Source organism: Staphylococcus sp. M0911, from assembly GCF_003491325.1.
Lineage (GTDB): Bacteria > Bacillota > Bacilli > Staphylococcales > Staphylococcaceae > Staphylococcus > Staphylococcus warneri_A.
In genome coordinates, this window is record NZ_CP022881.1 from 2,076,175 (window position 1) to 2,133,845 (window position 57,671).

61 protein-coding genes (2 of these 61 only partly in view) are annotated in these 57,671 nt (G+C 32.4%); 12 read left to right on the plus strand and 49 right to left on the minus strand.

What is annotated here, in order from left to right; all coding sequences use genetic code 11:
- The 4 genes from ssp1_RS10120 to ssp1_RS10135 form a co-directional block, all read right to left on the minus strand.
- Nucleotides 1–324, minus strand: the beginning of a protein-coding gene (locus tag ssp1_RS10120) for an ABC transporter ATP-binding protein (protein ID WP_002451012.1). 438 nt of this gene lie to the left of the window's left edge; the window shows 324 of its 762 coding nt (coding positions 1–324); its start codon is at nucleotides 322–324; its stop codon lies off the left edge, out of view.
- A gap of 138 nt (nucleotides 325–462) precedes the next feature.
- Nucleotides 463–1,503 carry a sensor histidine kinase gene (locus tag ssp1_RS10125; protein WP_118828210.1) on the minus strand — a complete coding sequence of 347 codons (1,041 nt, stop codon included), beginning with the start codon at nucleotides 1,501–1,503 and terminating at the stop codon, nucleotides 463–465.
- Nucleotides 1,496–2,170: a response regulator transcription factor GraR/ApsR gene (gene graR / locus ssp1_RS10130; protein WP_002451014.1), complete on the minus strand. Its 675-nt coding sequence runs from the start codon at nucleotides 2,168–2,170 to the stop codon at nucleotides 1,496–1,498. The genes ssp1_RS10125 and graR overlap by 8 nt, the downstream gene beginning before the upstream one ends.
- A 13-nt stretch (nucleotides 2,171–2,183) precedes the next feature.
- On the minus strand, nucleotides 2,184–3,107 hold the full coding sequence (locus ssp1_RS10135; RefSeq protein ID WP_107536137.1) for an NAD-dependent epimerase/dehydratase family protein: 924 nt from the start codon (nucleotides 3,105–3,107) through the stop codon (nucleotides 2,184–2,186).
- A 126-nt stretch (nucleotides 3,108–3,233) separates the two neighbouring features.
- On the opposite strand from ssp1_RS10135, the gene ssp1_RS10140 reads away from it, so the two are divergent.
- Nucleotides 3,234–3,740: a GNAT family N-acetyltransferase gene (locus tag ssp1_RS10140; RefSeq protein ID WP_075778865.1), complete on the plus strand. Its 507-nt coding sequence runs from the start codon at nucleotides 3,234–3,236 to the stop codon at nucleotides 3,738–3,740.
- A gap of 123 nt (nucleotides 3,741–3,863) precedes the next feature.
- Here the strand turns inward: ssp1_RS10140 and ssp1_RS10145 are convergent, their stop codons facing one another.
- The 12 genes from ssp1_RS10145 to ssp1_RS10200 all read right to left on the minus strand — a co-directional run bounded on the left by ssp1_RS10145 (nucleotide 3,864) and on the right by ssp1_RS10200 (nucleotide 16,714).
- On the minus strand, nucleotides 3,864–4,916 hold the full coding sequence (locus ssp1_RS10145) for an alpha/beta hydrolase (RefSeq protein WP_002451017.1): 1,053 nt from the start codon (nucleotides 4,914–4,916) through the stop codon (nucleotides 3,864–3,866).
- A gap of 145 nt (nucleotides 4,917–5,061) precedes the next feature.
- Nucleotides 5,062–6,129, minus strand: coding sequence for a YkvI family membrane protein (locus ssp1_RS10150; RefSeq protein WP_075778864.1), 1,068 nt, complete (start codon nucleotides 6,127–6,129; stop codon nucleotides 5,062–5,064).
- A gap of 297 nt (nucleotides 6,130–6,426) precedes the next feature.
- Entirely contained in the window at nucleotides 6,427–6,927 is a 501-nt protein-coding gene (locus ssp1_RS10155) for a hypothetical protein (protein ID WP_002451019.1), read from the minus strand.
- A 112-nt stretch (nucleotides 6,928–7,039) separates the two neighbouring features.
- Nucleotides 7,040–7,402: a dihydroxyacetone kinase phosphoryl donor subunit DhaM gene (gene dhaM / locus ssp1_RS10160; RefSeq protein WP_075778863.1), complete on the minus strand. Its 363-nt coding sequence runs from the start codon at nucleotides 7,400–7,402 to the stop codon at nucleotides 7,040–7,042.
- A complete protein-coding gene (gene dhaL / locus ssp1_RS10165) occupies nucleotides 7,402–7,980 on the minus strand; it encodes a dihydroxyacetone kinase subunit DhaL (protein ID WP_075778862.1) in 579 nt (192 codons plus the stop codon). Before dhaL ends, dhaM begins: the two co-directional genes overlap by 1 nt.
- Before the next feature lie 31 nt (nucleotides 7,981–8,011).
- Nucleotides 8,012–8,980, minus strand: a complete 969-nt coding sequence (gene dhaK / locus ssp1_RS10170) for a dihydroxyacetone kinase subunit DhaK (RefSeq protein WP_107536136.1) — start codon at nucleotides 8,978–8,980, stop codon at nucleotides 8,012–8,014.
- A 116-nt stretch (nucleotides 8,981–9,096) separates the two neighbouring features.
- Nucleotides 9,097–10,113 (minus strand): FecCD family ABC transporter permease, encoded by a 1,017-nt coding sequence (locus ssp1_RS10175; protein ID WP_118828211.1) that lies wholly within the window; start codon nucleotides 10,111–10,113, stop codon nucleotides 9,097–9,099.
- Nucleotides 10,110–11,114 carry a FecCD family ABC transporter permease gene (locus ssp1_RS10180; protein ID WP_107536135.1) on the minus strand — a complete coding sequence of 335 codons (1,005 nt, stop codon included), beginning with the start codon at nucleotides 11,112–11,114 and terminating at the stop codon, nucleotides 10,110–10,112. The genes ssp1_RS10175 and ssp1_RS10180 overlap by 4 nt, the downstream gene beginning before the upstream one ends.
- Before the next feature lie 42 nt (nucleotides 11,115–11,156).
- Complete coding sequence (locus ssp1_RS10185; protein ID WP_075778859.1) at nucleotides 11,157–11,957, minus strand: ABC transporter ATP-binding protein; 801 nt, start codon at nucleotides 11,955–11,957, stop codon at nucleotides 11,157–11,159.
- A gap of 231 nt (nucleotides 11,958–12,188) precedes the next feature.
- Complete coding sequence (locus tag ssp1_RS10190; protein WP_002451026.1) at nucleotides 12,189–13,022, minus strand: YitT family protein; 834 nt, start codon at nucleotides 13,020–13,022, stop codon at nucleotides 12,189–12,191.
- A 500-nt stretch (nucleotides 13,023–13,522) separates the two neighbouring features.
- Nucleotides 13,523–14,752, minus strand: coding sequence for a NupC/NupG family nucleoside CNT transporter (locus ssp1_RS10195; protein WP_049423095.1), 1,230 nt, complete (start codon nucleotides 14,750–14,752; stop codon nucleotides 13,523–13,525).
- 234 nt (nucleotides 14,753–14,986) lie between these two features.
- Nucleotides 14,987–16,714 carry an ABC transporter ATP-binding protein gene (locus ssp1_RS10200; protein ID WP_002451028.1) on the minus strand — a complete coding sequence of 576 codons (1,728 nt, stop codon included), beginning with the start codon at nucleotides 16,712–16,714 and terminating at the stop codon, nucleotides 14,987–14,989.
- A gap of 193 nt (nucleotides 16,715–16,907) precedes the next feature.
- On the opposite strand from ssp1_RS10200, the gene pbp4 reads away from it, so the two are divergent.
- Entirely contained in the window at nucleotides 16,908–18,197 is a 1,290-nt protein-coding gene (gene pbp4 / locus ssp1_RS10205; RefSeq protein WP_002451029.1) for a penicillin-binding protein PBP4, read from the plus strand.
- A 78-nt stretch (nucleotides 18,198–18,275) separates the two neighbouring features.
- Here pbp4 and tagD read toward each other — a convergent pair whose 3' ends face one another.
- The 4 genes from tagD to tagG form a co-directional block, all read right to left on the minus strand.
- Nucleotides 18,276–18,674 carry a glycerol-3-phosphate cytidylyltransferase gene (gene tagD, locus ssp1_RS10210; protein WP_002451030.1) on the minus strand — a complete coding sequence of 133 codons (399 nt, stop codon included), beginning with the start codon at nucleotides 18,672–18,674 and terminating at the stop codon, nucleotides 18,276–18,278.
- 130 nt (nucleotides 18,675–18,804) lie between these two features.
- Nucleotides 18,805–19,869 (minus strand): glycosyltransferase family 2 protein, encoded by a 1,065-nt coding sequence (locus ssp1_RS10215; RefSeq protein WP_118828212.1) that lies wholly within the window; start codon nucleotides 19,867–19,869, stop codon nucleotides 18,805–18,807.
- Entirely contained in the window at nucleotides 19,866–20,957 is a 1,092-nt protein-coding gene (gene tarB, locus ssp1_RS10220; RefSeq protein ID WP_075778857.1) for a teichoic acid glycerol-phosphate primase TarB, read from the minus strand. The genes ssp1_RS10215 and tarB overlap by 4 nt, the downstream gene beginning before the upstream one ends.
- A 163-nt stretch (nucleotides 20,958–21,120) precedes the next feature.
- Entirely contained in the window at nucleotides 21,121–21,933 is an 813-nt protein-coding gene (tagG, locus tag ssp1_RS10225) for a teichoic acids export ABC transporter permease subunit TagG (RefSeq protein ID WP_002451033.1), read from the minus strand.
- 476 nt (nucleotides 21,934–22,409) lie between these two features.
- Between tagG and tagH the strand changes: the two genes are divergently transcribed.
- Nucleotides 22,410–23,204, plus strand: coding sequence for a teichoic acids export ABC transporter ATP-binding subunit TagH (tagH, locus tag ssp1_RS10230; RefSeq protein ID WP_118828213.1), 795 nt, complete (start codon nucleotides 22,410–22,412; stop codon nucleotides 23,202–23,204).
- Between the two features lie 78 nt (nucleotides 23,205–23,282).
- Here the strand turns inward: tagH and tarA are convergent, their stop codons facing one another.
- The gene (tarA, locus tag ssp1_RS10235; protein ID WP_002451035.1) at nucleotides 23,283–24,035 is read right to left on the minus strand and encodes an N-acetylglucosaminyldiphosphoundecaprenol N-acetyl-beta-D-mannosaminyltransferase TarA; all 753 of its coding nucleotides are present in this window, start codon (nucleotides 24,033–24,035) and stop codon (nucleotides 23,283–23,285) included.
- 275 nt (nucleotides 24,036–24,310) lie between these two features.
- Between tarA and ssp1_RS10240 the strand changes: the two genes are divergently transcribed.
- Nucleotides 24,311–25,063 (plus strand): M50 family metallopeptidase, encoded by a 753-nt coding sequence (locus ssp1_RS10240; RefSeq protein WP_075778855.1) that lies wholly within the window; start codon nucleotides 24,311–24,313, stop codon nucleotides 25,061–25,063.
- A gap of 129 nt (nucleotides 25,064–25,192) precedes the next feature.
- Here the strand turns inward: ssp1_RS10240 and ssp1_RS10245 are convergent, their stop codons facing one another.
- Nucleotides 25,193–25,837, minus strand: coding sequence for a metal-dependent transcriptional regulator (locus ssp1_RS10245; protein WP_002451037.1), 645 nt, complete (start codon nucleotides 25,835–25,837; stop codon nucleotides 25,193–25,195).
- Between the two features lie 121 nt (nucleotides 25,838–25,958).
- On the opposite strand from ssp1_RS10245, the gene ssp1_RS10250 reads away from it, so the two are divergent.
- Genes ssp1_RS10250 through mntC form a run of 3 tightly spaced genes read left to right on the plus strand, consistent with a single transcriptional unit; the run spans nucleotide 25,959 to nucleotide 28,465 of the window.
- Nucleotides 25,959–26,699 (plus strand): metal ABC transporter ATP-binding protein, encoded by a 741-nt coding sequence (locus ssp1_RS10250; protein ID WP_049423081.1) that lies wholly within the window; start codon nucleotides 25,959–25,961, stop codon nucleotides 26,697–26,699.
- 2 nt (nucleotides 26,700–26,701) lie between these two features.
- Nucleotides 26,702–27,535 carry a metal ABC transporter permease gene (locus tag ssp1_RS10255; RefSeq protein ID WP_002451039.1) on the plus strand — a complete coding sequence of 278 codons (834 nt, stop codon included), beginning with the start codon at nucleotides 26,702–26,704 and terminating at the stop codon, nucleotides 27,533–27,535.
- A complete protein-coding gene (mntC, locus tag ssp1_RS10260; protein ID WP_075778854.1) occupies nucleotides 27,536–28,465 on the plus strand; it encodes a manganese ABC transporter substrate-binding lipoprotein MntC in 930 nt (309 codons plus the stop codon).
- Nucleotides 28,466–29,062: 597 nt separating this feature from the next.
- On the opposite strand, the gene ssp1_RS10265 is transcribed toward mntC, so the two are convergent.
- The 9 genes from ssp1_RS10265 to ssp1_RS10305 form a co-directional block, all read right to left on the minus strand.
- Nucleotides 29,063–31,105 (minus strand): cation:proton antiporter, encoded by a 2,043-nt coding sequence (locus ssp1_RS10265; RefSeq protein ID WP_002451041.1) that lies wholly within the window; start codon nucleotides 31,103–31,105, stop codon nucleotides 29,063–29,065.
- A 534-nt stretch (nucleotides 31,106–31,639) separates the two neighbouring features.
- Entirely contained in the window at nucleotides 31,640–32,095 is a 456-nt protein-coding gene (mnhG2, locus tag ssp1_RS10270) for a Na+/H+ antiporter Mnh2 subunit G (protein WP_002451042.1), read from the minus strand.
- Nucleotides 32,070–32,372, minus strand: coding sequence for a Na+/H+ antiporter Mnh2 subunit F (gene mnhF2, locus ssp1_RS10275; RefSeq protein ID WP_118828214.1), 303 nt, complete (start codon nucleotides 32,370–32,372; stop codon nucleotides 32,070–32,072). Before mnhF2 ends, mnhG2 begins: the two co-directional genes overlap by 26 nt.
- The gene (mnhE2, locus tag ssp1_RS10280; protein WP_002451044.1) at nucleotides 32,369–32,851 is read right to left on the minus strand and encodes a Na+/H+ antiporter Mnh2 subunit E; all 483 of its coding nucleotides are present in this window, start codon (nucleotides 32,849–32,851) and stop codon (nucleotides 32,369–32,371) included. The genes mnhF2 and mnhE2 overlap by 4 nt, the downstream gene beginning before the upstream one ends.
- Nucleotides 32,852–34,351: a Na+/H+ antiporter Mnh2 subunit D gene (gene mnhD2 / locus ssp1_RS10285; protein ID WP_100066972.1), complete on the minus strand. Its 1,500-nt coding sequence runs from the start codon at nucleotides 34,349–34,351 to the stop codon at nucleotides 32,852–32,854. It lies immediately after the preceding gene.
- Nucleotides 34,341–34,685: a Na+/H+ antiporter Mnh2 subunit C gene (gene mnhC2 / locus ssp1_RS10290; RefSeq protein ID WP_002451046.1), complete on the minus strand. Its 345-nt coding sequence runs from the start codon at nucleotides 34,683–34,685 to the stop codon at nucleotides 34,341–34,343. Before mnhC2 ends, mnhD2 begins: the two co-directional genes overlap by 11 nt.
- Complete coding sequence (gene mnhB2, locus ssp1_RS10295) at nucleotides 34,682–35,107, minus strand: Na+/H+ antiporter Mnh2 subunit B (RefSeq protein WP_002451047.1); 426 nt, start codon at nucleotides 35,105–35,107, stop codon at nucleotides 34,682–34,684. The genes mnhC2 and mnhB2 overlap by 4 nt, the downstream gene beginning before the upstream one ends.
- Nucleotides 35,094–37,496, minus strand: coding sequence for a Na+/H+ antiporter Mnh2 subunit A (gene mnhA2 / locus ssp1_RS10300; RefSeq protein ID WP_075778669.1), 2,403 nt, complete (start codon nucleotides 37,494–37,496; stop codon nucleotides 35,094–35,096). The genes mnhB2 and mnhA2 overlap by 14 nt, the downstream gene beginning before the upstream one ends.
- A 20-nt stretch (nucleotides 37,497–37,516) precedes the next feature.
- Nucleotides 37,517–38,074: a tyrosine-type recombinase/integrase gene (locus ssp1_RS10305; RefSeq protein ID WP_118828215.1), complete on the minus strand. Its 558-nt coding sequence runs from the start codon at nucleotides 38,072–38,074 to the stop codon at nucleotides 37,517–37,519.
- Nucleotides 38,075–38,213: 139 nt separating this feature from the next.
- Between ssp1_RS10305 and sroA the strand changes: the two genes are divergently transcribed.
- From sroA to sarA, 5 genes are all read left to right on the plus strand, one after another.
- Nucleotides 38,214–38,420: a sigS mRNA-stabilizing protein SroA gene (sroA, locus tag ssp1_RS10310; RefSeq protein WP_002451050.1), complete on the plus strand. Its 207-nt coding sequence runs from the start codon at nucleotides 38,214–38,216 to the stop codon at nucleotides 38,418–38,420.
- Between the two features lie 10 nt (nucleotides 38,421–38,430).
- Nucleotides 38,431–38,652 (plus strand): DUF2922 domain-containing protein, encoded by a 222-nt coding sequence (locus ssp1_RS10315; RefSeq protein ID WP_002451051.1) that lies wholly within the window; start codon nucleotides 38,431–38,433, stop codon nucleotides 38,650–38,652.
- Nucleotides 38,653–38,818: 166 nt separating this feature from the next.
- Nucleotides 38,819–39,748 (plus strand): DMT family transporter, encoded by a 930-nt coding sequence (locus tag ssp1_RS10320; protein WP_037552008.1) that lies wholly within the window; start codon nucleotides 38,819–38,821, stop codon nucleotides 39,746–39,748.
- 434 nt (nucleotides 39,749–40,182) lie between these two features.
- Entirely contained in the window at nucleotides 40,183–41,145 is a 963-nt protein-coding gene (locus ssp1_RS10325; protein ID WP_240328888.1) for an efflux RND transporter periplasmic adaptor subunit, read from the plus strand.
- A gap of 353 nt (nucleotides 41,146–41,498) precedes the next feature.
- Nucleotides 41,499–41,873: a global transcriptional regulator SarA gene (gene sarA, locus ssp1_RS10330; protein ID WP_002451055.1), complete on the plus strand. Its 375-nt coding sequence runs from the start codon at nucleotides 41,499–41,501 to the stop codon at nucleotides 41,871–41,873.
- Between the two features lie 232 nt (nucleotides 41,874–42,105).
- Here sarA and ssp1_RS10335 read toward each other — a convergent pair whose 3' ends face one another.
- The 18 genes from ssp1_RS10335 to ssp1_RS10415 form a co-directional block, all read right to left on the minus strand.
- Entirely contained in the window at nucleotides 42,106–42,909 is an 804-nt protein-coding gene (locus ssp1_RS10335) for an alpha/beta fold hydrolase (protein WP_002451056.1), read from the minus strand.
- A gap of 329 nt (nucleotides 42,910–43,238) precedes the next feature.
- Entirely contained in the window at nucleotides 43,239–43,955 is a 717-nt protein-coding gene (locus tag ssp1_RS10340; protein ID WP_075778618.1) for a hypothetical protein, read from the minus strand.
- 322 nt (nucleotides 43,956–44,277) lie between these two features.
- Entirely contained in the window at nucleotides 44,278–44,784 is a 507-nt protein-coding gene (locus tag ssp1_RS10345; protein ID WP_075778617.1) for an SA0570 family protein, read from the minus strand.
- 141 nt (nucleotides 44,785–44,925) lie between these two features.
- A complete protein-coding gene (locus ssp1_RS10350; protein ID WP_075778616.1) occupies nucleotides 44,926–45,732 on the minus strand; it encodes an alpha/beta fold hydrolase in 807 nt (268 codons plus the stop codon).
- On the minus strand, nucleotides 45,716–46,438 hold the full coding sequence (locus tag ssp1_RS10355) for an HAD family hydrolase (protein WP_002451060.1): 723 nt from the start codon (nucleotides 46,436–46,438) through the stop codon (nucleotides 45,716–45,718). Before ssp1_RS10355 ends, ssp1_RS10350 begins: the two co-directional genes overlap by 17 nt.
- Before the next feature lie 52 nt (nucleotides 46,439–46,490).
- Nucleotides 46,491–47,441 (minus strand): FecCD family ABC transporter permease, encoded by a 951-nt coding sequence (locus tag ssp1_RS10360; protein ID WP_075778615.1) that lies wholly within the window; start codon nucleotides 47,439–47,441, stop codon nucleotides 46,491–46,493.
- Between the two features lie 145 nt (nucleotides 47,442–47,586).
- Nucleotides 47,587–48,483 (minus strand): ABC transporter substrate-binding protein, encoded by an 897-nt coding sequence (locus tag ssp1_RS10365; protein ID WP_075778614.1) that lies wholly within the window; start codon nucleotides 48,481–48,483, stop codon nucleotides 47,587–47,589.
- 194 nt (nucleotides 48,484–48,677) lie between these two features.
- Nucleotides 48,678–50,024, minus strand: coding sequence for an MATE family efflux transporter (locus tag ssp1_RS10370; RefSeq protein ID WP_075778613.1), 1,347 nt, complete (start codon nucleotides 50,022–50,024; stop codon nucleotides 48,678–48,680).
- 172 nt (nucleotides 50,025–50,196) lie between these two features.
- Nucleotides 50,197–50,706, minus strand: coding sequence for a DUF805 domain-containing protein (locus ssp1_RS10375; protein WP_075778612.1), 510 nt, complete (start codon nucleotides 50,704–50,706; stop codon nucleotides 50,197–50,199).
- Nucleotides 50,707–50,838: 132 nt separating this feature from the next.
- Nucleotides 50,839–51,486: an endonuclease III domain-containing protein gene (locus tag ssp1_RS10380; RefSeq protein WP_075778620.1), complete on the minus strand. Its 648-nt coding sequence runs from the start codon at nucleotides 51,484–51,486 to the stop codon at nucleotides 50,839–50,841.
- A 74-nt stretch (nucleotides 51,487–51,560) separates the two neighbouring features.
- Entirely contained in the window at nucleotides 51,561–53,222 is a 1,662-nt protein-coding gene (gene argS, locus ssp1_RS10385; protein WP_075778611.1) for an arginine--tRNA ligase, read from the minus strand.
- Nucleotides 53,222–53,635, minus strand: coding sequence for a YwiB family protein (locus ssp1_RS10390; RefSeq protein WP_002451067.1), 414 nt, complete (start codon nucleotides 53,633–53,635; stop codon nucleotides 53,222–53,224). The genes argS and ssp1_RS10390 overlap by 1 nt, the downstream gene beginning before the upstream one ends.
- A gap of 139 nt (nucleotides 53,636–53,774) precedes the next feature.
- Nucleotides 53,775–53,909 (minus strand): hypothetical protein, encoded by a 135-nt coding sequence (locus tag ssp1_RS12130; RefSeq protein WP_259342308.1) that lies wholly within the window; start codon nucleotides 53,907–53,909, stop codon nucleotides 53,775–53,777.
- Between the two features lie 94 nt (nucleotides 53,910–54,003).
- Nucleotides 54,004–54,396 (minus strand): hypothetical protein, encoded by a 393-nt coding sequence (locus ssp1_RS10395; protein ID WP_075778610.1) that lies wholly within the window; start codon nucleotides 54,394–54,396, stop codon nucleotides 54,004–54,006.
- 180 nt (nucleotides 54,397–54,576) lie between these two features.
- Nucleotides 54,577–55,086 (minus strand): YwhD family protein, encoded by a 510-nt coding sequence (locus ssp1_RS10400; protein ID WP_002451070.1) that lies wholly within the window; start codon nucleotides 55,084–55,086, stop codon nucleotides 54,577–54,579.
- 67 nt (nucleotides 55,087–55,153) lie between these two features.
- Complete coding sequence (locus ssp1_RS10405; RefSeq protein WP_075778609.1) at nucleotides 55,154–56,452, minus strand: HD domain-containing protein; 1,299 nt, start codon at nucleotides 56,450–56,452, stop codon at nucleotides 55,154–55,156.
- Nucleotides 56,453–56,525: 73 nt separating this feature from the next.
- Nucleotides 56,526–57,002, minus strand: coding sequence for a GNAT family N-acetyltransferase (locus ssp1_RS10410; RefSeq protein ID WP_107536152.1), 477 nt, complete (start codon nucleotides 57,000–57,002; stop codon nucleotides 56,526–56,528).
- A gap of 256 nt (nucleotides 57,003–57,258) precedes the next feature.
- Nucleotides 57,259–57,671: the 3' portion of a flavodoxin family protein gene (locus tag ssp1_RS10415; protein WP_075778607.1), read on the minus strand. Its footprint extends 136 nt past the window's final position; the window shows 413 of its 549 coding nt (coding positions 137–549); its start codon lies off the right edge, out of view; the stop codon is at nucleotides 57,259–57,261.

Here is a 57,671-nt window from a genome sequence, read left to right on the forward strand (position 1 = left end):
TAGCATAATATTTTCTTTTACCGTTAAGGTATGTAAGACATTATAATCTTGGAAAATAAATCCAATGTCTTTTTTACGTATATTGGATAACGCTTTGTTTGATAATTTGTCTAATGGCTGCCCATTTAATTTAATCGATCCTTGCGTTGCATAATCTATGGAACTCAGTACATTCAATAATGTTGTTTTTCCCGAACCAGAAGGCCCCATAATTGAGATAAATTCACCTTTTTCAACAGATAAATTAATATCATGTAGCACTTCTTGTGGTGAATATTGATTACCATATATTTTTGTTAATTGTTTTACTTCTAATATTGCCACTTTAACACTCCTATGATTATCAACTGTTTAACGTTGATGCCACATCATTTGTAAATATAATGAAACGCATAACTATTCAATATTATTATAACGATTGAATATAACAAATGCGCTAATTCTGTGTAACAAAACGCATGTTTAAAATGACAATGTTGTCACTTCAGACATGCGTTCAATCACTTCATTTTGTTGTGGGAATATGAGGCTAAAAGTAGTTCCTTTTCCTACGCTAGACTCTACTTTAATTTCAATCCCTAATTGTGATTTAACACTATCAACCAAATATAAACCCATGCCTGATGACGTCGTTTCATTTCTATTAGCTGTAGACGTATAACCTCTTTCAAAAATCCTTGGCATATCTTTCTTACTTATACCACGTCCATAGTCCTTTATTTCTAATACGATATGTTGATTTATGCATTTACCATTCATTTCAATCATATTATCTTCACTATATTTCAATGAATTAGATAATATTTGTCTAATCATCATACGACACCATTTTAAATCTGTGTACACTTTAAAATCATCCGTAAAATTTAATTCAAATCCAATACCTTTAGCCTGACTAATATGACGCGTCAACTGAATTTCATCAATAACCATACGTTTTAAAGAGACATAGTCAAAGTACATATCTTTATTTTGAGTTTCTAACCTTGTTAAATACAATTGTTTGTCTAACATTTCATTGATCCATGACCATTCGTATAATAATGCTTGTTTACGTTTAGAATCTTGCTCTTGATCAATTAATAACTTCATCGCTGTTACAGGGGTTTTAATATCATGAACAAATTCTGTAATGCTTTGTTCATGATTTTTAATTTGTACTTGTTGCGCTAATACCTTATCTTTCTGGGAAGTTATATTTCGATATAAATAGTCTACGATTTGTTGTTGAAATGGCGTTTCAGCTAAATCTTTATGTTTAATTTCTTCTATTTCTTTATTTTTATAAAAATGTTTAGATAACCTAGATTCCTTAAAAAATGTAAAAATGATGAATAATACACTCATACCTAAATTCAGAACAACGATATACCATACGCTATCTGCTGCAATATCATAATCAATATACGCAATTCCGATCATGACTAGATTGATAAATACAATCCATAATATCCAATTTAATCGCGATTTAACGAATAACCAAAACCACTTTAAATTATTCATGCGCCATATACCCTTTACCAACTTTCGTTTCTATCGCACTATCCATACCAATTTCAGATAGTTTCTTTCTTAATCGATTGACATTGACAGTCAATGTATTATCGCTTACAAACGCTTCATCGTCCCACAATGCGGTGATCAATGTATCACGTGAGACAATTTGATTTCTTTTATTGACTAACATCTCTAAAATGATCATTTCTGTTTTAGATAAAAAGATAGCTTGATCACCTTTTTGTATACTATCCTTTGATAAATCTACTACAGCATCTTGCCAGTTCAATGTACGTTTCTCTTCAACACCAAATTCGTATACTCTACGATAAACCGCCTGGAGTTTAGCTATTAAAACATTGGTATAAAATGGTTTTTGAATATAATCATCAGCACCCAACTCCATACTCATGACTTGATCCATCGGATTATCCCTTGAGGATAAGAATAAAATAGGTACATTAGACACTTGTCTCATTTTTCTACACCAATAAAAGCCATCATACTTTGGCAATTGCACGTCTAAAATAACAATTTCTGGATTAAATGCTTCGAATGTATCCATAACATTTCCAAAATCATCTATACCTACTACATTAAAATCCCATTGTTCTAATTCTTTTTTGAGTTCTTGGAACAATGTATTGTCATCTTCTACTAATAATATTTGCATTCATATCACCTTATTATTTTGTGTACTTAATTTTTTCTCCAGATTGAACACGTCCTTGAAAATGTTTGATGCGACAATCCACTTCAAATCCACGCATCATGATGCCTTGTAGAGGTGCTTGAACAAAATAATATACAGGCCAAAACATTTTAGGAATGTAATCATATAGATGAACTAAAACGATTGCGTTATTTTTTAGCAATCGAAACTCTAATTTCCCTTGCTTTTTCGCATTGGATTTGACTAACTTACCACCAACTAAATATAAAGTGATGAGATTGTCCTCTGTTAAAACTTTCTTAAAAATAGCCAATGGTTTGTTTTTACTTTTTAAATATATATAATAATGGTCATCACTATGATACGTCTTAACAATCGTTCCTTTGGTTTTATTTAACCAATTAAAAAAGTATTCAACAACTTGGTCAAGTGTCCACTTTTTAGGCAAAACCATTTTCATAGCCGTTCTAACATCATCGTACTTAGACACCTGCAATTCTACATTGATATGAGGACGTTTGATTTCCAATTTCGTACGCTCTACTGGCACACCATAAGCGCCTAAACGTTCCATCGTTTGATTATCATTTCGACTTCCTGGAATATATACTAACTTTTTAACATGATTCACTGACGCTGCCCTACCAAAGTTGTCAGCAGCAATTAAATTAAGATCTCGTGCTGTCGCTTGCGTTAATTTCGCTGAATTTTTCGTTGGATCTAAATAAAAAATAGCAATATCAATCTCTTTCATCGCTTCAACGACATCTTGATAATTAAAAATATCACTCTGTAACCATGTCATATCAGTTGCATTAACATGTTCCGGTTTTGGATACTTTGACAATACATATAAATCAGCATCATTTTCAATTACCGAACTTAAATGTTTCCCAATATAGCCTGTGCCGCCTGCTAAAAGTACTTTTGGTTTCATATTTTAAACTCCCTTGTGTATAATGAACACTCCATCGTGTGCAATTACACGATTCAAAGCAAACTTAACTTATTTATATTATAATATAGAAGTAGCAGAAACTTAAATGAATATAGGAGTGTTTTCATGCCTCACGCTATTCGTGAAATTAGTATAAAAGACGTAGACAATTTTATAGACTTACTTACCAAAATTTATGATGAATCAGAATTCACATTTTACAATCCTGGTGAGTATGCACCCAGTACTACCGAAGTGATTAAGCGCTTAGAAGATTATATTACCTCTTCTTCTAAAGCTATTTTTGTTGTCGAAAGTAGCGATCAACTTGTAGGATACGGTTTTGTAGGTACTGAAACATATGAACGTACACGCCATGAAGCGATTGTATATCTAGGTGTTAAAAAACTGTACCAAAAAGATGGTGTCGGACAAACTTTGATTAATGCAATAGAAGCATGGTCCCTCAATCATAATATCCGTCGTATTGAAGCGACAGTGGTACCCGAAAATGATGGTGCTGTTAACTTATTTAAGAGCGCTGGATTCCAAATTGAAGGCGAATTAAAAGATAAGCTGTATATTAACAACAAATATTATAATGAATACGTGATGGCTAAAATTTTAAATTAATTGTTTATGGTAATTACATATTGAATTTTATCATATAATTAGATGAAATAAGTTGATAACGATATATCATGTATAAAAAACCACCGTAAAACGACTATAATTGTCGTTTTACGGTGGTTTGTTTTATTCACTGAATGGATCTAATTGCACATCTTGATTCATATTATTGTTTTCATTGTTATTAGATTGATTATTACGTTCAACACCTGAAGAAGATGTATTTCTACTTAAGAATAAGAGTACCCGTTTAATATTTTCTTTAGATTCTGGTTTATTTAAATGGAATTGATATTGATGGTGTAAGTGATGTGAGCCATCATAAAATAATGTCTCAGCTGGCACATCTTTTTCTTTTAATTTTTTATAAAAATCTATATTCTGACTATAAAACGGATCCGCATCTCCTACAGATAAAAATGTAGGCGGATAATCTTTGGTTACTTGATTTATTGTAGACATTTGAGATAGGTTTTTAAAATTACTCTCCCAATTTGTCGTACCTGTATAACTTCTCATAAATAATTGAATCCTAGGAAATTCTGTTGATTTAACTGTCTTCATATCATAGAATCCGCCAAAGAATATCGCCGCTTTAATTTGAGAAGGTTTAAATTCCGGTTCAAATTTCATTTCATCACGTAATGACTGATTTGTCTGCATAGCAACATATTGACTGGTTAATTGTGCGCCAGCGGAATCGCCACCTATAATCACTTGATCAAAATCAATTGGCAAATCATGTTCATTCGTTTTAATAAATTTGACCGCTTTGTTCATTTGTTCAATAGGTGTAGGATACTTGTATTGAGGTGCTAACGCATAATTGACGTTTACCACAATGTAACCTTGTTCAGCTATTTTAGATAGTAATGGATTTTTATACTGTTTATCGCCAGCAATAAAACCTCCACCATGCATCCAAAAGATGACTGGTAACTTACTATCTTTATTCATATCAGATGGCATAATAATATCCAGTTTACTATTAGGTATACCTTGACCATAAGAAATATTCTGTAAAACTTTCACGTTTTTATTATTGATTTGGACTTTTTCTTTATTTTGTTGTTGTCGATGTTCATGATCATAATGTGTTTTCAATAGTAAACCAATACTAGTACCTACTATTAAAATGACAACAATTGTTATCAACAACCATTTATGTTTTGCCTTCATGACGGATAATCCTCTCATCAATGCTCAATTATATCGTTTAATTAATTACGCTAAAAAAGCAATTCATCTTCTATTTAAAAAGATGAATTGCTTTTAAGATTAAATCAATCACATTTAATTGTAAAGTACATCAAATTACATATCATTATGCAATATGCTTTTTGTCATCACTCTTACGTTTATAATATTTGATAAGTACGGCAACAACTATAAATAAACCGACTACACCCATAATATTATATAAATAGTTAATTAAATCAGCGAATCCTACGAAACTTAAAATGTAGGCAGCAATCATCATAATAATGATGAAGACATGATACTTTTTGCTATATGGTTCAGTAAAACGTGCTGCAAATGAGTAACATAATCCTAAAATAGTATTATACATTACTGCTAACATAATAATTGTTAATACTAATCCAATCCACGGATTGATTTCATTTGCTAAATTAAGTGTAGGAATAGCAGCATCTTTAATTTGTGGGTATTCTGCTTGTAAAGCAAAGTTAATTAATGCTAATAGAATAGTATAAACAATACCACCAAATAACGCACCTGCACCTGAAACTCTTCGTTTAGATGCATCCCCACCAATGGCTACGACTGTACTAAAACCTACCGCAAATGCAAGGCCGCCATATTGAATACCTTTGAGAATACCTAAAATGACGCTTGACTTATCGACAGTATCATTAACTTTATTCAATGGTATAGATCCATTAAACAAATAGTACACCGCAATTAATACAACCATCACAATTAAAAATGGTGTCACAATACCTAAAGCTCTTACTATTTTATTGAAGTCTAATAGTAAGGTGCCATAAATAACTACAGTCATAATTAATGCACCTAACCAAATGGGTACTTTAAAACTTTCTTGGAATGCTGATCCAGCACCCGCAATCATCGTAACGGCGATACCAAATAAAAAGAATACAAGAATATAATCGAAAACCTTACTAAATTTATCGCCAAAGACATATTGCAATGTAGATTCGTGATTAGTTGCTTCAAATGCTGTCCCTATTTTTGCTACTTGTCTACCAATAAAACCTAAAATCAAACCTGATAAGAGTACACCTATGTATGACCATAAGCCATAAGGTGTAAAGAATTGCATCACTTCTTGTCCGGTTGAAAAACCTGCACCGACAACGATGCCGACATAGGCGAAACCAATTTTTATAGCTTCTTTATTGAGCCCCATGAAAAGTTTACCTCCTTCGTTTCGCATATTTTGAATTATAACGTACTATTATTTAATTTCAACCCATTTCAAAGTATGTCAAAAAAGCCTAAATCCACGATTTAGACTTATATATCAACTGTTTTCACTAATCTACAAAATATAAAATTCATACTTTTCTAACAATTCTATAATAATTTATTTATTAAAAACACATTTATTTTAATACAATATCATTTATAAATTCACAATAAAAAAGTCATTGAAACGGTATGACTCATCTCAATGACTTTTATTCATAAAATTAATATTCACATTTTAACGTGCGTTACGATGTTGATTTAGTTCATTAATATCAACAACTACATTATCCATACGTTTCGCTGTATCTTTCAATACATTACGAGCCACATTGTTGGTAGGATCTAATTTAAGAATACGTTTTGCAATATCGAAGGCCTTCTTATCAGAGATAACAGGCTCTGGAATTGCATGTAGTAATAACATTTGTAATAAGCTTTTAACTTCATTTCCGTCAGTAAGTTTTATGGATGAATCTGCATGGTAATACGCAGAATGTAAAGCACCTTCATAGTCACTGAGTGGATAAACAAGCAATAAGAATGCTAAGTCATGCATTTCTGCTGTTTCTTCCACTTTCATCATGTCTAAAATACAAGTATAAAACATCATACTTTCTACTTCATGAGCACTTGAAATATATGCTTCTTCAAATTCCATAAAATCTGTTTCGGACATCAATTGTCTTACTAAATCAAACTCGCCATTCAATACATGTTTCTTTATAAGATGTTGCATGGCAATGTCCTCCTATTAGCCAGATTTTATCGTACATTTAATATTAATCATATCACAGATATCCTTAACTTTCATTTCAAAAAATCAATTTAAGCTTAATATATCATTTATTTTAAAAAATTGTTTGATTTACTTCGTCTATAGCATCCGCCAAATTTCCACCTATTGATAATTTAACTGCAGCTGTAAAACTACCTTCTACAATAGGTGCATCGACTTTAACAATTTTATAATTCCCATCATACATATCAATAGCCATATCAATATTCATTTCCGATGAGCCTATGTCATAAAAGCACAAGGCATCATCTTCTAAACCATTGATTAGCTGTTGAACTGTCTCAAACGACGTCCCAATACCACCATTCATACCACCGTTAGCAATGACTTTTACATCTGGTGCCATTTGTTGCAACAATGCTTTTGTACCATTCGCTATTTGTTCACTATGACTAATAATTACAAGCGTTGCCATTATGCTTCATCTCCTATTATTGCACGTAATATATAAACCATACTTTGTGCACCTGGGTCCATATAACCTTTTGACGCTTCTTTAAAGTATGATGCACGTCCTTTCGTAGCTACCATATCCACAGTTGCTTCTGCAAAGCTTTGTAGACGATTCAAATCAACTTGTTCACCTTTTTTGACCGCTTCATTTGCACGTGCAACAACATCATACATGGTCTTTTCATTAAGTTCTACCTTACCACGTTTGGCAATTGCCTCTGTAAATGTTTCTAGAAGTTCTACTAAATTATTATGGTCAATGTCATCTTTAACAACTTCAGCCATTTTCACAAAGCTAAAACCATATAACGGACCTGAAGCACCGCCAATATTTGACATCAGACACATACCTGTCGATTTAAATACACTTTGCATTGAACTGTCATCTAATTTATCTTTTAAACTTTCAAAACCTCTTAACATATTAACACCATGATCGCCATCGCCAATAGCTCTATCAAGTTCAGTTAATGCATCTTCTTGCTCTTTAAATGTTGTTTCTAAATCCAATAACTGTTGTTTCATCTTTTGGATATCCATTATGATTCTCCTTATCCTGTATATTTATTCATTAAATATTAAAATATCTACTCGTTGTTGGCGCTAGTAATGCTTTTAAAAGTGTTTCTGAATAGGGTACGACTGTAATTGAAAATCCTTGCATGTCTAATGACGTCATGTAATCACCTACATACCAATGTTTGACAGTGATATCATGCGCATCAAAATATTGTTTGATATAAGACGTCGCAATTGTAAGCTCAGATAAAGGTGTACCGCCCATACCATTTACCATTACAAGTATTTCTTTACTATCAACTTCTTGTAATAATGCGTCACCTAATCGTGTCACTATCTGATCTATAGGTTCCATTTGTTGACGATGTAATCCTTTTTCACCATGAATACCGATACCAATTTCAATATCATTCTCATCAATATCAAAACCATACTTTCCTGTTGTTGGTACCATAGGTGGTGTTAATGCCATACCAATACTTTTAACTGTAGGTAATAGTTCTTCTACTTTTTCTTGAATTTCTGTTAAAGATAGACCTTTATCGGCTAAAAATCCGGCAAACTTATGAATGAAAACTGTTCCGGCAACACCACGTCTTTGTTCAACATCAGAAACGGCAATATCATCTTTCACTACTACCATAGCAGCATTAATACCTTCCATTTCTGCCATTTCTTGTGCCATTTCAAAATTCATGACATCTCCCGCATAATTTTTAACGATGAGAAGCACGCCTTCACCTGTGTCTACAGCTTTTATAGCATCTAAAATTTTATCTGGTGTTGGAGAGGTGAATACTTCACCACAAACTGCAGCATCTAACATACCCTGAGCAACATAGCCTGCATGAGCTGGTTCATGACCACTCCCACCACCTGACACTAAAGTTACACCAGTTGTTTTTTTATCTTTTTTTACAACGACATTGTCATTGATAACTTCTAATTCTGGATGAGCAATTTTTATACCTTCGAGCATATCACTTAAAAATTGTTGTTTATCTTTAATTAATTTTTTCATAGTTAGCCCTCCTTATTTATCCACTTTCATTATAATGCATCGACTTAAGAAAGCGTTAACAATTATATATAAAAATAAAGTGACATGTATCGTACATGCCACTTTATTTACATATTTTATACATTTTTGGTTTTGTACATGAGATATAGGAAGTAAGGTGCACCAATAATTGCAACGATGATACCTGCTGGTACGCCTGTAGGTTCTAATATAACCTTGCCTAATGTATCTGATAACACTAATAAAAAGGCACCAACAAGCACTGCTATTGGTAAAAACAACTGATGGCGTGGTCCTACAATACGTTTAGCAATATGTGGCCCCATCAATCCTATAAAGGAAATAGACCCTGCTACTGCAACTGCTACTGACGATAGTACTACTGCTACAAAGAATAATACCATGCGTTCTTTACCGACCTTAACACCTAAACCTTTAGCTACATGCTCATGCGTATTGATAATATTCAATTCATTAGATTTATAAAATAGATATGGCAGTATGATGATGATCCATAGTAAAAATGCCATCACAAATATCCATTCATCTCCCCAGATATTGCCTGCAAACCATGTTGCTATAAATTCTGATTGATCTTTGTCGAATTTAGACATGAGTGTTATTGAACCACCATATAAAGCTGTCTGCATACCTACACCTATTAAAACCATACTGGAAGGTGTAACGCCATGTCTTTGATTGACACTAAACATAAAAATAATTAAAGCTGTCGCTACACCGCCTATGACGCTAATAATAGGTAAAACATAAACAAAATTATCTGGTTTAATCTGACCAATTGTGATGAATAATGCGATTGCAAAACCACCACCAGCATTAATACCTAGAATGCCTGGCTCAGCAATTGGATTTTTAGTAACACTTTGTACAATTGCGCCACTCATACTTAATGCCGCCCCAGCAAGAATAGTGATGAGCATACGTGGTAATCTAAAATCGACTAGAATTAATGTGTCTGTATAATCACCTTGCCCGGTCAATATTTGGAAAAATCGACTTACAGGGATATTGTACTCACCAGAAGCGATACTCCATGTACACGCTAAGAAAACAAGTACAGTAAATATCACGAATGTAATGATTTGTTTACGTCGTAATTGGCTATCTATCATATTGAGCGTCCTCCTTTTTTAACTAAGTATAAAAAGTAAGGAACGCCAATAAATGAAATAATCGCACCCACTGGCGCATCTCCTAAATATCTAGCAAGCATATCAGCTACTAACATCAATATGCCACCTAAAATGGCAGTTAAAGGTAATACTTTAGAATAATCAGTTCCTATTATAAATCGAACAATATGTGGGACGATTAATCCAACAAATGCAATTTGCCCTACCATCGATACTGCTACGCCAGCTAGAACCATTGCTAAAATTAATATGACAACACGAATCATAGTCACATTTTGTCCTAGACCTTTGGCTAAAGATTCCCCTAAATTCAATATAGTTAATTGTCTACTCATTGTGAGAATAATTACCAATGCCACTATAATGATGGGACCTGTCCAAATAATTTGAGACCATGTTGTTCCTGAAACCCCACCAGCACTCCAAAACGTTAAAGATTGATTTAATCTAAAGATAAGCGCAACACCTTGGCTTAATGCCGTTAACATAGCACTAACGGCTGCTCCGGCTAAAATAATACGCATAGGATTGAAACCATCTTTTCTTGAACGGCCAATCATTAACACAATCGAACCACCTAACAATGCACCGAGAAACCCGGCAATCATTAGTAATGTAAACGGTGCTTCTGGATAAAAAGCATACGTTATGGCTAAGCCAAATGACGCACCTGAATTGAGACCAATTAAACTCGGATCCGCCAAACTATTTTTAGTCACACCTTGAATAACCGCACCGGCAACCGATAATGCCATGCCTACTAAAATGGCACCTAAATCTCTTGGAATTCTGATCTCACTAATCACATTATGTTGTTGATTTTTAGGATTATAATTGAAAATTGCATCCATAATGGTGGGTATATCTATTTTCGCATCTCCAAATAAAATAGATAAAAATAGTGCTATTGCTAGCACTATCATTCCACCTATCAAATAAGATACAAATCTCATATAACCACTTTGCCTTGGTTTTGACATGATATCTTTACCTTTTCTATATATTTTAAATCATCTCACAGTTTATGAAGAATATGCCTTTTGACATAAATCATATGTCACTAATAAAGGTTTACCAGTTCTAGGATCTTCACTTAATACAACATCTATATTAAATACACGTTCTAAAATATCTTGTGTCAACACTTCATTTGTTTCACCATTTGCTACAATGTCACCGTCTTTCATAGCAATAAGATGATCTGAGAATCGAATGGCTTGATTGATATCATGTAATACCATAATAATCGTACAACCTTGTTCTTGATTTAATTTTTGAACTAATTCTAAAATTTCTAATTGATGACATATATCTAAATATGTTATTGGTTCATCTAAAAAGATAATATCTGTACGTTGAGCCAATGCCATAGCAATCCAGACACGTTGTCTTTGACCACCACTTAAATCGTTGATTGAACGGTGTCTAAATTCAGATGTACCTGTCACTTCTAGCGCCCAATTGATTTCTTTTTTATCTTCATCAGATAAACGCCCAAATCCTTTTTGATGAGGAAATCGGCCATAAGATACTAATTCACCAACAGTTAAACCATCAGCCACTTCAGGAGATTGTGGTAAAATCGCAATTTTCTTAGCAATTTCTTTCGTAGATTGCGTGTGGATACTCTCTCCGTCTAAATTAATCGTGCCATCTTTTACAGATAATAAACGAGACAATGCTTTAAGTAAGGTAGACTTGCCACAACCATTAGGTCCAATGATTGAAGTTACTTTACCATCTGGAATTTCCACATCTAAATGATTAATAATCGTCGTATCTCCATAACCTATTGTTACTTGTTCACCGTTTAAACGACTCATAATTCCCCTACTTTCTAAATTACTATATCTATATCGAAAACATAACTGTAATTAAATATATTAATTATTAAATTCATGATTGTAATTGATAATCATTATCACAGGAGCCATTATAACATTTTTCACTTATATTGACTAATAAATTTCATTAATTTCCTCTTTTTTATCGCATTAAAAAGCCGTTCTAAGCTAACAAATTTGCTACTTAAAACAGCTTTGGAATAATATCTTTTATTCATCTATAAGGAAACCATTTCCGTATACATCTCTCACATCATGAATGACTAGAAATGCTTGATTATCAATACTTCTAATTATCTTTTTAGCACGTGACACTTGTGTTTTTGTAATCACGACATAAAGGACGTCTTTTTCTTCTCTAGTATAATAGCCGTGACCATTCAATATAGTTAATCCACGACCTACTTGTTCATCTATGGCTTTAGCCACTTCATCTGGTTTACTTGAAATAATTGTCATCGCTTTCTTCGTATTTAAACCTTCGATTACAAATTCCATCACTTTCGTACCAATATACAATGAAATGACGGTAACTAATGCACGATCGAGTGAAATCACAGTTAAAGATATGACTACAACAATTAAATCGAAGAAGAGTAATGCATAAGGCGTACTCACGTCTAAATACTTATGTGCAATTCTAGCTAATATAGTAGTTCCAGCAGTAGTCCCACCTGCTAAGACAATAACACCAATACCTAATCCGACACTTGTTCCGCCAAACACTGCATTGACAATTACATTGCCTGTTTCAACATGCCAAGATTCTGTTAAACTTAAAAATACTGAAATAAGTACAGTTGCTACAATGGTTAAATACATACTACGTTTGCTTAAAAATTTATATCCTACTGCAATTAAAACAGCATTGACTACAAAGTTAGTAATAGCTGGCGATAAGTGAAAAGCGTAGTACAATACTATGGCTAAACCTGTGACCCCACCTTCACCTAAATTACCTGAAATAATGAATGCATTAACACCAGCTGAAAAAATAAACGATCCAACAATGACTAATATTAAATCTCTTATTAATCTATTCAAGCAACCACATCCCTTTATTTATTTTTTATATGATTAACAAAATGGTAGCACACGCATGTAGCCCCTACAACACTGCTTGTGTAAATAATTCATATTTTTGAAATAATTTCATTTCCACTCATACAACTTATCAATGAATCATCTCTAACGAAATAATACGGTTTAACATAAAAAAGGATAAAATATTTTTAAATTTTCAGAATTTTTAATTTACTTATAGCTTTCGCTTTGCTATAATAATGTTAACTTCTTAACAAAAGAAGTTATCTCCTTTGTGTTGTTTATAGTAACAAAACAAATTTTGCTCGAAGTACTGTAACTGTACCTAGTCCTTACCGTTACAAGTACATTAATATTCATTTCCCATAAAAGCCAAGTATAACAAGTGTCTCCTCACTTACTATACTTGGTTTTTATTATGTGTCATTTTTTTCATTAAAAAACACCTCCCATCGCTAGAAAAAGTTCTAGCAATAGAAGGTATAACCTTAATTTTTAATTTACCATGCGAATAATCCTACAAATGCAGCTGTTAATAATGAAACTAAAATCCCTGCTAACAGCATCATTGGCACGTATTTAGAAACAAAGTCTGCTGTTTTCTTATCTACGATACCTTTTAATGTACCGATAATCATACCAATAGTTGAGAAGTTAGCAAATGACACTAAGAATGTTGAAATCACTGCTTTATGGTGAGGTGAAAGTGTATTAATAGACTTAGATACTTCACCCATTACGACAAATTCGTTAGTAACGATTTTTTTCGCCATTTGTTGTGCAACTAACCAAGCTTCATCCCAAGGAAGACCAAGTAATAATGCAAATGGATACATAAATACGCCTAAAATTTGGTCTAATCCAAAGCTACCTTTAAGACCCATCAAGTGACCAATGCCACCTGTAATCAAGTTAATCAAACGATCCGCTAAATCTGCTAACGCTACGAAACTAATCACAAATGCTATGATAATGAGTACTAATTTACCTGCAGCTAATACAGAATCACCTAAGAATGAGAAGAATGGCTGACGCTCTATATCTTGATCCTTAATACTATAAATAATATCTTCTTTATCTTCTACTCTTACTGGATTCAAAATTGACGCGACAATAATAGCATTCACGATATTTAAAGGAATAGCAGTCAACACTAATTCCCCTGGAATCATTTGAACATAAGCACCTACAATAGCACCTGACACAGAACTCATAGACATCATTGCTACAGTTAACACTCGCATTTCATTCATGCGCTTCAATTGTTCGTTAGAAACAGCGAGTGCTTCTGTGTTACCTAAGAACATCATTTCAATGCCAAAGAACGACTCGAATTTAGGTTGGCGCGTAATTTTTGCTAAAACCCAACCAATTGCACCAATTAATTTCGGTAGAATATTAAAGTACATTAAAATATCAAATAACGGTACTACTAATAGAATTGGAAATAGTGCGCTCACAGCCATATCCATCTGCTTATTCGAAACAAAACTATTAAACGCAAATCCTGTACCTGCATTTGCTGATTCAATTACCCAGGAAATACCATTTGCAGCTGCTTTAATTCCTGATTTTCCCCATGGGAAGTAAATGAAGAACCATGCTAAAAATAAGTTTAAAACGACTAAAATAATAATTGATTTCCATTGTATATCTTTGCGTGCTCTCGAGAATAACACTGCAATACCTAGGAAAACAATTAACCCAATGATATTAATCAATAAAAACATTTGGCACCCACCTATTTATTTAATTTTCCAACAACGTGTTGTACAAAAGGAACATATGTATAGATATATGACTCTATATCATGGATAAAATCCACCCCCAAAACCAGAGCCCATCTAATTGGCTTAATTATACCATTTGTAAAAATGACTTAAAATAACGTTTTTCATTAAATCTTTAATTTATACAAAAAAAGCACACACACTCTTTAAAGCGTATGTGCTTATCATTAAATTTTAGTCTGCAAGCTTTTGAGACGTTACAAAGTGTTTATATTTCTCATGTGTTGTCATTAACTCACTATGTGTGCCTTTACCAGTCACTTGTCCTTTATCTATAAAGATAATTTGACCTGCTTTTTTAATTGTAGAAAGTCTATGTGCGATGACAATTGTAGTTCGACCTTCCATCAATGTTTCTAAAGCTTCTTGAATTTTCAATTCACTTTCACTGTCTAAGTTAGCAGTAGCTTCATCTAATAACAAAATATCTGGATTTTTAACAAAGCTACGTGCAATATCAATTCTTTGTCTTTGACCACCGGATAGCTTAAGACCACGTTCACCCACTAATGTATCGTAACCCTCATCAAATTGCATAATAAAATCATGACAATTAGCCAATTTAGCATATTTAATAAGTTCTTCATCTGATACAGAACGATTGACACCGTACAAGATATTATCTCTAATCGTACCACTCATCATAGAGTTTGATTGCATAACATAACCGATTTTAGTACGCCACTTAGATAATGGAATATCAAAAATACTTGTACCATTATACGTAATGTCGCCACTTTCAATATCATACATACGTTCAATTAAGTTAAATATCGTACTTTTACCAGAACCAGAAGGACCGACAAATGCACTAACCTGACCTTGAGGAATGTTAAATGACACATCATTTAATATAGACTTAACGTCATATTTGAAGTTCACATGATCAAATACAAGTTCACCATCTTGTACCTCAACATCTTTTGAATCTTCAAGTGATTCTGTAGGTTCTATAGGTTCTTGCATGATTTCATAAATACGATGACTTGCCCCAACAGCTTTTTTATAATCTGTTATCAATGTTGACAAATTAATCAACGGCATAGACATTTGAATCACATAGAAAATCATTGCGATTAATGTACCTGCAGTGATAGCACCTGTTGCAATTTCTAAAGCGCCGAAACCTAGGATGATAGCTATAGTTAATAACATTACTACACCCGAAATAGGTTGTACTACTGCTGAAATTTTAGCTTGTTTTAAACCTAAGCGATAAATTTCTTTTAAATTAGTGTGCGCATTATCAAGTTCTAATCTTTCTGTATTGGATACTTTAACCAATCTCATTTCTGTCAGTACACGTCCAAGTAAACCACTAAAATTAGCAATTTCAGTTTGTGTACTTGTTGAAATCTTCTGCATCACACGACCTAATGGAATCATGATAAGTACAAAAATAGGAATAGTAATAAACGTTAACAACGTCATTTTCCAATCCATGATAAATAGCATAACGAGTGAACCAACTAACGTTAATGCTGAAGGTAATAAATTAGGTAATTTTTGAGAAATAAATTCGTTAATTACCTTTGTATCGTCTGTTAAACGACTCATCAATTGACCACTTTCGTTTTTATCAAAGAACGGCATTTTTAATTGAATGATATGTTCCCACAATAATGAACGGATATCATAAATCATTTTTTCACCAATTTTACTTAGTAAATATAATCCAATACCACTTAAAATAGCATTAAGTAAGAATATACCTCCAAATATGGCTACAAGATTCCAGTTCATAGTACTTACTGAGAATTTATCTACTAATCTCCCAGTAAATAGAGGTACTAATAATCCACTCAAGCTTCCTAAAGAAGTAATAATAACCGCAGCAATGATTAACCCAATTGGCCAAGAGAGCCTTTTAAATAAAAAGAATAAAGGGTTAGTTTGTTTCATAATAATACCTCTTCTATTAATATTCATATTTTAAATTTTGCTCAATCTTACTATAAAAGTCCGTGCATCCCAAATATTTAAGTCTTTCCCAACTATAATAAAATATCAAAAATTCAACATCTTACATATATGTATCAAATAATGTATATGATAAAATATATTAGTTGAAAATAATAGTTAAAGGAAAGAAATAATGAAAAGAATCTTTAAACTCATCATAACGATGTTCTTCGTATTAAATATTATAACACCTTTTGCTAATGCAGAGAATGGTGATGTTACACCAGTTCAAGTTGCAATCGATAATGGTTATAGTAAAGTAACTGAAGCATATCAACCTGAAAGTGCTATTAACGTGAGTCAAGACGGCCAAATACTCTATGAATACAATAAAGATAAGGTTTGGTATCCGGCATCAATGACTAAACTTATGACAATGTATCTTACATTAGAAGCCGTTAAAGATAAAAAGCTATCATTAAATGATGAAGTCAAAATAACTGATCGCGAATATCAAATGTCTACGCTTCCCGAATTAAGTAATACTAAGCTTTACCCGGGCCAGAAGTGGACCATTTCAGATTTGCTTCAAATTACCGTATCTAATTCTAGCAATGCCGCTGCATTGATACTTGGCGAGCAAGTATCGGGTAACGTCAATGACTTCACAGATTTAATGAATAAAAAAGCCAAAGAACTCGGTATGAAAGATACACATTATGTGAATCCAACAGGTGCTGAAAATGCTCGTCTCAAAAGCTTTGCCCCTTCTAAATATAAAAAAACTGAAAACACAACAACTACAGCACGTGACTATGCCATTTTAGACCAACATGTGATTAATGAAACGCCTAAAATATTACATTTTACCAAACAACTCGCACCAACGACGCATGGTGTCACGTATTATACATTCAACCATTCGTTGGATGGTGCCGACATGAGCTTACCAGGAACAGATGGATTAAAAACTGGTTCTAGTGACACTGCAGATTATAATCATACGATTACTACAAAGCGAAACGGTTTTAGAATCAACCAAGTCATATTAGGCGCTGGGGATTATAAACATATCGGTGGAGAAAAACAACGTAACATGATGGGCAATGCGCTAATGGAACGTTCATTTAGTCAATATAAATACGAAAAAATCCTTTCAAAAGGTAAACATCAAATAAATGGTAAAACCTATTATGTTGAACAAGATTTATACGACGTACTACCTAAAGATTTCACTAAAAAGGACTATCAATTAGTCATTGATGACGGCAAAGTACATGTAGATTACAATCGTCAATTCATCACTAAACAAGATGGTCCACCTTCGGTTACTGTACATAAACCCATATTCCATCATGCGACAACCGTTGCTAAAAGCATGTGGCAAACTCATCCTACGATAGCTATTATCTTTGCTATAGGTTTAGTCATCGTATTATCTATTATGATCCATCTATTTATTCAAGCTTTTCGTCGAAAATAGATATTATATTACCATAACAATAAAAGGACAAAGCGTAGACATCTCGTCTTGGCTTTGTCCTTTATTATAAACACGCTATTATTTAGCGTCTTTTCCGTATAATTCTTGTTTGATTTTCGTTGTTGAAATACCTTCAGTTCGGTTAAGATAAATCACTTCACATTTATCTTTTAAGAAATCAAATTCGCCTTCCCAGTCATGTCCCATAACGAAAACATCGACATCGAAACGTTCAACATCAATTTCTTTTTGACCCCAACCATCTTCAGGGATTACTAAGTCTACATAACGAATCGATTCTAACATCATTTTACGTTGATTATAGTCATAATATGATTTTTTATTTTTCACTTGGTTGAATTCATCAGTAGATAACGCAACGATGAGATAGTCTCCCATTTCACGTGCTCTTCTTAATAATTCAATATGTCCATAATGTAATAAATCATATGTACCATAAGTAATTACTCGTTTCATGATACGTGATTCTCCTTAACTAAATATTTAATAAAAATTTATATTCTTAATGTAGCATAAATTGTATAGGCTTACCATTAATTCACCAAAACATCATGTTATTCTTTCAAATTTATATGATGAAGCGTCATCATTTCTTTAATACTTTTTTTAATTTTTGCTTTCCAGAAAATGCAGATTTTTTAGGAAAAGTCTGTGCTAAAAATCGAATATAGCCTGGTCTTCCAATACCAACGTTTGCCAATACACGTCTCCATGATTGATAGAGGTCTTTAGTCCATTGCGTTCCACCTTGCTCAACCGCTTCTACAATTCTAAACATTGCCTCACCAGAATAATGTGTTTCTTGCATCAAATTAATATACTGCGTCACACTTTCTATAAATGAAGGTGTAATCGCACTATTTTTTAATAAATGTGCTTGAATTAAATAACTTACAATAAGGTTATCCATACGATAGCTATAGTAGGTTTTTTCATTCATTAATAGCAATAATTCCATCACGCGTTGTCGCACTTTCATAGCATCTTCCATATATGGTAAGAACGTATCTGCACGTCTATCTGTCACAGATCCTTCTCGCTCATTATAGCCATATGCGATGATTGACATAAGATTAATATCTCGCGCTTTAGAAAAAGCACGTACCATGAATGTATGCTCTTCACAAAATACAACATCTTCATCAAATCTTAAAGAAGCAAATTTGGCACTAAACAATTTACCACCAGGACCTATAGATTGAAGTATTTCTGGGTTTCTTTCGAGCGTTACAACTTCATCTCTCTTAATTTCTTCGTGCGTTGGAAATACTTTCCATTCCCCATGAACATCGCGACCTATTTGACCTATTACTATGTCAGTTTCCTCGTGATTCTCATATGTTTGTATCATCGCATCTATGCGACTTGGTAAATATTGGTCGTCCGCATCTAAAAACATAAATGCATTCGTATCGTCATCCATAGCTGCTAATCCTACATTACGACTTCTAGCAGCACCTTGATTCTCTTGATGAATGACTTTAATATTAGGAAATTCTTTTTGTAATTCGGTTAATTCATGCTTAGTATGATCTGTCGAACCATCATTCACACAAATAATTTCAAATTCAGCTTTAGTATCAATCGACGTTACCGCTCTTCGTACTGTATCTTGCCCATTATATACAGGCATTATAATCGCTAATTTCATGATTTCACCAACTTATCTATATAGTTTGTTACTTGATTCAGTGTTTCTTGCGTAGTGTATTGATGCCAATGGTTAAATAAAGACTTAAATTGCTTATCGTCTTGTTTAATTTTTTCAATAAGTGCGTCTTCCGTCGTCACTTTATACGTATTAGGAATATCATAATAATATTGATTAAGTCCTCTTACCTTTTCATATTCCTTTTCGTCATACACATAAAAGAGTGTTGGTTTATTAAGTAAACTTGCTTCTATTGGTATCGAACTATAATCACTAATAATTAAATCAGCCATGATAACTAATGATGTCGAATCTAAGTCATATTCTTCATCATTTTTGATAGACGGATGTAAGTGACTTAGCAATGTGTATTCAGGCAAAGCCTTTTCAAAGCGTGCCGTATTAATTTGTCTGTTAGCTTGATGATTTTCCCTATAGGTCGGCATATAGACCGCTAATTTATCTTGGATACCATATTGATTTTTTAATCGCTGTTGTTCTTCTTTGATATCAATATTTAAATATTCAACTAATCTAGGAAGTCCAGAACATAACATTTGTGAAGGTTGCGCATCAAATGATTCATTAAAACAATGCCCCATTTCATCTCCACCTACTAAATATAGATCTGTAGCCGAATATACTCGTTGATATTGATTCACCATTGCTTGATTATTCAAATCCACTTGATGGTCTGTTAACCCAAAGTCTTTTAATGCCCCAGCAGCATGCCATGTTTGAATAACAGTTTGTTGCGCTTTTTTATGGTATGCACCCATAATTAAATAATAAGTATCTATTAGAATTACTTTTGCTGTGCTTAGCGCTTTAATATGTTGAATAACATTTTTATTTCCTGCTTTAATATATGTCACATTTGATAAATGTTGAATATGATGCGCATGCTTGTCTGTCGTGATAACAGTTAATTTGTATCCTTTAGTACTTAATTGTTCAATAATCGGAAGTACATCTTTAGGAAAAGTCATCATAACAACAATATTTTTATTTTTAACTTTTAATCCTCTAAAAAGGACATTCAATATTGCAATGACGATCATATATATTTTTTTGATTAAAACTCTCATTTCATTCACCGGCTTTATTTCGATTTATCTTTATTCATAAATTATAAACGATTCCAAGATTGATAGAAAATAATTCTCTCATAACCCATTGTCCTTAAAATAAAAAGTAGACCAACAATACATCGTCGGTCTACTGTTATACGTCTTTTGACACACTATATTCTTATAAGAAATCAGCAAAGTGATCTCTATATTTTTTATGAAGTATAGAACCTAAAACAAAGAATATGAGAACAATCATGACATTATATAATGCTAATTTCCAGTGATCAATGAAGTACCACTGATGGAATAATATTGCCGCACGGTATGATTCAGCAATAAAGTATACTGGATTGAATAACATAATATGGTGCACAATGCCACTTACACCGTGGTTTTTAGGAATCCATAAAATGGGCGACATATAGAATAATATTCTCATTAATGCCTGCATCGCCATCTGAGTATCTCTCACTAATATACCTAACGTTGATGTAAATAAAGCAACAGACGCCGTTAATAAAAAGGCAAACGGCACATAAATCAATAATTGAATGATATGAATAGATGGGTAAATCCCTCTAAACATACATGCTACGATAATGATGGCAAGTAAACCAATATGTCCATAAAATCTGCTTGTTACAATGTATGTTGGAATAATGGACAATGGGAAATTCATCTTTGCGACTTGATTAAATTTTTGGGATATAGATTTTGTACCCTCGAGTACACCTTGGTTAATAAAGAACCACATGCTAATACCAACGAGTAACCAAAATACAAATGGAATGCCATGTACCGGATTGTTACTTCTGATTCCCAGACCAAACACTAACCAATAAACCATAATTTGTAGCGCTGGGTTCAATAGTTCCCAAGCCATCCCTAAATAGTTACTATGGTTTGAAATTTTAATTTGGAATTGTGCCAGTCGCTGGATTAAATAAAAGTTTTTGATGTGTTCTTTAAATACAGTAACTACTGCTGACATTGAATTAAACCACACTTTCAAACATTTAATGTATATACAATTGATGTTGAGATGGAATCTATCATTTTGAAAACTATTTGTCTTTCAATCCACACTATTCATGTTATGAGTAGAAATTAAGTTAAACAAATACTTTTGAAATGATGATATTCATATCTCAAACTCATTGTTTTTTAATATGTAAATTTGTTTTAATTGAATAAAATATACCAAACTATATAACTTAGTAAAAGATATTAGTTTATTAAATTCTCATCTTATTATACAATCATTTAAGTTATTAAACATAATAAAGCACCTTAAAATGACAATAATATCATTGATTGTCTATAATTAGACAAAGTCTATCGTGTTAGATTAACTTTCACTCAATTTTAAACAAAATCTTCTACTCACTTTACACTAGGTTAATAAATTTAACAACTGATGAGTAGTATATTATAATCTATATAAATGTAATTAAGGAAGGACTAATTATGAGCGTATCGGTAAATATAGAACATGTAACTAAAGAATATCGTATATATAGAACGAATAAAGACCGTATTAAAGATGCCTTAATACCTAAAAATAAAAACAAAACATTCTTCGCATTAGATGATGTTTCTCTTCAAGCGCACGAAGGAGATGTGATTGGTCTTGTTGGTATTAACGGTTCAGGGAAATCTACATTAAGCAATATGATTGGCGGATCACTGTCCCCTACATCTGGTAAAATCAACCGCAAAGGTGACGTTAGTGTAATTGCAATCAATGCTGGATTAAATGGCCAATTAACAGGTGTTGAAAATATTGAATTCAAAATGTTATGTATGGGATTCAAACGTAAAGAAATCAAAGAATTAATGCCTCAAGTCATTGAATTTAGTGAATTAGGTGAATTCATATATCAACCTGTAAAAAAATACTCTAGTGGTATGCTTGCAAAACTTGGTTTCTCTATTAACATTACAGTTAACCCTGATATTTTAGTTATTGACGAAGCATTGTCCGTTGGTGACCAAACTTTCACTCAAAAATGTTTAGATAAAATTTATGAATTTAAAGAAGCGAATAAAACCATCTTTTTCGTCAGTCATAATATCCGTCAAGTTAAAGAATTTTGTACGAAAATCGCATGGATTGAAGGCGGTAAACTTAAAGAGTTTGGCGAATTAGATGATGTTTTACCAAATTATGAAAAGTTCTTGAAAGAATTCAAGAAAAAATCGAAAAATGAACAAAAAGCATTTAGAAGAGACTTAGATGCATCTCGATTTATCGTTAAATAATCACCTTAAAACACCAATAAAAAGGCAATCCTGGGTTAATCACTCAACCCAAGATTGCCTTTTTATAAACTTATATTATTAACGTTGTCTTTTTTGTTTAGCAATTTTAAACATAAATTTAGGGATACTCTTTAACCTTCCTAAACGTTTCCAATCAATTAATAAACGATAAATCCATTCTATATTTAACTTCCTAAAGAATTTGGGCGCTCTTTTTTTGGCGCCACTAAACACTTCAAATGAACCACCAACACCCATCATTACGGTATGTTGAAATGCTTTACTATGGTGAGCAATCCACTTTTCTTGTTTAGGATAACCCATACCAACAAATATATAATCCGGATTAAATGTCTCTATACGCTTAATGACCGTTTCATCTTCTAAATTAATGTAACCATGATGATGTGCAAATGTCACGCGTGGATATTTAGCTTTTAATTGTTGCTCTGCCTTTTCAATAATTTCATTCTTTGATCCTAAAATAAACACCTTTTGTTGGTTTACATGTGCCATTTTCAGACATTCTTCTAATAATTCTATACCTGGAATCCTTTGTGGTAACGGTTGTTTTAATCGTTTTGATGCTTTCACGACACCTGTACCATCAGCGATGACGTAATCAGCACTATTGATGAGTTGTTGATAGTCATGATTTTCTGATGCATAGTCAACAATTTCAGGGTTAGCCGTAACTATAAATAAATTATCTGTCGTCTGTGCCATAAAAAATGTTTTAATATTTTCAACCATTTGCAACATCGTAGTATGGTCAAAATTCACGCCTAATATATCAACCTTTTTATTATTGTGCTGACCTTTTAATGTCATAAAATAAATCTCCTATCCTACTTGATCAGTCATCTCAACTGATATATCAAGTTATATCAAATCTAGTCATTGTTTTAATTTTCACCAAAATGTACGATTATTTTAACACATCAACGTTCATCAAGATATGATTATCCAAAAAACCTTCATCACTCGTACAATTTACGCCTTAAGTCTAAAGGATAATTTTTAGATATTAACGTATAATAGATAATAACTTACAAAATCAGTGTGACTTTGAGTCGATTGATTAATTTTAATTACGGAGCCTTAATATGACACAATTCGAATCATTCTTAACCACTCATATTCATTTAAATATGTATATCATATTAGTCATAAGTATCATCTACATTATCGTCCATCAAAACCGCTATAAATCTTACTATCGATACTTTGCAATTATACTTAACTATATCCCAGTATTAACTCATGAATTCGGACATGTACTTTTTAATAAATTATCCGGTGGTCATGCTAAAGATTTAGTTATTGTGACACGGCCGTCTGAAAGAGAAGCTACCTTACAACAGGGCTATGCAATTACTCAATCTAAGAGTTATCTTGGACAATGGTTCACTACATTAGGTGGCTATATCATGCCTCCAATGATGTTATGGATAGGTATTATCACAATATTTTATAATCATCCAAGCTTTTTCATACTCCTGTACTTAGGAATTTTTATTTATTTTCTGATTTTAACATCCCGTAAATTATCACCTATAATAATTATTATTGCTATGACAATGCTCTTGTATTTCCTATTCCAAAGCGATGACTTACTTGTTATTCATCAAATTGTTAGTTCTAGTTATCATTTTATTTTAGGCGTATTACTTGGTGAAGTGCTTCAATCGTCTTGGACAATTTTCAGACTGACATTCCAAAGACCTAAACAAAGTTGGGACGGCAGTACCTTAACTGATATTAGTAAAGTGCCTACAGTCATCTATAGCACAATTTGGATTACAATCAATTTATATACCGTGTACTTATTAATCAAATTACTATTGTTCAAATCTTAAATGATCAACCTACCTTCAAAAAAAGATAATAAAACAGTAAAAAACTTGAGCCCTTCTGAAAAATATGGTGTTAAGATATTTAATCTCAATCACCATATGATACAGTTTAGGGCTCAAGTTTGTGTTGTATTATTTTTCCGCAAAAATATTCATAGCATTTTCATAACTTAAAATTGTAATCACATCATTGCGCTTAATAATGACAACTTTATTCGTGTCATCTTTGGATACAATTTCAACATCATTACCTATAGAAATATCCTTACTTGAAAGATAAACTAACAACTCTGTCTTATCTCTAACGCGTTTAATTGTGACAACATCAGCAGGTTCAAATTCTAGTATTGTCTTTGTATATTTTTCCTTGTAATGATGATCTCTAGGAATCACACCACCATGCGGACACGTTTCTGGATAATTTAAAATATTATCTAAACGTTCAACAAATAAATCTGAAATTCTATGCTCCAAAATTTCAGCCTCTTGATGCACTTCTTCCCAATTATATTTCAAAATTTCTATTAAAAATAATTCAAGTAACCGATGTCTTTTAATGATATCTAAAGTGTGATTTAAACCTTCTTCTGTTAATTTAACACCTTTATATGGCTTTGTTTCTACATAGCCTGACTTTTCTAATCTCCCGACCATTTCACTAACTGATGGTGGTTTTATATTTAAAAATTGAGATAATTTTTTATTTGATACGAAGGATACATCGCCGTCATTCGTTAATATTGCCTTGAGATAATCCTCTTTTTCTTCAGTTAACATCATTTCACCTCACACATATTCACTTTATTGTATCACGAATCTACTTGACATGTTAAAACTTCTCGGTTTATTATAAAATAAATTAGGTTAACCTAAACTTTTAATTAGGAGGTATTAATATTTGCTTGAAGTTAGTAATTTAAATCTTTTTTTAGGTAATAAGCATATTTTAAAAGATATTGGTTTTAAAATTCCTATTACTGGTGAAATGATAGGTATTATGGGGCCTAATGGTGCTGGAAAGTCTTCTTTACTGAAGTCATTAATAGGAGATTTCCAAGCAACTGGCACACAATTACTTTATCAACGTCCGATACATACTCAATTGAAATACATGACATACATACCTCAAAAATCAAATATTGATTTGGATTTTCCGATCAATGTGGAAAAAGTGATTCTCTCAGGATGTTATGGCGACATCGGTTGGTTTAATCAACCTAGACATGAGACCAAAATTCAATTGAATCAATTATTAGATGATTTAGACTTAAAATCTTTAAAACGAAAACAGATTTCTGCATTAAGTGGTGGTCAACTTCAGCGTGTACTTGTTGCACGCGCACTCATGTCTAAAAGTCAACTTTATTTATTCGACGAACCTTTTGTCGGCATTGACTTTAAAAGCGAGCAACTCATAATGAATAAAATTAGGCAATTAAAATCACAAGGCAAGTTGATTCTCATTGTTCATCATGACTTATCTAAGGCTTCTCAATACTTCGATCGTATTATGTTGCTCAATCAAACGCTTCGTTATTTTGGTGATGCTGAAGATGCAATGAATAATGACACACTATTAAATGACACATTTATGTCTCAGACTAGTCATATTGATGCATCTTCGAAAGGAAGTGCCTAAATATGCATGACTTTTTCACACATCTTTTAAATTATCAATTTTTAAATAGAGCACTAATCATTTCAATGATCGTTGGTGTTGTCTGTGGCACTGTAGGTAGCCTAATTGTATTAAGAGGATTATCACTGATGGGCGATGCGATGAGTCATGCTGTATTACCAGGAGTAGCATTATCATTCTTATTTGGAATACCAATGTTTATTGGCGCGTTAATAACTGGAATGATTGCAAGTATGTTAATCGGATTTATTACTTCTAAGAGTAAAACAAAGCCAGATGCAGCTATAGGCATTAGCTTTACGGCATTCCTTGCACTAGGTGTCATTTTAATCAGTGTCATCAATAGTACGACTGACTTATACCATATTTTATTCGGTAATTTACTCGCCATCACACATACAACGTTTTGGACTACCGTGATCATCGGACTATTTGTACTAAGTCTCATCATTATATTCTATCGACCTTTAATGATTTCTACGTTTGATAACACATTTAGTAGAATGAATGGTTTAAATACTAAGCTAATACATTATTTTGTCATGCTACTCCTTGCATTAGTAACGGTTGCAAGTATCCAAACCGTAGGCATTATTTTAGTCGTTGCACTCCTAGTCACACCCGCTTCAACTGCCTTTCTTATTTGCAAGAATTTATATGGCATGATGGCAGTCGCAAGCTTCATTGGTGTAATCAGTTCAATTATCGGACTTTATTTCAGTTACATATATAACGTACCAAGTGGTGCAGCTATTGTACTTTGCACATTTGCGATTTACGTTATCACATTAGGTATCACAACATTTAAAAATAAACAGAGAAGAGGCGTAATTTAAATGAAGAAAATCATTCCCTTATTGCTAGCCATTTTTATCGTCTTGGTTGGTTGCAGTCAATCTAATGGAGATAAACAACAAGCTGACAGTCATAAATTAAAAGTTGTCACAACTAATTCTATCCTTTATGACATGGTAAAAAATGTCGGTGGCGATCATGTTGACGTCCATAGCATTGTTCCTGTTGGACAAGATCCACATGAATATGAAGTCAAACCTAAGGATATTAAAAAGTTAACAGATGCAGATGTTATATTTTATAACGGATTAAATTTAGAAACTGGTAATGGCTGGTTCAAGAAAGCATTAGAACAAGCCGGCAAATCGATGGATGATAAAAAAGTCATCGCCGTTTCTAAAGATGTTAAACCTATATATCTAAACGGAGAAGAAGGCAACAAAGATAAATTAGATCCTCACGCATGGTTAAGTATTGAAAATGGTATTAAGTATGTCAAAACGATTCAAGATAGTTTAAACAAATATGATTCATCAAATCAAAAAGATTATAAACATCAAGGAAATCAATACTTATCTAAATTAGAAAAACTTAATAAAGAAAGTAAAGACAAATTTAATGATATTCCAAAAGAACGACGTGCCATGATTACTAGTGAAGGTGCATTTAAATACTTTGCAAAGCAATATGATGTGAAGCCTGGATATATTTGGGAAATCAACACAGAAAAACAAGGTACACCTTCACAAATGAGACACGCTATTCAATTTGTAAAAGAGCATCAGATTAAACATCTATTAGTCGAAACAAGTGTAGATAAAAAAGCGATGGAAAGCTTATCCGAAGAAACACATAAAGATATATACGGAGAAGTATTTACTGATTCAATTGGTAAAAAAGGCTCAAAAGGTGATTCTTATTATAAAATGATGAAATCTAATATCGATACAATACATGGTAGCATGAAATAATGCTACTTGCGTAACTACCGCAACAACTTAATAGAACCGATGGCTGAGTGAATAAGATATAACTTGAATCACACTCAGCCACCCTATTAAGTCTTTATGTTATAACTAATAGTCTCATATCGTGCGTGAAGTTTTATATTATCCTCCTAAAATATAAAATCGTTCTCTCACGCACGGTATGGTGGTGTTAGTCTATCTCATCTCATTTATGTAGTGGGCTTATACATTATCTTAACTCCCCAATGGTAAAGGTATCATTTCATCCCCCTTTACCAAATCGTTTTAAACTGACAAGATATCATAAAGTGGCTTGAAATACGTTCCCTTTTCAAACCATATATCTGTCAAAGTTATAAAATCATCCCTATAACATTGAGATTGAATTGGGTTTCACTATAGGACGCTGTTGAACAGGTTGTATAGAACCCATGCACTGATGGTTCAATCTCAAATGATTCAACATTTATGGCCTATTCTCTCCATAAATGTCGGTCGTAGAACTTATATTTCACCCGATGAGTTTTACGAGTGTCTGCTTTATATACAGGAAAAAGCTCGTGAGGTCTTACCTCACGAGCTTTCCTATTTATAATATGATTATGTCATACTATCCACAATAACCATCTCATCATAATTAATTGATTCTCTAAGTTTTAAAGCTGTACCTTCTGTAATTTCTTCATCTTCAATTAACTCTCTTAAAATACGACGTTGTTCACGTAATGCATTAAGTTTAATACGAGTCAATGTATCCTCACTAGGAGAATTAAAGAAATTGTTTGGTGTTAAGTTATCTATACGCATGAGGTAACCATCACAAATCATACCTACCTCTAACTTGTTATCATTGTTGGCTTCTTGTCCTAATCGTCTTACTACATTATAGTGAACGATTTTGTTGATTTTAACTAATTCTAACAAGTTATCTGTCACGCTTAAAGATGAAGCAGAGTTAATAGTTGTCTTCACGCGTCGTTTTAATAGTGCACCTCTAAATAATACAATTAAACGACGGATTAATGATGCTTGTTTATATACCTGTGTACGTTCAGCATATCGCATGTAGTTCTCAAGTATACTATTTGTGATACTACCGTCATCTACTAACTGTTCAAGCGTTTTTGTTTCCACATTAAACGCAATCTTTTGAAGTCTTTCAAGTTCTTTAGAGTTTTCATCGTCTTTCTCTACCGTTTTCAAGAATGTTAATTTGTCATGATATTCTTTAATGACATTGCCATAACGGTAACTGGTTTCAAAAGTTGATTTTTGATTTAAATAATCAATGACATGTTCCAAAATGTATATTCTTGCTTCTTTGAAGTTCATGCTACCCACTTTCACTTCAGGCGCATTAGCAGTAACAAATGGTAGTAATAATTGTGCCGCAACTAAACTGATGATCACCATACCTGATGCAATAAATAACAAATCATTACGATAATCAAATGCATGATGATCAGCTAAATAATAGGGTAACGTTAATGCGATAGCTAACGAAATCGTTCCATGGACACCACATAACGTCATAATAAGTGCATACAAACTGCGTTTGGGTGGTTTCTCCGTTGTATTATTACCGTCGTCATCTTGGCTAATCATTTTCTGGAATGGACTGACAGCTAAATAGAAATAAGGATATAATACGTAAACCCATAAGAATCTAAATAGATAAACAGCTAATGCTACTAGTACAGTAATAACAATTAAAAACAGTAAATTGTGTGGTTCAGTTTTAATGATGTTAATTACCACTTCTGGTACTAAAAATCCTAATATAGAAAAAACAAAACCATTTAACACATATCCTAAAATATTCCATGTATGGTTATAACTCATTTGCAATCTCGTTCGTGTCTGTGCGATTCTATCTCGTTCAAATCCATGAACGAGTCCTGCCACTACAGCAGCGATAATACCTGATGCATGAAATAACTCTGCAACTAAGTATGTAACAAATGGTGTCAATAACTGTATAAATGTAAACATATTAATGTTTTCAATACCACGGCGCATTAATGTTAATCTAAACCGAACTAAAGCCATTCCAATGAGTAACCCTACGATGGCCCCACCTAACGAAGCAACTAAAAACTGTTCCACGGATTCCATAATAGAAAATGTACCTGTTACTAATGCACCAACTGCAATTTTAAATGAAATGATACCTGCCGCATCATTTAACAATGACTCGCCCTCTAAAATAGTCATTGCTCCTTTTGGTAATACTTTACCATTCGTAATTGCTTGTACCGCTACTGCATCAGTTGGACATAGAATAGCAGCAATCGCGAAAGCTGCACCCGTAGGTAGTTCAGGCCAAATCCAATGAATGAAAAAACCTACACCAATGACAGTTGTAATGACTAGACCTAACGCCATCATCATCACAGGTTTAATATATTTTCTTAAGTGCACCCGTGAGACATTAACGCCTTCTACAAATAGAAGCGGTGCGATTAATGCAACCATAAATAATTCGGAATCAAAATTAAACTCAACAGGGATAGGAGTAATAAATAACAACATACCTAAAGCGATTTGAATAAACGCTAGTGGTACTTTCGGCATAAACGTATGAACGAAAGAACTAATAATAACGACGCCGATAAATATAAGTAATGTTTCAAATATTTCCAAACTTTCACCTCTTTAATGAATTGTTTTGGAATGAAAATTAAGTAACACGTATAGGAATTGATGTACTCTAGAGGTTAATTAATATAGAAGCAATCCTTAAATAATAAGATTTATCAGATTGTTATATCACAATTGACTTTATTAATATAGATGTTATGAGGAGGGCTCAACTCAGTTATCACAATGTTAGGTTATCCATACATCAATCATTTGAACATGAATTGAAAAGTTAACTAGTATCATCAAATTTTATGATTTTGGAATGTTAAAGTAATGCAATACATTTTTAACTACGTAGTACTCGTTATCCCAAAGTTATACTTTAAAGTTCCAAACACATAAAATATCTTTTTATCCCTTTTCAATAAATTTACTACTTAAATTCATAATTTTCCTTGTACAATATTTTATCACTATTTTGAGTATTACTTAAATAAATCGCACCTTAAACTATCATCTTTTTCTAATACAAATTAAAAACTACCGCACATCCTTCTATACGGATACACGATAGCTTTATTTTACTCATAGCCTTTATTTATTAAGCTTTTGATTCTCTTTATAATATAATTTTTCTCTTCGTTGTTCACGCAATTTAGCACGCGTTTTCAATTCTTCAGGTGAGTTGAATTCATTTTGACTTAACAATATGGAAGACTGTCTTGGTACATCATCTTTTCTATACATGTATGCACCATTTCGATACGCCGCACGTGCGACTAAATGCATGCCTACTGGTGATGTCAAATTAATAAAGATCAGTGATAATAATAACCTAACACTGAAAAATCCTGTATTCACTACAAAATAGATTAACACGCCAACAATCGTTAATAATACTGATAGCGTCGCACTTTTCGTGGAAGCGTGACTTCTCAAAAATACATCTTGGAATTTCACGATGCCGATCGCACTGATTAATGCAATCACACTACCTAGAAAGATGAATATTGAAGAGATGAGACTAACGATTTCTTTTACTGTTTCCATTGAAAACGCGCCCCCCTCCAATAAATCTAGAAATAGACACCGAACTTACAAATGAGATGATGGCTATTAACATGATTGAATCTAGGAATGAAACGGTACCCATAATCACACTCATGACACCAACAATACACATGACAACGGCACTCGTCGCATCGAATGACACGACTCTATCAGCAGTAGTCGGCCCTTTAATTAATCTCAAAAGACAAACCAATAATGCAATACCAAAAATAACCAAAGCTGCAATAATAAAAAATTCCGTCATAGCTTGTATCATCGTGTCACCTCCAAGATTAAATCTTCATATTGTTTAATATTTCGTAGTAAATTTTTCTTGTCCTTATCCGTTACATCAATACTATGAATTAAAAATTTATTTGTTCCTTTTGATATTCGAATCACCGTTGAACCTGGCGTTATGATAATTAAAATCGTTAAAAAGGTAATTGCCCAATCGTTAGTTAAATTGGTCTCATACGTTAACAATCCAGGATTCATATCTTTCGTTTTAAACAAAATATAATTGATTGTACTAATACTAGATGTAATTAATTGATATAAGTAAACGACTAAAAACTTAACGGCAACCCATATTTTTCTCAAATAAAACTCTTGTCCAAAGAAACGATGTAAAATATAGATGACGATCACACCAATTAAATACCCAGAGAAGAAGGTTGTGAATTTAAATTCGTCCTCATCTTGAAATAAAACCCATAAAAACGCAATAACAATATTCAGAACGACTTGATTCATCTAATTATCTCCCTCCTTCAAATGCGTATTCACTATTTGATGGAACTGATGCTCGTCTATATTCATCTTAGTCGCATTTTCAGTGACATTTAATACTAGTGGCGCTCCAATTCCCATTAATAAAATGACTACTACAAGAATACCTAGAATCCCTTTACGATGTTTTGGTATTTTCTTAAATTCAACTTCTTCGCCATCTTGGTCACCAAAGTACATTAAAAATAGGATTCTAAATAAGCTATACATTGCAATAAGACTGGTTACAATCATTAATCCCAGACCAATATAGTTGCCATTTTCGATGGCACCTTTAAAAATCAAAACTTTACCGGGGAAACCACTAAATGGTGGCACCCCACCAATCGCAAAAATCATAATAACAAATGCTATACCAAAGAATGGTTCGCGTTTAGCAAGTCCACTTAAATAATGGTACTGACGATAACCCGAAATATAAACTAAGCTACCTACAATAAAGAATAATAACGTCTTAACAACAATATCGTTAGCTAGATAGAAAATCGCACCATTAACACCTGAAAATGTATGTGTACCTAAACCAAGAATGACAAAACCAATCGACAATATGACTTGATAAGCAGCAATCTTCTTAATATCTTTGTATGCTAAAACGCCAAAAGCACCAATAATCATTGTTAGACATGACATGAAGATAAGTAACGGATGCGTGACACCTGCATGAGAGTCAAATAATAATGTGAAGAAGCGGATTAATGCATATGCACCGACTTTCGTCATTAATGCTGCAAAAAGTGCGGCTAATTCTGTGTTTAATACTGCATATGCTTTAGGTAGCCACATAAAGATAACTAGTGCCGCTTTCGAACTGAATGCTACCAAGAATATAAGTGAAATCATCGTCACGGTTTGATTATCTTCCATGTTATTTAATCTTAAAGCAATATGAGAAAAATTAAGTGTTCCTACTGTTTTATACAATAAACCAATCGCGAAAAGTAAAAACCAAGATCCGATAATGTTTAATACGACATAAATAATTGCTGCACGTAATTGTTCAACAGATTGTCCTAATGTGACAAGCACAAAAGAAGCAAGCAACATAATTTCAAACATAACGTATAGATTAAACAAATCTGAAGTTAGAAATGAGCCAATAACTCCTACAGCTAAAAATAGTATGAACGATGGAAGATGGAAACGATTCACACGTTGCTCTCCACGACCAAATCCATAAGCCATAATCAATGTAATGACAAACGATGATACAGTGACCATAAGTAAACTCAATGAATCGCCTAAAAATTGAATACCGAATGGTGCTTTCCATCCACCGAAATCTAATGTAATTGGTTTTTCATTCATCACATAAATTAATAATGCTAACGAAATGACTGTTGTTACCAACATTGTGCCAATACATAAGAATTTAGATACTTTACTTTTATCTTTGATAAAGACAAGTATTAAAGCGCAAAGAAATGGAAGTAACATGGGTAAAATCAATAAATTACTCATCATCATCTTCACCCCTTAATACGTTAATTTCATCTTCTTTAGTTACTCGATATGTTCTATAAATTAATACAAGTAAGAAGGCAGTCATACCAAATCCAATGACAATAGCTGTTAAAACAATGGCTTGTAATAATGGATCAACAAAATAAGCCTTACCTCCTGTTATTAATGGTTCTGTCATATGTCCACCATAACGCCCCATACTCATGATAATGAGATTACCTGCGTGGGTATAAATGGAGATACCTATGACAATTCGAATTAAATTAATAGATAGAATCATATACGTACCGATAAATACTAAAAAGCCAATCACTAATAATAATATAAGATTCATGATTTACCCCCACTTATCGACAACATCACTGTAACTATGACACCCACAACTGCTAATAACACACCTAATTCAAAGAGTGTGACTGTTGTAACATGTACATGACCTAATAAGGGTAAAGCGATATTGGCTTCAGTTTGATATAAAAACGGTTTACCAAAAAATGTAGGGACAATAGCTGTCGCCAATGAAATTAAAGAACCTATAATCATTAACTGTTTAAAATCGATCGGTAAACTGATAAGCACTTGCTTAACATCAAATGCAAGGAACATCAGAATAAAAGCAGAACTAAAAATCAAACCACCGATAAAGCCGCCGCCTGGATTATTATGTCCTGCAAAGAAAACATAGAACCCAAACGTTAATAGTATAAATACGACGACTTTAGTTACCGTTCGTAATACGACATCATTCTCTTTCATCTTGTCCCCTCCGATCTTTATAAGTTAGTAATGTATAAATCCCTAGACCTGCAATAATAAGTACAAGGCCTTCAAACAATGTATCTAATGCTCTAAAATCACCTAAAATAGCATTAACAATATTTTTACCACCTGTTAATTTATCTGCATTTTCATAGAATTTAGAAATCGTTGGCATACCCTCTGCTTGTTGTGTAATAAAAATCAATGAGACCACAGTCATTGCAGTTATGAGTGACACAACGATTTTCACAATTTCCTTTTTCATATTCGGCTTATTTCTTGGAACGTTTGGTAATCTAGAGAAACTTACAATAAATAAAATAGTTGTAATTGTCTCAACCACAAGTTGTGTTAAAGCTAAATCGGGTGCTTTCATTGCAATAAAGAATAATGTTACTGCAAAGCCAATAACACCATTAAGCACAACCATTGTAAGACGTTGACGAATAAAAACGAGTACAATTCCGATAACTAATGTCACTATAGATAAAATAACTTCTAACGGTCCGAATTGAGACACATGTAATTGATGTACATGTGGGAATCCGACACTAATGTATCCATATAGAATGATGGCAACAAAGATAAGTAATGTAATGATGATATAGTGATTGAGTTTATTTTTCATCAACATTCTAATACTGTATCCAGAATATAACTCGAATTGTCGATAAACGTGTTGATACGATTTAGTTATCGACGCATGCTTAATGATACGATGTGTCAATGACTTCCAATCTATTGATAAGGCCAACACAACGCCTAAAACAATGACAGTCACGCTTAGAATAAGTGGTAAATTAACCCCATGCCATTGAGAAATATGCGGCGCTATCGCATCTACTTTTGAGCCTGCATCTGTAACCGATCTAAGCGCCGGTAAAATCACATTTTGACCGAAAAGGTTCGGAATAAAGAATATGATTGGTATAAGTATCATTAATACTAATGAAGGCATGCTAAACAACCAAGGTTCATGTATATCTTTTTTCGTAAAATAAGTTGTATTAAATTTGCCCCAAAATGTTTCTTTTACCATGTAAAGTGCATACGTAAAGGTAAAGATACTTGCGATGACACCTATTGCGACAACAATTACTGTGAGCATGATGCCAAATTGCTCTAAATGACTAGCCTTCACTAATGCGTCGAAGAACATTTCTTTACTTAAAAAGCCATTTAAAAATGGTACCCCTGCCATCGATAAAGCAGCGATTAACATAGCAATATGCATTTTAGGGAAAAGCTTACGCATGCCATTTAAATAACGAATATCTCTTGTTCCCGCTTCATGGTCGATAATACCTACACCCATAAACAAAGCACATTTAAAAATGGCGTGATTCATTAAATGAAATAAACCAGCAAATAAAACTAAAACATAAAACTCTGTTAATGAATCAGATGGATGTTGTGCATAACCGCCACCAATACCTACCATTGACATCATCATACCTAATTGGCTGATAGTAGAATACGCTAAAATACCTTTTAAATCGTATTGTCTTAATGCGGTTAATGAACCAAATAGCATCGTAATCAATCCTACAAAAGTTACGATATAAATATAAGCATCACTTAGTCCTAAGACAGGTGTGAAGCGGAATAATAAGAAAATACCTGCTTTCACCATAGTAGCTGAATGTAAATATGCACTGACTGGCGTCGGTGCTGCCATCGCTTTAGGCAACCATACATGAAATGGAAATTGTGCTGATTTCGTAAAAGCACCTAATAAAATCATCAACATCATTGGTATAAATAAAGGATGGTTAATCAAATGATGACGTTGATCTAAAATATCCGTAATCGTGTTTGTACCTGTCATCAAATACAGCATAATAAATCCTGTTAGTAATGCTAATCCACCTAATACCGTTATCATAAACGATTGAATAGCACCTAATTGACTATTACCGTTATCGTACCAATATGAAATAAGTAAAAACGATGACACACTAGTTAATTCCCAAAAGACATACATTAAAATTGTATTATTGGAAAGTACAATGCCTAACATACTGAACATGAATAATAGTAAATAAAAGAAGAATCTAGGTAGGTTATCCGTTTGAGGTGATAAGTATTGTGTAGCATAGAAAAATACCGCTACACCAATTAATGAAATAATTAAAGCAAACATTAAACTAAGTCCGTCTAGCCTCATGTCAATATTAATATCTAACGAAGTCATCCAAGGCACTTGAACTGCTATAAATTGTTGTTGCACAATTTGTGGTATCTTCGAGATAAAATAAATTGATGTAATTATGGGGGCACTGAGTGCAACGTAACTGGCCAAAGCATTCAATTTGCTATGTGACATAGTTAATAGCACCAAACCCATAATGGCTAACAGTAGAACCATTAGGTATATCAAGCCCATCAAAAGCCTCCTTTTTTATATTATAGATTTAACGCAATGACAGTACGATTATGCATTTTATCTTTAATACCGATAAATTTCATTGTTTCATTGGTTGTTTGATGCCCTAAATATTTCTGGATTATTGAAATCGATATTCCCGAATGATATGCGTGATATGCAAAGGTTTTTCTCAATGTAGTTAATCCAATATGTGGTATGTCTAACTCTTCAGCCGCTTTGTTAATAATACGATAAGCTTGTTGTCGTGATAGCCCTTTACCTGTCCGTATTGACTGAAAAACAAGATCATTATCTTTAATTTGATAATATTCAATATAGTCTTGTAACTCATTTCTTAAATCAGGTGGTAATAAAATTTGAATCGTTGGTTCTCCATCATCAATCCAAGTTGATTTTATATTCCCACTTTCAATTGATTTCAGTCGTTGAACACTCATATTTAACAATTCCGACAATTTAATTCCTGTATGTATAGCAAATTTAAATAATAAATAGTCTCTTTGAGAACGAGATCGCAACACACTATACATTTTTTGTATATCTTCTGTTCTTCTAATCGGCTCTACTTGATTCATACGTCCTCCTTATTAAGTTTCTTATTTAATGATAAAACATGATTAAGTAACATTAAAGTAATCTGCTTAAATTTATTTATTAAATTGTGACCCTTTTTAATTTTTATTTCGATATATATAGTGAAAGGAGGTTACAACAATGAATGAAGTGAATCAACTGGTGGTTGTTTTAACTCGTATTACTTATGATTCAGAAGGTAAAGCAATCCAACATAAACGACGTTTTTCAAATTTAAAACCGACTACAACAGACGAACAAATCAAAACATTTTCAACGATTATCGAACGCTTGACTGGCGAATCATTTGATAAAGTTGAAGCCATTAGAACACAATCATTAGTATAGGAGAATGCTTATGAAAACTACATTAGACCTTGTTTTTAAAAGTAACTTAGACAAACCAATAAAGTTACAAATACCCGAAAATGATAGCACACTAACCGAACAGGTTGTAAAAGAAAGTATGGATCAATTATTAAAATTAGATATTTTAAAATCAAATGTCGGCACAATCCACAAAGTGTATGCTGCTTATATTGTATCCAAAAATACACAAATCCTTTTTGAAAATAAATAATTGATCGACGTCCTATACCCTCTGATATTCATCACATTGGGTATAGGGCTTTTTTGTTTGAATAGATGTATATAAATCATTTGATTTATACATCATCTACTATTTTATAATAGTGTCTTTTTCGATATAATTGATTCATTCTGTCGAGAAAAGAGTGACTTCAATTATGGCTTTACTTTATTTTTTAGGTATCTTTGTCGGTATGTTAATTCCTATACAGACATCCGTAAACTCAAGACTAAGTCAATACACACGTTCATCTTTTTATGCTTCAACAGTGTCTTTCGGTGTGGGAACCTTATGTTTAATCATTCTGAATTTAATAATTAACCCTCATATGCTCACACCTCAATTCTTTACAGAACAAACCTTTAATTATCACTGGTTTGTAGGTGGCTTATTAGGCGTATGTTTCTTAACTGGTAACTTATTATTATTACCTAGATTAGGCGCAGCACTTACCGTTGTCATTACAGTAGCTGGTCAAATTATCATGGGCGTTGCCATTGATACTTTAGGTTTGTTTGGTGCAAGCCAACAACCATTCACCTTGTTTAAAGCAGTGGGTATAGTTCTTTTACTTATAGGTATTTTACTTATGAATCAAATTCCTAAAGACAAACTCTTACGTCAATCTCACTCGAATTTATATATATGGTTAATCGTTGGCTTTATTTTCGGATGTGCGCCGCCTATCCAAACGACAATCAATAGTGCGTTAGCAAAAGAAGTCCATTCATCATTCTTTGCTTCATTAGTATCGTTTACGATAGGTACAATCGCATTACTCATTTTGACATTAATTTTCCATAGAAGCTTAAAAATCAACCAAACACATCCGGATTTGGGTCATATCAAATCAATTTATTTTGTGGGTGGTATCTTAGGTATGGCTTTTGTTACTTCCAATGTGATACTGATGCCATTTCTAGGCGCTGCTTTAACTACCATTGTTGGTATGCTCGGACAAATGTTAATGGGCGTAATTATCGATCACTTTGGTTTACTGGGCACACCCAAAAACAGAATCACACTAAGAAAATGTATTGGCTTAAGTTGTATTGCTATAGGCATTATATTATTACGTTTATTCTAACGTTTTAATTGTTGAGGTTGAGACATAAAGTTTTGGTGCTTTTGGAAACCGATTAACGGCGTCCCAAAAGCAGGATTATCGGCAGAAGGGACCCAACATAGAGAAATTGGTATTCCAATTTCTGCAAATAATGCAAGTTGGGCAAACGCTCACGATTCGACAAAATTTGGAAAACAATTCAAATGAACAAACTCAACTATTGAGTTTGTAAGAACTACTAACCTATGAATAAGGAAGTAGTTCTTTATCATCGTTCGGTTCTGCTCAAATCCTAAACGCTTTTGTCCAGACCTCTTTTTTTATCATCTAAATCGTGTTTTTTCATAATCTGTAACTCTATCAAATAGTTATGACACCATTTCAAATAATATTTTGTTTTAATATTTTTACAATTCTATTTTTGTAGTATAATAATCACATCTTACTCCACCGAGGTGAACATATTGAACTTAAACAAAACGATGATATTTTCTTTAATACTTCTATTAACCATTATTTCCTCAGGATTCGGTTTTTACCTTTATCGTTCTTCTCATTCTCCCGATCAGCTTGACCAAGTTAAAACAATTAAGACTAAACATGAAACCTTACTTTCTACTATAGGCACGCAAGAAGCTGTCGAAACTTTCACTCTTTATTACGACAAGCAATATGGCTACATCCATAGACTATTCGTTAAACCCCATACTTATGTAAAAAAGAATTCCCCGCTTTTAGAATATTTCAACCCATCGAAAGCAACACAACTTGATGATCAGCAACAACTAACTCTCAAACAAATCCAGCACAACTTCCCTAAATTATCATCTTCCCAACAGCAACAACTAACAGAAAGAACACTTCATCAATCACAATTCTTAAAAGATAAATCAGAAGTTTATACGCAAACTTATACCCCTATTAGCGGCTATATACATATGCTAAACAAATCTCCTTCTAAAAATAATCAGCCTATAATGCAAATCAATAGCAAAGAACGTATTATTCGTGCTACTATATCAGAATCTGAAAAAGATTTATTAAAAATAAATCAAAATATTTCAATCTATTCTAATGATAAAAATCGATTCATTGGAAAAGTTAAATATATTTCAAATATTCCAAAACAAATTAATAAGCAAACATCCATGTATCAAATTGAAATATCGACTCAACCACATTATGATATCGGCACCCACTTCAAAGTTAGACTCTATTCTGATCATATACGTATCCCTAAAAGTGCATTAGTAGAAAGCAAGTATGTCCTCGTTAAACTAAAAAATAAAATCGTAAAACGAGAAATTAAATACAATACTGCTAAGCAATATGGGTATATAAATGTTACACAAGGATTAATGTTGAATGAAAACGTTGTTTCTACGCCTTCAGCATCTTTAAAAAAGGTTTATAAATAAGTTATTTGTAATAATCATTTCAAAAACTTTACTTTTTAGTTGTTTTTTTATTAAATTACAGAAAATTTGAATTTGCTATGATAAATTTGAATTAGAAAAATGCTATTTTTAAGAAAAAAAAGATATATCACAATCAATAATTTGTTTTATAAACACTTATTTGTTTACTTCTTAATTTTATTTAGTTATAATTAACTAAATAATATAGCATTAAATATAATTCTTTAAATTAATTTAATACTAAATTATGGCAGACACTTCGTATTTTTCAAAAAAAAGATATAAATATATAAAATCGGGTAAAAGCACTTATAGAGGTATATGTAAGTGTATATAATAGGGAGGTTTCAGTAATGGCTATTTCAAAAATAAATGATTGCTTCGAATTACTAGCAATGGTCACTTATGCTGACAAATTAAAAAGTATTATCAAAAAAGAATTCTCAATTAGCTTTGAGGAATTCGCAGTTTTAACTTATATTAGTGAACACAAAGAAGAGGAATACTATCTTAAAGATATTATTAACCACTTAAACTACAAACAACCACAAGTTGTAAAAGCTGTTAAAAACTTATCACAAGAAGATTATTTCGACAAAAAACGTAATGAACATGATGAAAGAACAGTATTAATTTTAGTTAATACTAAACAACGTAAAAAAATCGATGAATTATTAAAACGTGTTAACAAACGAATCACTGAAGCTAATGACGAAAACGAAGTCTAAGCTTCAACTCAAGTGATGATGTTTGATAAGAGATAGATAGATATAAACAGTTAATCTAACAACTTAATAGATTTCAATGTAAATATCTAACCATCTCATACCTATCTTTGAAAAGATAGGTATTTTTTAATGATAAATAGATTTGAAAAAGTATATAACGTGTCTGAAATCAAAAGGGATTTTATCCTCGTGCAATGTGCACGTGTGATAAAATCCCTTTTTGAGTCAATCGTTATCTTTCAATCCATTGTTCAATTGAACTAATAAAATCTGTATATACACTCTCAAATTTTTCTGGTTCTTCGATATGTGGCGCATGACCTGAGTCATTAAATACCATTTTAGTAATATTTTCAAAATGATCGTCTACACAATAATTATTTTTATCCTTAATCAAAGGATCATAAAATCCATTAATGATTAATGTTGGTACGTTGACCAATGGACGTTCTTCTTGTTCTTGTGCATTATAAGAGATTAGCGCTCTAATAGCGATAGCACTTTCCTCTGATGATGGTCTATAATACATTCTTTGATCTTGGAACCATCTCATTGTATTGTCTTGCTCTTTAAATAAAATTGGAAAAAGTAAAAGAACTGCCTCCGATTTATTAAAACCTGCAACTAAATCTTGATGTTCCACCATTAATTTAGTAAATCCGTGAGTAATATCCTCTCTTTTTGAAGCAACTGCAGTTAATGAAATTGTCTTAAATGGATATTTTTCGGTAAATCTTTTACCGATTAATCCACCCATATCATGTCCTAAGATATGTGCAGAGCTAATATTTAATTGCTCCATTAATATATACAAATCTTCAATATGATCCTCTAAATCAAAAGAATCACATCTAGATGATTTCCCATGACCACGTACATCATAAGTTATGACTCTATAGCGATCACTTAACCGTTCTGATAATTGTTTAAATGCTGCTAAGTTGCCATCTAATCCATGAATTAATACGATGGGAATGCCTTGCCCTACATCACGATAAGCAATTTCAATACCATTGCCTAATTGAATTTTGTCCATAGTGGCACCTCCCTTTAGTATGTACTATACCCATTTGAAAATACCTTTACGCCAATATTTAGAAGTTCTTAGCAAGAAATTGCTTAGAACTTCTTATGCCTGAGCTATAGCTCAGGCGTTCCTCCCCTTCTGCAAGAAATTGCTTAGAAATTCTTAGGGAGTAACTCTGTAATTTTTAATTTCTTAGTGTTACCCCCGCAAGGATGACTAGGTATCAATTAGGGTCATTTCGTTGACCAAATCATTTATAGCTCATGTGTAGATCATTCTCCTTTCTAAAGAAAAAAGCCTTCATTCGAAAAACGAATGAAGACCTTCTCCCAACTTTTTTAACTTTTTGTTCTCTCTGATAATTTAATTGTACAGTAAATAATTAATATCACTAATAGAATCCATATAACTAATGAGAAAATTTGTGCGATATCTGGATTGGATACCATCGCATCAATCGTTTTTTGACAAACTAACAATCCTAACCCAGTAAATTCTAATTTTTTTAAATAGATTCCTGCAATACATAAAATAATACCCACAAAGAATACAAATTGATGACCATACATAGATATAGGTATAATCGACCAATTGAAATGGAATCCTTGCATAATAATAAGTATCAACGCTATTGCAGCTATTATAAATCCGCCTATCATTTCATATCGATTACTGTAGAGATAATTTTTTTTATTGATTCGATGATAAATCAATATGGATATTGGAAAAATCACTATGCTGTAAAACAAGCTAATGCCTGTAATCGCTTGAAATTGCACATATTGCTTGTCATATAAATATGAAATCAATATAAAATTAATAATAAAAAAGATGATAGGATTAAGTTCAAGCGCAAATAGATTACGTTGTATAATTAAAATAATTTGTGCTGGCGATTTCTGTCTATACTCTATGTAATCTTGATCTTTTGCCTCTGACTTTTGAATATCTATACGAAACTTTTCTTTAATATCATCTATAAGGTTTGGTGACATTCCCTTATGACTAAAGTAATCATTTATATTTTCGAGTAGTACTTTATCATTTGTCCTCATGTTAAGCTCCTTTAATTACGCTTTCTAGATGCTTTGTTAATCTTAACTTCAATTACGGAAGTCATTTCCTATCCGTATTTACTTCCGACATGCATTTTAATTACTTTTTCTTACTATCAATATAGCATTGTAACATAATTGAATTCCCATTTCTTCAACCTTATTTTTATTTTATATCAAAAATGAGTCATTATCCTTTATAACGATAAAACCTTGACATCAATCATTACACACAAAATAACCGACAAACACTGTAAGAAACTTAAAAAAGTAACTCAACATCGGTTTGTCGGCTATTCATATTTAAAATATTGATGACGTATTATTTACCTAAATCTACTCTATATAGTTTAACATTTTTATCTTTAGGTGAATTTGAACTAAATTGATAGCTAGCATTTTTATCTTTGATATATCCAAAGTTACCAGTAACATGATTATAATGAACGCGACTAGAAGCATTTGGACTTACACTGCGTTTAACTGCATTATATGTTGGACCGTTAGCTTTATTATAAGTCATAGATACACGTGTCACATGACCTCTATCTTTTTTACCATCTGCTGTTACTAATAATACACCTTTATTTGTTCTAAATTCATAGTAATGTTCTGAACCATTTTCATTATAAGAATAAATAGGACTGCTATATTTACCTAAGACGCTTTGCATTGATTCGCCTAATTTTACATTTTCTAATGATTGATCACCTTGTGTGATTTGTTGAACTGTTTGAATTGAATTACCAGTTGCTGCTTCGACGTGATTAACGTTTACTCCTGTGACAACTAGTCCTGAAACAACTAATGATGCCATTAACTTTTTCATAAGCACTCTCTCCTTTATATCAATATCTCTTTCTTGTGCTTAATCACAGTATACTACAAATATTACTAATATGACAACATCATTACAAAATTATTACAAAATTTAATACTTAAGTCGTAGTTATCTATCAAACCTCAATCATTAATTACGATTTTTTCTAATTGGGCAATGCTCTGTAATAAATTGCGTCACATCATCTATAAATCGTTGTTCTTCTTCTACAAATGGATATAAACTTGAAGTGTTATATACTAAAAAGTCCCCATGTTCGATTAAATCAACAACTTCTTTAGCTTCAAGCGTTGTCGTTCTTTCACCATATTCTCCTGCAATAATTAATGTAGGTGCCGCTACTTTTGAAAAAACATCGGAGATGCCTGTTGATTTAAATACATCTTCAATTGCTTGAATTTCTTCTTTAGTTGAAATTGAATTTGTATCTTCGACATGTTTTAAAAACTTATTCATTTTACGTGGTTTGTAATATTTTTTATCATTCAAGAATTTCGATTGTTTTTCATCATCCCAGTTACGAATGGTATGGGCATATTTTCTAAACAAACGCTCTTCTGGTAGTTCTCCTTCAACTGATGTAGGATTGACGAATGTTAATGAAGATACATAGCCAGGATATCTTACTGATAAATCTGCAATAATCATGGCAGCCATTTCATGTCCAATAAATGCGGCTTGGTCGATATATATAAAGTCTAGTAATGCTATGATATCATCCGCAAATTCTTGGAATGCAATATGTCTCGGTTTGTCAGAATAACCATGCCCTCTTAAATCAATCAGTACCACTTGGAATGACTTTGCTAACTTTTTAGCTACATCATTAAATACCGTATAGTTGTCGTATGCAGTGTGAATCAACACAACTGGGTATCCTTCACCTAATGTATTGTAATGTAGTGTTGTACCATCATTTCTAGTAAATAAATCCATTAGATCGTTCTCCTTCTAAATTAAAATTCTTCGGTAAAATATCCAATAATTCTTCAATCGTGGTAATGGTAAAATCAACTTCCTCTTCAAGTGGTTCTATTTCTGCATCTTCTTGTTTGAACCAAACACTTACCATTCCCATTGCACGTGCTGGTGCAACATCGTTTAAAGCATCGTCTCCAACGTACATAATTTCATCTGCCTTGACATCTAATTGATCAATCATATCCTCAAATATCTTTGGATGTGGTTTACGAAAACCTACAGTTTCAGATGTTGATAAGTAATTAATGACATGCATGATACCTAGTGAGTGTAGTCTAAATTGTTTAATTTTAGATTTACCATTAGCAATTACCCCAATAAGATAATCTGCTTTAGATAATCGTTCTAGTGTATATAACGTGTCATAATATGGAAATACGTAACGATAAAAATGCATTTCAAAATCATTAAATAAATCTTTCCAGGTTAAACGATCGATATGAAATTGTTTAATTATAGCTTTATATAAATCTGGCTTGTCATTGTCTTCATCGTCATCTAACTCAATGAACTTATTCTTAAAATCAGCTAATTGTACATGTACAAAATAATCATGAAATCTTTCATATTGTTCTTCAATAAATTTCTCACGTGATTTTACTCTATCTAGCAATGTGCCTTCTAAATCGAATACGATTGCTTTTATATGACTCAAATCCATCTTTTTAACCTCTTCATCGTTTATTAATTCTTATTTTAGCAAATGAATGACATTAGCGTAATACTTTAGATTGTGATAATAAAATATAACATAATACCGGAATACCTAATAACGCCATAATAATACTAGCCGGCACTTGTATTGGATGTATCACAATACTACCTATAAAATCAGCTAACGCCATCACTATTGCACCAATGATGATATTTAAAACCATTTGCATTCCGAGCTCAAAACGCCAATAATAACGTCGAATCAATTGAGGCACAATCATGCCAATGAAGCCAATAATACCTACATAAGCGACTACAACAGCTGTGACAACAGAGGCTATGGTAAGTACCATAAAGGTCATACGTTGTACATTTAAACCTAACGATTGCCCTTTCAACTCTCCTAGTTGCAATAATTTAATTGGACGTAATAATAATCCTAGACCCATAACTGACAATGCCAATACAATGGCTATCATGATATCATTTTCAATTTCTGCAGAAGCAAAGCCGCCAAATAAATAATTCGCCACTGTATTTAACTTCTGCGGTTTTATCAATATCAATATATATAATAAAGCATTAAATAATGCCCCTATCATCAATCCAAGTAGAATCAATACACGAACAGGGTACCCCGTAGATAACGCCATCGTTAGACTTAATACAATGATTAGCGTTATGAGGCTAAATCCTATTGAAAAGAAGGGTATCCATAAAAAGCTCAGTCCTAAAAATAAGGCTAAGCCTGAACCAAACGTAGCACCACTGGCTAAACCCAATGTAAAACTATCTGCAAGTGGATTATTGAGTACCGTCTGAAACATTTGCCCAGCCAATGTTAATGTCGCTCCAGTAAGTAATGCTTCTAACACCCTAGGTAGTCTTACTTTCAATAAAATTGTTTGGTTAAACGGATCAGACAAGTCACCAATTTGCCACATTAAACTCATTAGAATAGTGACAGTTAATATCAATGTCCAAATTAAAATAACCTTTATCTTTTTCATAATACGCTCATTTCTAATACATTTTCATTATTGTGCCCATCATAACAAACTTTAAATCAAAAAAGTACTAGTCTCACATTGATATAGCTAACTGACATCGTTCATTATATATCTACTTCATGTGTACTAGTACTTTTAGAAATCATTATTTTTGATAAATAGCATCCCTTAGTTCTTTTAAGCCGTCGTCTATTCTTGGACCTGGGCGTGATATTTCATCACCATTAACTGTTTCAATACGATGATGTTTCACAGCATTCGTTTTATCAAAGCCACCACGTTTTTCAATGATTTTTTCATATTCAGCCTGTGACTTTCCTTCCGTAGATATTAAAATATCTGGATTGTGTTTGACGATGCTTTCTTTACTGACTGATTTCCAACCATCAATATCATCAAAGCTATTTTTAGTATCTAATTGTTTTAACATATCATTAAAGAATGTATGTTTACCGGCAGTATATATCTCTGGTTGAGATGATACTTCCATAAATACTTTTGGTTGCTTTTGGTGTTTAGGGATGGATTGAATCACTTTGTCGACATTATCTTTAGTTTCATTTACTAATTGATTGGCTTGCTTTTCACGATGGGTTAACTTCCCAATTGATTTAAATGTCTCATATGTTTCTTTAAGTGATTGTGCATCTTTAACGTAAACAACTTTCACACCCTCTTTTTTCAAAGCATCTAAAACCTTGCCCGAAGATGATTTTTGAGATTCGTGTGCTAATATTAAATCAGGTTTTGCCTTTAACAAGGCTTCTTTATTCAAATTCATCGCATCAAATTGCTTTTTCCCTTTTTTAACATTTTTAGGGTAGTCATCAATGGTAGACACACCCACAATACGATTTTCTAGTCCAAGTTCATATAAAATTTCAGTATTACTTGGCATCAATGAAACAATACGATGATATGGTGTCTTACCTGTAGTAGATTGATTTTTAGAACCTTTATCTGATTGATGCTGATCATTTTGGCTGCATCCTGCAAGAATTATCAATAATGACATCATAATTATCCAAAAATTACGTTTCATGTTTGCTCATTCCATTCATTTTTATTTTAATATGTATATCACTTCATTTTATCATATCAAATTTCACATATTTTTCATTAGATTTTCAAATCATTTTAAAATATTTTTAATAAAAATATCCTATAACTATTTTTATAGTAATAGGATATCCCAAGTATGCTATTTGATATTTTAATGTTAGTTTTTAACCTTTTCTAATCATGGTCTTCAAGTATAACTTTTTGGTCCCATTTGCCAAATTGATAATAGGCAAATGCAAATAAACTACTAATGATAAAACCTGTACCGATGCCCATACCAATACCTATTTGGCCAAACATTTTTGAGAATAGTCCTGTTAATGGAAACCGTAGTATCCAAAATGAAATAATATTTAAAACTAATACTTGGTACATTGCACCAGATGCCCTTACGATACCATTTAATACAAAATTCAATCCTAAAAATGGAAAACAAAGCGCTACAATACGTAAATAGTGACTACCGAAATCAACAGCTTGTTGATCCTGAATAAAGAATTTAATAGCAAATTCTGCAACTACCATTACAACTATGGCAATAGTAATCATAATAGCGAAATTATATAATGCTGATACTTTCGCTATTTGACGTACTCTCTTCCAGTTACCGACACCAATATTCTGACCTGCCATACTATTCACTGCAGTTCCAAGCGCCATTGCCGGTAACATGATTAAACTGTCTAATCTTTGAGAAGCACTAAACCCTGCTACAGTGTCACCACCAAATTGGGTAACCACACTAAGTATAGCGGCATTACCACCTTGAATCACTGCCATCTGTAAGCCTGCGGGTATACCTAATTTCAAAATTAAGATGACTTCATCTTTTTGAGGCAGTTTAGGGACTGTAAATGGAATAAGTTGATGCTTAAGTGAATGATATAAACTATACAGAAAAGCTAGGCCTTGTGATACGACTGTCGATAATGCGGCACCAACCATACCTAATTGAAAAACACCAATAAATAATGGCGCTAAAATAGCATTAAGTACTACTGCTAAAAATACAACACGCATGGGTGTCTTACTATCTCCGAGTGCACGCGATACCGTATTTACAAAGTTATAACCAAATAAGAATAAAATACCTAAAAAACTAATCTGCAAATATGTCGTTGCTTGTCCTAATAAAGTGGTGGGCGTACCAATCAATAATAGTAAATGTTTTGAAAATATGAATCCAACCACACCAAATAATAGAGCCATTGACGTCATCACAACAACAAATGCATTTAAATATTGCTTAAGACCTTTATAGTCTTTTTTACCGTAATATTGAGATAATATCGTTAAAACTGCATTATTTAAACCTAAAATAAATGAAAGTATTGTTATTAAAATAGTAGTAGAAATCGCCACAGCGCCTAGCGCGTGAGCCCCTAATAAATTCCCAACCCATAAACTATCTATAATTTGAAACGAGGTTTGAAGTAGATTGGTTAACATGATGGGACCTGAGAACAAAACCAAACCTTTGAATATATTGCCATGTGTAAAATCACGTTGTTGACTCGGCATTCAGACACCCCCTTTGTATTTGTAACTTTTCATATATCAATTCATTTATGATATCTATTCCCATATATCATGTCAATTTAACCCATATAAGAAATTAAGCCATACAAAATAAAAACTGCACTACAAGTAGACCAACTTGTAATGCAGTAGATTGAAATTAATTTGATAACTTTTATGTTTCAAGCATGTGTTCTTTAGGATTTGGTCCATATTGGTTCGTACCTTTTTCACTGTCTTGAACACAATACACTAATGCCATAATTGAAATAACAATACTTCCAATGGCAAATATAATTGCCATAATAGATAATACAATAATGACAACAATATTTAAATGCTCTAGTTGAGAAAACCATCCATAGTCATTTGCCATTTGATTTATCGGATTTAAAAGGGTTAATACTAAATAGATGACGGGTATCGTTTTACCTTTTCCAATATCATGAAATCGCCTTACAGAAATTGTAAACATCGGTACTGTAAAAATGAGATACACGATATAAAAGACAATGTCATAAATGATTTTTCCATGCTGAAGTGGTACTAATATTAACGATGCAATAATCGCAATCATTAATAAACAAATCATGTTAAATAAAACCGGCCACCAAAAATCTTTTCTTCGTGTCCTACCCTCTAATATCAATGCCTTTTGCCAAAACGCTTTATAAGACCTTAACATTTTGTACCCCTTTCACAAAAACTTATTTCAATATCTATTATATAATTTATCAATTATCATTCAATATGACTAGAATTTTTCAATTAATTAAATAACATAATTACTATAAAAGAACTAATACATTTTGGTCATCTAATCATTGACAGATGATTCAAAATAAGAATCTAAAAATGTATAATGTGTACCATTCTTAATATTAAAGTAATTTTTACCGAAGTTATCTAACAATGCGTGGAATTCATTCGCATCTTGGTTGGTAAATGTTGATGGTAATTGTATTTCTTTTTTAAATTTATCGTAACTATCGGTATTCGCATAACCGAGTTTGGCATATAATCGTCTCGTGTAACTATCTGGGATAAACTCTACCCCACCAAAAATATACACGATCAATACATCCGCTGTTTCACTACCAATGCCTCGTATACTTAATAATTCTTTTCTAAGATCATCCCTGTATTGCGTAACAATACCATTATAATCAAAATGATGTTGATCTAACCATAAGAACAATGCATGAATCGCTTTAGCCTTATTTTTATAGAAACCACTAGATTTAATCACCATTTGTAAGTCTTCTAATGGCATATTTAATATATATTTCGGGTTAAAATCCGTTGCTTCTTTTAATGATTGTAAAGCTAAATCAGCATTTCTCCAATTGGTGTTTTGAACAAGTATCGCTCCTAACATCATTTCAATGTTACTGTCTGCAGGCCACCAATGTTGAGGACCCATATTTTGATATAAAATGTTATATAATTCTTCTGTTTGTAACAAAATATCCCCCATTTTCATAGTCATAAAAACACCCTTATAACCATAGAGCTATAAGGGTTTAATCAAATTTAATATTACATTGTCTCCGGTGCAGATACGCCAACTAATGCTAATGCATTGTTTAAAGTAATTCTCACTGCTTCTACAAGCGCAATGTGTGCTTTTGTTTTTTCAATGTCATCTGTTAATACCTTTTCAGCATTATAGAATTTATGGAAGTGTGACGCTAAATCTTGAATATAATTTGTCATACGGTGTGGTGCTCTTGAGTCTGCTGCACTTTCAATTGTTGGTTCAAACTCTGCTACTTTTTTCAATAATTCAATGGCTTTGTCATTAGTGATTTTTGAAAAATCAACGTCCGTACTTATTTCTATGCCTTGTTCTTTAGCTTGTTTTAATATAGAACAAATACGTGCATGACCATACTGTGCATAATAAACCGGATTATCTTGTGATTGTTCTTTGGCTAATTCCATATCAAAATCAAAGTGTGTATCCGGGCTACGCATTGTTAAGAAGTAACGAGCGGCATCTACACCGACTTCATCCATAATTTCACGTAATGTAATAGCATTACCTGTACGTTTACTCATTTTAACTTCTTCGCCATTTTGCATTAGACGTACCATTTGCATAATTTGAATTTCTAAGCGATCACTATCTACACCAAATGTTTCTAGAGATGCTTTCAAACGGTTGATATAACCGTGATGGTCAGCACCCATCAAATCAATTAAAATATCATTACCACGTTGTACTTTATCAAAATGATAAGCAATGTCAGGTAAGAAATAAGTGTAATTGCCATCTTTTTTGATTAACACTCTGTCTTTGTCATCTTTAAAATCCGATGTACGTAACCAAGTTGCACCATCCGCTTCATATGTGTAACCTAAGTCATTCATTTTAGCTAATACTTCTTTAATCTCGCCTTTTTCATAAAGAGACGTTTCACTAAACCAATTATCAAAATGTGTATTGAAGTCTGATAAATCTTTCTTCAATTTAGACATTTCATAATCAACACCAAGTTGTCTAAATGTCTTCAGACGTTCGTCATCACTATAATCTTTGATTTCTGGGTGTTTATCCGCTAAATCTTTACCGATTTCAACGATATCTTTACCATTATAGCCATCTTCTGGCATTTCATGACTGTTATCACCTAATGCTTCAAAGAAACGTGTTTCAATTGAACGTGCAAGATTTGAAATTTGATTACCGGCATCATTAATATAATATTCACGTGTCACATGATAACCTGCTGCTATTAAAATATTAGCTAATGTATCACCAACTGCCGCATTACGCGCATGGCCAATATGCAAGTCTCCTGTTGGATTGGCTGATACATATTCAAGTAAAATATTTTTATTTTTAGATGCTTCTGCTTTACCGAACTGATCGCCTTTTTGAATAGCTTCTGGAATAATGTCTGTTAAATATTGGTTATCTAAATAAAAATTGATAAATCCTGGCCCAGCAATATCTACCTTTTTAACATGCGCTTTACTAGCATCTAAATGATCCACGATGGCTTGTGCAATTTCACGTGGATTACGTTTAGCTATTTTAGTAAGTACCATCGCAATATTCGTTGAATAGTCGCCATTTTTTACATCTTTAGGAATCTCTATTTTAATTTCTGGAATATCACTTGCTAATTCAGCTTTTTTAATACTTGCTTCAATTTCTTCAACTAGCGTCTGTTTGACTTGTTCTATTATGTTCATTAGCCTAACTCCTTGTAATTTATTTCGTATTGGTATGAACCCATCTTCTCTTCATTTTGAAATAATTCGTAATGTACTTTCAGTTTACCACCATCTGGGGTAACAAAATGTAGAATACTTAACGTTTTAACATTTAACGGAATACGGCCTGCAGGTATATCATAAAATGTAGTTGTTTCAGCACCTTCTACAAAATGAAAGTTCATATTAATATCGCCTTTTCGAATCAATTTTACGCCATCTTCTTCTATTTTAATGGTTACGTTAACATTGGCATCATCTATATGTTCAGTATATCTAATGATGTGAGATTGGCGTTTGTGCCATGATCCTTCAGTAGTAAAATCAAACTTCTCTTTTTCGCCATTTTGTTTAATTATCTGTTTCGTTTGGATTTTAACATTATTTTCCAATTTACTACTCCCTTATCCTACACAATAATACATGATATTATAGCATAATTGCCCTATTGCTTGTAGTATTGGGGGATTTAATTTATTAATAAATATAAAAAGCGGATAAGCCAAAAATAGCTTATCCACTCATTTCATACTATCTAACCTCAATAACATCTTCTAATGATTCTATGTCAACAATATGTCTTTGATATTTACTTTTTACAAGTTGATACTTATAGAAATATACGATGCCGAAAATCAGTGCTGTCATGAATATTAATTTATTCATTTTTTTACCTCATATTCTATAATGATATTTATTTCTTTTTTTATATTATCATCATCATAACTATGAGTAAATATGATTTATCTACGTTTATTAATTATTGAAAGGCACCATCTTTATAAATCACTTTTTCCTTATTACCATCAATAAATTGATTGTAATTGTCATTTTGGAAGTCCGTTAATAACGCTTTAGACGTACCGTATTTTAGTATGCCACCGTCAGTAATGATTTGCATTTTCCTAAATAGCAAACCATCTTTGAGACGAATTTCTTTTAACGGTTCATAATCTAAAATGTCAGCGTCTCTAATTTCAAATGTTTTAAATGCAATAGTTAAACATGCCAACGTTTCTTCCCCTAAATAATAGACATGCAAATCTTCTTGTTTATGTTGTCCCACTAGAAGTCTACCTTTAACAAAGGTGTATTCCGGAAATTTCAATTCTAAAAAATCAATCAGTTCTTCTTCTTTTAATTTGAATTGCATAAACCCATCCCCTATTCTCTTTTTGATTGTATATCAATAATACATTTGCATATATAATAATATTATATTGTATATAAAATTCAATGTTTATTTTTATGTTTTTAAAACCACTTGTAATCGTAATTATATTAAACTAACCTCGCGATAATGTACTAATATCGCGAGGTTAGTTTTTGTGCTTTATCCCAATGCCTTAAACAATTCTTCTGTAGAGTTGTTCCACATTTCTTCATTATGATTTTGTAAAAATGTTTTTAATACTTTTTTATTGTCTTCACCAATATGGTCGATAATAATTTGATGTTTCATTGATTTATCCATCATATTAACGTGTTCTGGCATACTCTTATATCCACGTCTAATACTTTTGTTTACTAATAAGTAACATGCCGTTACACCTGCATAATAAGGACCGTTTTCGCCTCTTTCAGTTGTAACCCAACATAACCAGTATTCTTTAGCTTCTTCGCCTTCTACTTCTGATTTATCTGTAATCCATTTTACGCCTTTTTCAACTTTGGCACGGGCATGCATACCACCAATATCAACAAAAGCTTCTTGATTCTCAACATCTATAAAGACAGGCGCAATATTATCTAAACTAATTGAACCGATATTTGTACCTTTATGGCCATCTAATGGGTCATTTTTTATGATGTTAAAATTAAATCCTTTTTTCTCAGTCACCATCGGTACCTCCTCATACAATTTTCAACTGATTACTATATTAAATGAGCTAGCACATTCTATCAAACCATTAATTTAATTCATTTAATAGATTGATAATAGAGCCTTTAATCATGTCATCTTCAATATTTAAAACTAATTCTTTAGGGTAGTACAATTTATAATCTTCTCTATTAATTCCTGTAATACTATTTATCACTAGGGATTGATTACTAATTTCTCTTATCGTACCATCTCGTCTTAATAAATGAATTGGTTTACGATTGGAACCCGGTCTATCATAATCATAAGGCAAGTCAGAAAATGATTCGCTCACGAAATAATAATCCGGATTAATACCACCTGCTTCAAACAATTCTTGAAGTTCAGAGATGGTAATAATCGAACCATCAAATGGAATGTATTTAAATAAATCACGATTAATAAAACGACGTGATAAATCACTTAAAATCTCGTCATCTTCATCAATCCATTTTTTCAAATAATATAAGACAACCGCTTCATCTAAATCTACATATTGTTGAATTGTCATTGTGCCTTCAAAGAATGGAATAAAATCTTCTGGTGATTTTTTAAATTGATAACCTTCATTATATAATTGCTTTGCTCTTTTCAAACAATTATTAAGCAATACTTCTCCACCTCGACTAACTGGATGGAAATAAATTTGCCAATACATTTGATAACGACTCATGATAAAATTTTCAACTGCATGCATACCGCTTTCTTTAATTAACACTTCGTCTTTTGATGGACGCATTAATCGTAATATACGTTCCATATCAAACGCACCATAAGACACGCCAGTAAAATACGCATCGCGTTGTAAATAGTCCATTCTATCAGCATCAATTTGAGACGATATCATAGAAATAACTAGTTTATTGTGATGTGTTTTATTAATCACATCTGCCACTTCTTGAGGAAATGTATCTGACACACGACTTAGCACTTCATTTACTTCAGTATCACCTGTAATAATCGCCTGAGTAAACGCTTCGTGATCCGTATTGAAAATCTTTTCAAAACTATGAGAGAAAGGGCCATGACCCAAATCATGTAACAATGCAGCACATAAAGCAAGAGGACGATCATTGTTATCCCACGTGTCACGCCCTTCAAACGTTTCATCTATCATGCGTCGAACAATTTCATACACACCTAAAGAGTGACCGAAACGACTATGTTCAGCAGTATGAAAGGAAAGATATAATGTACCAAGTTGCTTTATTCTACGTAATCGTTGAAATTCTTTCGTCTTAACTAAATCCCAAATCAATTGATCTTTAACGTGAATATATCTATGTATAGGATCTTTAAATACTTTTTCCTCTGCTAATTTACTCGTTGTATACAATGATTGTGTCATGTAATACCTCCTTTTTATAAGAGACTTTCGTCAATGCCTCTACCTTTGCTTTGATATATTGATGGCAAACGTCTTAGAACGTCTTTTTCATTAAAGCCAAATTCATAACTTCGCCATACATTTCAGGTTGATATGAGCGAATCGTTTCAAATCCTTGTTCTTTATAGAAGTGAATGCCTTCATCATTTTGATTATCAACTTCCAAATAAACTGTATCGTATTGGCCTTTAAATGCCTCTAATCCCTTTTCTAATAGATGTGTACCATATCTTTTATGTTGAGATTCAGGATGTACATAATGTGCTGACAAATATAATTCTTCTCCATAAATAAAATTAGCAAAACCAACAATTTCTTCGTCTTCTTCGGCAACTAAAAAGAGTTGTTCTTGCATGCGTTTCTTCAAATGTTCTTCATTATATGAAGCTGCTAATAATTCATTGATCGTACTTGCAGCATAAATATTTAAATACGTATTGTACCAAGCCTTTGTTGCGACATCTCTAATTGCTACCGCATCGGCACTTGTTGCTTCTCTAACTCTATACATGTATGTCTCCCCTAACAATTCCAAGTTATTAATAAATGTATTATATCACATATATATCCTATTCATTTAATAGAGTGAATTAAACGTTTTGTACTTATATATTTTTTAAAAGTATTTATGAAAACATCTATCATTTTTATAAATCGGTTTTTTTAATGATCCCTCTACTGTTGAAACAACTCATAAAATATTAAGACCCCCGATACATTAAGTTATAGTAAAGGGGGGTATTAAGTCATTACCTATTTAAACAATCTTAAGAATTGCTTTGACTAAATTTGTTATTCCATTCTTTAGCTCTTTCTAAAGCGTAGGTGTCTTTCATAATGTCTCCAGGTCTTTCGGCCGTGCCAACAATATAGCCTGCTAATTCGCCACCAATAAATTCTAATGTATATTTCATTTGAGCAATACATGGCTTGGCTTTAACTTTCGGACAATCGCCACCCACTAAAATTAATCTAAATTCTTTTTTAGACATCACTTCTTTAAAATCTGAATATCTTGGATCTACCATCGATTCAGACCAATGATCAATAAAAGCTTTCATTGAAGCTGATACACTGTACCAATAAATCGGTGACGCAAAGATAACGACATCACTATCTAATACAGTTTGTATGAGTTGTTCGTAGTCATCAGAATATGTCTCAATATTTTTATTATCAT

Bases quoted from the DNA above. Each gene is read 5' to 3' on its own strand.
- tagG (WP_002451033.1), bottom strand. From the start codon at position 21,933: ATGTCAGCAGTAGTTACTGTATTTAAAGAACACATCAAAAACTTTTAT.
- ssp1_RS10145 (WP_002451017.1), bottom strand. From the start codon at position 4,916: ATGAAGGCAAAACATAAATGGTTGTTGATAACAATTGTTGTCATTTTA.
- mnhG2 (WP_002451042.1), bottom strand. From the start codon at position 32,095: ATGGAAACAGTAAAAGAAATCGTTAGTCTCATCTCTTCAATATTCATC.
- ssp1_RS10155 (WP_002451019.1), bottom strand. From the start codon at position 6,927: ATGCAACATCTTATAAAGAAACATGTATTGAATGGCGAGTTTGATTTA.
- ssp1_RS10315 (WP_002451051.1), top strand. From the start codon at position 38,431: ATGAAAACTACATTAGACCTTGTTTTTAAAAGTAACTTAGACAAACCA.
- ssp1_RS10135 (WP_107536137.1), bottom strand. From the start codon at position 3,107: ATGAAACCAAAAGTACTTTTAGCAGGCGGCACAGGCTATATTGGGAAA.
- ssp1_RS10215 (WP_118828212.1), bottom strand. From the start codon at position 19,869: ATGAAATTAGCGATTATAATGCCTGTATATAATGGGCAAGATACAGTA.
- ssp1_RS10140 (WP_075778865.1), top strand. From the start codon at position 3,234: ATGCCTCACGCTATTCGTGAAATTAGTATAAAAGACGTAGACAATTTT.
- mnhE2 (WP_002451044.1), bottom strand. From the start codon at position 32,851: ATGAATCAAGTCGTTCTGAATATTGTTATTGCGTTTTTATGGGTTTTA.
- mnhF2 (WP_118828214.1), bottom strand. From the start codon at position 32,372: ATGATACAAGCTATGACGGAATTTTTTATTATTGCAGCTTTGGTTATT.
- graR (WP_002451014.1), bottom strand. From the start codon at position 2,170: ATGCAAATATTATTAGTAGAAGATGACAATACATTGTTCCAAGAACTC.
- ssp1_RS10200 (WP_002451028.1), bottom strand. From the start codon at position 16,714: ATGAAACAAACTAACCCTTTATTCTTTTTATTTAAAAGGCTCTCTTGG.
- ssp1_RS10175 (WP_118828211.1), bottom strand. From the start codon at position 10,113: ATGATAGATAGCCAATTACGACGTAAACAAATCATTACATTCGTGATA.
- ssp1_RS10185 (WP_075778859.1), bottom strand. From the start codon at position 11,957: ATGAGTCGTTTAAACGGTGAACAAGTAACAATAGGTTATGGAGATACG.
- ssp1_RS10240 (WP_075778855.1), top strand. From the start codon at position 24,311: ATGACACAATTCGAATCATTCTTAACCACTCATATTCATTTAAATATG.
- mnhA2 (WP_075778669.1), bottom strand. From the start codon at position 37,496: ATGGGCTTGATATACCTAATGGTTCTACTGTTAGCCATTATGGGTTTG.
- tarA (WP_002451035.1), bottom strand. From the start codon at position 24,035: ATGACATTAAAAGGTCAGCACAATAATAAAAAGGTTGATATATTAGGC.
- mnhB2 (WP_002451047.1), bottom strand. From the start codon at position 35,107: ATGAAAGAGAATGATGTCGTATTACGAACGGTAACTAAAGTCGTCGTA.
- sarA (WP_002451055.1), top strand. From the start codon at position 41,499: ATGGCTATTTCAAAAATAAATGATTGCTTCGAATTACTAGCAATGGTC.
- ssp1_RS10340 (WP_075778618.1), bottom strand. From the start codon at position 43,955: ATGAGGACAAATGATAAAGTACTACTCGAAAATATAAATGATTACTTT.
- dhaM (WP_075778863.1), bottom strand. From the start codon at position 7,402: ATGGCAACGCTTGTAATTATTAGTCATAGTGAACAAATAGCGAATGGT.
- ssp1_RS10245 (WP_002451037.1), bottom strand. From the start codon at position 25,837: ATGTTAACTGAAGAAAAAGAGGATTATCTCAAGGCAATATTAACGAAT.
- tarB (WP_075778857.1), bottom strand. From the start codon at position 20,957: ATGAGAGTTTTAATCAAAAAAATATATATGATCGTCATTGCAATATTG.
- ssp1_RS10345 (WP_075778617.1), bottom strand. From the start codon at position 44,784: ATGAAAAAGTTAATGGCATCATTAGTTGTTTCAGGACTAGTTGTCACA.
- ssp1_RS10395 (WP_075778610.1), bottom strand. From the start codon at position 54,396: ATGCAATTCAAATTAAAAGAAGAAGAACTGATTGATTTTTTAGAATTG.
- mnhD2 (WP_100066972.1), bottom strand. From the start codon at position 34,351: ATGATGAGTAATTTATTGATTTTACCCATGTTACTTCCATTTCTTTGC.
- argS (WP_075778611.1), bottom strand. From the start codon at position 53,222: ATGAACATAATAGAACAAGTCAAACAGACGCTAGTTGAAGAAATTGAA.
- ssp1_RS10355 (WP_002451060.1), bottom strand. From the start codon at position 46,438: ATGGATTTGAGTCATATAAAAGCAATCGTATTCGATTTAGAAGGCACA.
- mnhC2 (WP_002451046.1), bottom strand. From the start codon at position 34,685: ATGAATCTTATATTATTATTAGTGATTGGCTTTTTAGTATTTATCGGT.
- ssp1_RS10360 (WP_075778615.1), bottom strand. From the start codon at position 47,441: ATGAAAAAGATAAAGGTTATTTTAATTTGGACATTGATATTAACTGTC.
- ssp1_RS10350 (WP_075778616.1), bottom strand. From the start codon at position 45,732: ATGGATTTATTTACTAGAAATGATGGTACAACACTACATTACAATACA.
- ssp1_RS10320 (WP_037552008.1), top strand. From the start codon at position 38,819: ATGGCTTTACTTTATTTTTTAGGTATCTTTGTCGGTATGTTAATTCCT.
- ssp1_RS10370 (WP_075778613.1), bottom strand. From the start codon at position 50,024: ATGCCGAGTCAACAACGTGATTTTACACATGGCAATATATTCAAAGGT.
- ssp1_RS10375 (WP_075778612.1), bottom strand. From the start codon at position 50,706: ATGTTAAGGTCTTATAAAGCGTTTTGGCAAAAGGCATTGATATTAGAG.
- tagH (WP_118828213.1), top strand. From the start codon at position 22,410: ATGAGCGTATCGGTAAATATAGAACATGTAACTAAAGAATATCGTATA.
- dhaL (WP_075778862.1), bottom strand. From the start codon at position 7,980: ATGGATATCCAAAAGATGAAACAACAGTTATTGGATTTAGAAACAACA.
- dhaK (WP_107536136.1), bottom strand. From the start codon at position 8,980: ATGAAAAAATTAATTAAAGATAAACAACAATTTTTAAGTGATATGCTC.
- ssp1_RS10125 (WP_118828210.1), bottom strand. From the start codon at position 1,503: ATGAATAATTTAAAGTGGTTTTGGTTATTCGTTAAATCGCGATTAAAT.
- pbp4 (WP_002451029.1), top strand. From the start codon at position 16,908: ATGAAAAGAATCTTTAAACTCATCATAACGATGTTCTTCGTATTAAAT.
- ssp1_RS10305 (WP_118828215.1), bottom strand. From the start codon at position 38,074: ATGAATCAAGTAGAGCCGATTAGAAGAACAGAAGATATACAAAAAATG.
- ssp1_RS10365 (WP_075778614.1), bottom strand. From the start codon at position 48,483: ATGAAACGTAATTTTTGGATAATTATGATGTCATTATTGATAATTCTT.
- ssp1_RS10335 (WP_002451056.1), bottom strand. From the start codon at position 42,909: ATGGACAAAATTCAATTAGGCAATGGTATTGAAATTGCTTATCGTGAT.
- ssp1_RS10410 (WP_107536152.1), bottom strand. From the start codon at position 57,002: ATGTATAGAGTTAGAGAAGCAACAAGTGCCGATGCGGTAGCAATTAGA.
- ssp1_RS10405 (WP_075778609.1), bottom strand. From the start codon at position 56,452: ATGACACAATCATTGTATACAACGAGTAAATTAGCAGAGGAAAAAGTA.
- ssp1_RS12130 (WP_259342308.1), bottom strand. From the start codon at position 53,909: ATGAATAAATTAATATTCATGACAGCACTGATTTTCGGCATCGTATAT.
- tagD (WP_002451030.1), bottom strand. From the start codon at position 18,674: ATGAAACGAGTAATTACTTATGGTACATATGATTTATTACATTATGGA.
- sroA (WP_002451050.1), top strand. From the start codon at position 38,214: ATGAATGAAGTGAATCAACTGGTGGTTGTTTTAACTCGTATTACTTAT.
- ssp1_RS10195 (WP_049423095.1), bottom strand. From the start codon at position 14,752: ATGTTTTTATTGATTAATATCATTGGGTTAATTGTTTTCCTAGGTATT.
- ssp1_RS10150 (WP_075778864.1), bottom strand. From the start codon at position 6,129: ATGGGGCTCAATAAAGAAGCTATAAAAATTGGTTTCGCCTATGTCGGC.
- ssp1_RS10400 (WP_002451070.1), bottom strand. From the start codon at position 55,086: ATGGTGACTGAGAAAAAAGGATTTAATTTTAACATCATAAAAAATGAC.
- ssp1_RS10180 (WP_107536135.1), bottom strand. From the start codon at position 11,114: ATGTCAAAACCAAGGCAAAGTGGTTATATGAGATTTGTATCTTATTTG.
- mntC (WP_075778854.1), top strand. From the start codon at position 27,536: ATGAAGAAAATCATTCCCTTATTGCTAGCCATTTTTATCGTCTTGGTT.
- ssp1_RS10255 (WP_002451039.1), top strand. From the start codon at position 26,702: ATGCATGACTTTTTCACACATCTTTTAAATTATCAATTTTTAAATAGA.